General features: G+C 73.4%; 46 protein-coding genes and 1 tRNA gene. 21 read left to right on the top strand and 26 right to left on the bottom strand.

The genetic code is table 11. The annotated features are described in order from the left end of the window. The first annotated feature begins 195 nt into the window (after positions 1-195). Positions 196-1,770: a TIGR03086 family metal-binding protein gene (locus tag ACFRQN_RS12285; RefSeq protein ID WP_380740113.1), complete on the top strand. Its 1,575-nt coding sequence runs from the start codon at positions 196-198 to the stop codon at positions 1,768-1,770. 125 nt (positions 1,771-1,895) lie between these two features. On the opposite strand, the gene ACFRQN_RS12280 is transcribed toward ACFRQN_RS12285, so the two are convergent. From ACFRQN_RS12280 to ACFRQN_RS12270, 3 genes are all read right to left on the bottom strand, one after another. Continuing rightward, positions 1,896-2,846 (bottom strand): phosphotransferase, encoded by a 951-nt coding sequence (locus ACFRQN_RS12280; protein WP_380740111.1) that lies wholly within the window; start codon positions 2,844-2,846, stop codon positions 1,896-1,898. Between the two features lie 67 nt (positions 2,847-2,913). Next, positions 2,914-3,141 carry a DUF397 domain-containing protein gene (locus tag ACFRQN_RS12275; protein WP_380740109.1) on the bottom strand — a complete coding sequence of 76 codons (228 nt, stop codon included), beginning with the start codon at positions 3,139-3,141 and terminating at the stop codon, positions 2,914-2,916. Continuing rightward, entirely contained in the window at positions 3,125-4,012 is an 888-nt protein-coding gene (locus ACFRQN_RS12270) for a helix-turn-helix domain-containing protein (RefSeq protein WP_380740107.1), read from the bottom strand. The genes ACFRQN_RS12275 and ACFRQN_RS12270 overlap by 17 nt, the downstream gene beginning before the upstream one ends. Before the next feature lie 182 nt (positions 4,013-4,194). On the opposite strand from ACFRQN_RS12270, the gene ACFRQN_RS12265 reads away from it, so the two are divergent. From ACFRQN_RS12265 to ACFRQN_RS12245, 5 genes are all read left to right on the top strand, one after another. Beyond that, entirely contained in the window at positions 4,195-4,560 is a 366-nt protein-coding gene (locus tag ACFRQN_RS12265) for an ATP-binding protein (RefSeq protein ID WP_380740105.1), read from the top strand. After that, positions 4,557-4,811: a hypothetical protein gene (locus ACFRQN_RS12260; protein ID WP_049653135.1), complete on the top strand. Its 255-nt coding sequence runs from the start codon at positions 4,557-4,559 to the stop codon at positions 4,809-4,811. Before ACFRQN_RS12265 ends, ACFRQN_RS12260 begins: the two co-directional genes overlap by 4 nt. A 105-nt stretch (positions 4,812-4,916) precedes the next feature. Continuing rightward, positions 4,917-5,246: a hypothetical protein gene (locus ACFRQN_RS12255; protein WP_380740103.1), complete on the top strand. Its 330-nt coding sequence runs from the start codon at positions 4,917-4,919 to the stop codon at positions 5,244-5,246. Positions 5,247-5,281: 35 nt separating this feature from the next. Next, entirely contained in the window at positions 5,282-6,232 is a 951-nt protein-coding gene (locus ACFRQN_RS12250) for a GNAT family N-acetyltransferase (RefSeq protein WP_380740101.1), read from the top strand. A 91-nt stretch (positions 6,233-6,323) separates the two neighbouring features. Next, on the top strand, positions 6,324-6,596 hold the full coding sequence (locus tag ACFRQN_RS12245) for a hypothetical protein (RefSeq protein ID WP_380740099.1): 273 nt from the start codon (positions 6,324-6,326) through the stop codon (positions 6,594-6,596). A gap of 36 nt (positions 6,597-6,632) precedes the next feature. On the opposite strand, the gene ACFRQN_RS12240 is transcribed toward ACFRQN_RS12245, so the two are convergent. Then, on the bottom strand, positions 6,633-8,636 hold the full coding sequence (locus tag ACFRQN_RS12240; RefSeq protein ID WP_380740097.1) for a serine/threonine protein kinase: 2,004 nt from the start codon (positions 8,634-8,636) through the stop codon (positions 6,633-6,635). A 268-nt stretch (positions 8,637-8,904) separates the two neighbouring features. On the opposite strand from ACFRQN_RS12240, the gene ACFRQN_RS12235 reads away from it, so the two are divergent. Beyond that, entirely contained in the window at positions 8,905-9,582 is a 678-nt protein-coding gene (locus tag ACFRQN_RS12235; RefSeq protein WP_380740095.1) for a hypothetical protein, read from the top strand. 40 nt (positions 9,583-9,622) lie between these two features. Here the strand turns inward: ACFRQN_RS12235 and ACFRQN_RS12230 are convergent, their stop codons facing one another. Both ACFRQN_RS12230 and ACFRQN_RS12225 read right to left on the bottom strand, forming a co-directional pair. Next, positions 9,623-10,294 carry a DsbA family oxidoreductase gene (locus ACFRQN_RS12230; RefSeq protein WP_380740093.1) on the bottom strand — a complete coding sequence of 224 codons (672 nt, stop codon included), beginning with the start codon at positions 10,292-10,294 and terminating at the stop codon, positions 9,623-9,625. Positions 10,295-10,416: 122 nt separating this feature from the next. Beyond that, positions 10,417-11,763 carry a hypothetical protein gene (locus ACFRQN_RS12225; protein ID WP_380740091.1) on the bottom strand — a complete coding sequence of 449 codons (1,347 nt, stop codon included), beginning with the start codon at positions 11,761-11,763 and terminating at the stop codon, positions 10,417-10,419. 50 nt (positions 11,764-11,813) lie between these two features. Here ACFRQN_RS12225 and ACFRQN_RS12220 point away from each other — a divergent pair, with 50 nt between their 5' ends. Further along, a complete protein-coding gene (locus ACFRQN_RS12220; RefSeq protein ID WP_380740089.1) occupies positions 11,814-12,680 on the top strand; it encodes a hypothetical protein in 867 nt (288 codons plus the stop codon). A gap of 23 nt (positions 12,681-12,703) precedes the next feature. Here ACFRQN_RS12220 and ACFRQN_RS12215 read toward each other — a convergent pair whose 3' ends face one another. Next, complete coding sequence (locus ACFRQN_RS12215; RefSeq protein WP_380740087.1) at positions 12,704-13,456, bottom strand: DUF6215 domain-containing protein; 753 nt, start codon at positions 13,454-13,456, stop codon at positions 12,704-12,706. 92 nt (positions 13,457-13,548) lie between these two features. Continuing rightward, the gene (locus tag ACFRQN_RS12210; protein WP_380740085.1) at positions 13,549-13,965 is read right to left on the bottom strand and encodes a MerR family transcriptional regulator; all 417 of its coding nucleotides are present in this window, start codon (positions 13,963-13,965) and stop codon (positions 13,549-13,551) included. A 73-nt stretch (positions 13,966-14,038) separates the two neighbouring features. On the opposite strand from ACFRQN_RS12210, the gene ACFRQN_RS12205 reads away from it, so the two are divergent. Next, positions 14,039-15,025 carry an oxidoreductase gene (locus ACFRQN_RS12205; RefSeq protein ID WP_380740083.1) on the top strand — a complete coding sequence of 329 codons (987 nt, stop codon included), beginning with the start codon at positions 14,039-14,041 and terminating at the stop codon, positions 15,023-15,025. 64 nt (positions 15,026-15,089) lie between these two features. On the opposite strand, the gene ACFRQN_RS12200 is transcribed toward ACFRQN_RS12205, so the two are convergent. After that, positions 15,090-15,491 carry a hypothetical protein gene (locus tag ACFRQN_RS12200; protein WP_049658920.1) on the bottom strand — a complete coding sequence of 134 codons (402 nt, stop codon included), beginning with the start codon at positions 15,489-15,491 and terminating at the stop codon, positions 15,090-15,092. A 152-nt stretch (positions 15,492-15,643) separates the two neighbouring features. Further along, complete coding sequence (locus ACFRQN_RS12195; protein ID WP_074001248.1) at positions 15,644-16,360, bottom strand: chitinase; 717 nt, start codon at positions 16,358-16,360, stop codon at positions 15,644-15,646. A 348-nt stretch (positions 16,361-16,708) separates the two neighbouring features. Here ACFRQN_RS12195 and ACFRQN_RS12190 point away from each other — a divergent pair, with 348 nt between their 5' ends. Then, positions 16,709-18,631 (top strand): hypothetical protein, encoded by a 1,923-nt coding sequence (locus tag ACFRQN_RS12190; protein ID WP_380740081.1) that lies wholly within the window; start codon positions 16,709-16,711, stop codon positions 18,629-18,631. Between the two features lie 26 nt (positions 18,632-18,657). Here ACFRQN_RS12190 and ACFRQN_RS12185 read toward each other — a convergent pair whose 3' ends face one another. Further along, on the bottom strand, positions 18,658-18,897 hold the full coding sequence (locus ACFRQN_RS12185; protein WP_049659733.1) for a DUF6011 domain-containing protein: 240 nt from the start codon (positions 18,895-18,897) through the stop codon (positions 18,658-18,660). A 61-nt stretch (positions 18,898-18,958) separates the two neighbouring features. Between ACFRQN_RS12185 and ACFRQN_RS12180 the strand changes: the two genes are divergently transcribed. Continuing rightward, the gene (locus ACFRQN_RS12180) at positions 18,959-19,726 is read left to right on the top strand and encodes a TetR/AcrR family transcriptional regulator (protein ID WP_380740078.1); all 768 of its coding nucleotides are present in this window, start codon (positions 18,959-18,961) and stop codon (positions 19,724-19,726) included. Between the two features lie 41 nt (positions 19,727-19,767). Here the strand turns inward: ACFRQN_RS12180 and ACFRQN_RS12175 are convergent, their stop codons facing one another. Continuing rightward, on the bottom strand, positions 19,768-20,169 hold the full coding sequence (locus tag ACFRQN_RS12175) for a helix-turn-helix domain-containing protein (protein WP_074001251.1): 402 nt from the start codon (positions 20,167-20,169) through the stop codon (positions 19,768-19,770). 103 nt (positions 20,170-20,272) lie between these two features. Between ACFRQN_RS12175 and ACFRQN_RS12170 the strand changes: the two genes are divergently transcribed. Further along, on the top strand, positions 20,273-21,121 hold the full coding sequence (locus tag ACFRQN_RS12170; protein ID WP_380740076.1) for an SDR family oxidoreductase: 849 nt from the start codon (positions 20,273-20,275) through the stop codon (positions 21,119-21,121). Between the two features lie 166 nt (positions 21,122-21,287). Next, positions 21,288-22,283: an EamA family transporter RarD gene (gene rarD, locus ACFRQN_RS12165; RefSeq protein WP_380740074.1), complete on the top strand. Its 996-nt coding sequence runs from the start codon at positions 21,288-21,290 to the stop codon at positions 22,281-22,283. Here rarD and ACFRQN_RS12160 read toward each other — a convergent pair. From ACFRQN_RS12160 to ACFRQN_RS12150, 3 genes are read right to left on the bottom strand one after another with little or no spacing between them, the layout of a single operon-like run. After that, positions 22,273-23,166, bottom strand: a complete 894-nt coding sequence (locus ACFRQN_RS12160; protein WP_380740072.1) for an ABC transporter permease — start codon at positions 23,164-23,166, stop codon at positions 22,273-22,275. The genes rarD and ACFRQN_RS12160 overlap by 11 nt on opposite strands. Then, complete coding sequence (locus ACFRQN_RS12155; protein WP_380740070.1) at positions 23,153-24,235, bottom strand: ABC transporter ATP-binding protein; 1,083 nt, start codon at positions 24,233-24,235, stop codon at positions 23,153-23,155. Before ACFRQN_RS12155 ends, ACFRQN_RS12160 begins: the two co-directional genes overlap by 14 nt. A gap of 3 nt (positions 24,236-24,238) precedes the next feature. After that, a complete protein-coding gene (locus ACFRQN_RS12150) occupies positions 24,239-25,498 on the bottom strand; it encodes an outer membrane lipoprotein carrier protein LolA (protein WP_380740068.1) in 1,260 nt (419 codons plus the stop codon). 182 nt (positions 25,499-25,680) lie between these two features. Here ACFRQN_RS12150 and ACFRQN_RS12145 point away from each other — a divergent pair, with 182 nt between their 5' ends. Beyond that, on the top strand, positions 25,681-28,269 hold the full coding sequence (locus tag ACFRQN_RS12145) for a bifunctional FO biosynthesis protein CofGH (protein WP_380740066.1): 2,589 nt from the start codon (positions 25,681-25,683) through the stop codon (positions 28,267-28,269). A gap of 212 nt (positions 28,270-28,481) precedes the next feature. After that, the gene (locus ACFRQN_RS12140) at positions 28,482-29,597 is read left to right on the top strand and encodes an ADP-ribosylglycohydrolase family protein (RefSeq protein ID WP_049656224.1); all 1,116 of its coding nucleotides are present in this window, start codon (positions 28,482-28,484) and stop codon (positions 29,595-29,597) included. Between the two features lie 189 nt (positions 29,598-29,786). Here the strand turns inward: ACFRQN_RS12140 and ACFRQN_RS12135 are convergent, their stop codons facing one another. The 3 genes from ACFRQN_RS12135 to ACFRQN_RS12125 all read right to left on the bottom strand — a co-directional run bounded on the left by ACFRQN_RS12135 (position 29,787) and on the right by ACFRQN_RS12125 (position 32,237). Next, positions 29,787-30,002, bottom strand: a complete 216-nt coding sequence (locus ACFRQN_RS12135) for a DUF397 domain-containing protein (RefSeq protein WP_049656225.1) — start codon at positions 30,000-30,002, stop codon at positions 29,787-29,789. Then, positions 29,999-30,862 carry a helix-turn-helix transcriptional regulator gene (locus ACFRQN_RS12130; RefSeq protein ID WP_049656226.1) on the bottom strand — a complete coding sequence of 288 codons (864 nt, stop codon included), beginning with the start codon at positions 30,860-30,862 and terminating at the stop codon, positions 29,999-30,001. The genes ACFRQN_RS12135 and ACFRQN_RS12130 overlap by 4 nt, the downstream gene beginning before the upstream one ends. Positions 30,863-31,496: 634 nt before the next feature. After that, positions 31,497-32,237: a GPP34 family phosphoprotein gene (locus ACFRQN_RS12125; protein WP_380740064.1), complete on the bottom strand. Its 741-nt coding sequence runs from the start codon at positions 32,235-32,237 to the stop codon at positions 31,497-31,499. 298 nt (positions 32,238-32,535) lie between these two features. Here ACFRQN_RS12125 and ACFRQN_RS12120 point away from each other — a divergent pair, with 298 nt between their 5' ends. Beyond that, complete coding sequence (locus tag ACFRQN_RS12120; RefSeq protein ID WP_380740062.1) at positions 32,536-35,007, top strand: hypothetical protein; 2,472 nt, start codon at positions 32,536-32,538, stop codon at positions 35,005-35,007. Between the two features lie 81 nt (positions 35,008-35,088). Here the strand turns inward: ACFRQN_RS12120 and ACFRQN_RS12115 are convergent, their stop codons facing one another. After that, positions 35,089-36,627 (bottom strand): glycosyltransferase family 39 protein, encoded by a 1,539-nt coding sequence (locus ACFRQN_RS12115; RefSeq protein WP_380740060.1) that lies wholly within the window; start codon positions 36,625-36,627, stop codon positions 35,089-35,091. A gap of 240 nt (positions 36,628-36,867) precedes the next feature. Between ACFRQN_RS12115 and ACFRQN_RS12110 the strand changes: the two genes are divergently transcribed. Then, positions 36,868-36,940, top strand: a tRNA-Arg gene (locus ACFRQN_RS12110). A gap of 280 nt (positions 36,941-37,220) precedes the next feature. Beyond that, positions 37,221-39,689, top strand: a complete 2,469-nt coding sequence (locus ACFRQN_RS12105; protein WP_380740058.1) for an FtsX-like permease family protein — start codon at positions 37,221-37,223, stop codon at positions 39,687-39,689. Between the two features lie 66 nt (positions 39,690-39,755). Here the strand turns inward: ACFRQN_RS12105 and ACFRQN_RS12100 are convergent, their stop codons facing one another. Together ACFRQN_RS12100 and ACFRQN_RS12095 are read right to left on the bottom strand one after the other, a co-directional pair. Next, positions 39,756-40,655 carry a carbon-nitrogen hydrolase family protein gene (locus ACFRQN_RS12100; RefSeq protein ID WP_380740056.1) on the bottom strand — a complete coding sequence of 300 codons (900 nt, stop codon included), beginning with the start codon at positions 40,653-40,655 and terminating at the stop codon, positions 39,756-39,758. Positions 40,656-40,736: 81 nt separating this feature from the next. Further along, positions 40,737-41,603, bottom strand: a complete 867-nt coding sequence (locus tag ACFRQN_RS12095; RefSeq protein WP_380740054.1) for a phosphatase PAP2 family protein — start codon at positions 41,601-41,603, stop codon at positions 40,737-40,739. A gap of 425 nt (positions 41,604-42,028) precedes the next feature. On the opposite strand from ACFRQN_RS12095, the gene ACFRQN_RS12090 reads away from it, so the two are divergent. Beyond that, positions 42,029-43,000 carry a sigma-70 family RNA polymerase sigma factor gene (locus ACFRQN_RS12090; RefSeq protein ID WP_049654530.1) on the top strand — a complete coding sequence of 324 codons (972 nt, stop codon included), beginning with the start codon at positions 42,029-42,031 and terminating at the stop codon, positions 42,998-43,000. A 179-nt stretch (positions 43,001-43,179) separates the two neighbouring features. Then, entirely contained in the window at positions 43,180-43,407 is a 228-nt protein-coding gene (locus ACFRQN_RS12085) for a hypothetical protein (protein WP_380740052.1), read from the top strand. 34 nt (positions 43,408-43,441) lie between these two features. On the opposite strand, the gene mscL is transcribed toward ACFRQN_RS12085, so the two are convergent. The 5 genes from mscL to ACFRQN_RS12060 form a co-directional block, all read right to left on the bottom strand. Then, a complete protein-coding gene (gene mscL / locus ACFRQN_RS12080; protein WP_049654529.1) occupies positions 43,442-43,861 on the bottom strand; it encodes a large conductance mechanosensitive channel protein MscL in 420 nt (139 codons plus the stop codon). Between the two features lie 30 nt (positions 43,862-43,891). Then, positions 43,892-44,176, bottom strand: coding sequence for a hypothetical protein (locus ACFRQN_RS12075; RefSeq protein WP_147409151.1), 285 nt, complete (start codon positions 44,174-44,176; stop codon positions 43,892-43,894). A gap of 282 nt (positions 44,177-44,458) precedes the next feature. Then, positions 44,459-44,770 (bottom strand): FmdB family zinc ribbon protein, encoded by a 312-nt coding sequence (locus ACFRQN_RS12070; RefSeq protein WP_049654525.1) that lies wholly within the window; start codon positions 44,768-44,770, stop codon positions 44,459-44,461. Positions 44,771-44,984: 214 nt separating this feature from the next. Beyond that, positions 44,985-46,331, bottom strand: coding sequence for an MFS transporter (locus ACFRQN_RS12065; protein WP_380718803.1), 1,347 nt, complete (start codon positions 46,329-46,331; stop codon positions 44,985-44,987). Between the two features lie 321 nt (positions 46,332-46,652). Beyond that, positions 46,653-48,137: a potassium/proton antiporter gene (locus tag ACFRQN_RS12060; protein ID WP_049654523.1), complete on the bottom strand. Its 1,485-nt coding sequence runs from the start codon at positions 48,135-48,137 to the stop codon at positions 46,653-46,655. A 239-nt stretch (positions 48,138-48,376) separates the two neighbouring features. Between ACFRQN_RS12060 and ACFRQN_RS12055 the strand changes: the two genes are divergently transcribed. After that, entirely contained in the window at positions 48,377-51,097 is a 2,721-nt protein-coding gene (locus ACFRQN_RS12055; RefSeq protein WP_380740049.1) for a penicillin acylase family protein, read from the top strand. Positions 51,098-51,147: the final 50 nt, after the last annotated feature.

Below are 51,147 nucleotides of genomic sequence, written 5' to 3'. Positions count from 1 at the left end.
TACTGCAGGGGGGACCCTGTGGGAGAGTAGGACGCCGCCGAACAATTCTTCAGAAGAACCCCCATCCGGGTCCCGGATGGGGGTTCTTCGCGTTTCCGGGCCGGCTGCGGGGCGGAGCGACGGTCAACGCGCGCGGTAGGCCAGAGCTCCCGGCTGGTTGACTCTCCCATCGTGGGAGAGCCGAGAGTGGGGCACATGCACGTCGACGACAGGGTGCTGTGGAGCATCGGAGAGGTCGCGGGGAAGACCGGGCTGTCGGTGAAGCTCATCCGGCACTGGTCCGATCTCGGCCTCGTGCCACCGGCCCGACGCACGGCCGCCGGGTACCGGGTCTACGACGCGGAGTCCGTGGCCCGCCTGGAGCTGGCACGGACGCTGCGGGACCTCGGGCTCGGCCTGCCGGCTATCCGCGAAGTCCTCGACCGGGAGCACACCTTGGCGGAGGTGGCCGCGGTCCACGTCGACGTGCTGGAGACGAGGATCCGCCTGCTGCGCGCGCAACAGGCGGTCCTGCGCTCCGCCGCCCGTCGCGAAACCACTGCCGAAGGACTCGCCTTCATGAACCGCACCGCCCGACTGTCCGCTGCCGAACGCCGGAAGACCATCCACGAGTTCGTGACCGGGACGCTCGCCGGCCTGGACGTACCGACCTACCGCAGCGGCCTGCTGGCCGCCACCCCGGAGCTGCCCGACGACCCCACGGACGCGCAGGTCGACGCCTGGATCGAACTGGGCGAGCTGGTGGCCGATCCCGAACTGCGGGCCGCGATGCGGCGCATGGCGCAGTACGCGGCCGAACACGCCCCCGGCGAGCACGATGACGCCACACTCCAGGAGGCACGGCGGGTCACCGACTACTGGACTGGGCGGGTGGACGAGGCCGTCCGGGACGGGATCGCGCCGGACTCGCCCGCGGCGGAACCCGTTGTCGCGGCCGTCGTCGAGAAGTGGCTCCCCACCCAGGCGCGGACCGTCGACGGGGTCCGCACCGACGGCGCGCCGGCCCGGAGCCTGCTGCTCGAACAACTCGGCATCGTCTCCGTCCCGTGCGTCGAGCGGTACTGGCAGCTGCTCTGCCTCATCAACGGCCAACCGGCGCGGCCGAGTCTGGAGACGGCGGGCAACTGGCTGAAGACCGCCCTGCGTGCCAACCCCGAACCTGGACGCCGCGCCGCCGATCTCGACGCGCTGTACGACTCCGGAGCCGAGGCCTGGGAGCCGGTGGGTCTGATCGCCGCCTGCGAGCGAGTCCTCCAGGCCGTGGGTGACCTCGTCAGCGCCGTCGACCCGAGCCGCCTCGACGGGCCGACACCGTGCGCCGACTGGGACGTCCGCGCCTTGCTGGACCACCTGGTCTGGGAGAACCTGATGTGGGCCGGCCTGGCGGACGGGAGGCCCCGGTCCGATGCCGCCGCGGATCACCTGGGCGGTGATCATGTCGCGGCGTTCCGGACCGCCGCCCAGCGGACGCTCACGGCCTTTCGCCGGCCCGGCATGCTCGACCGGCGGTACGGGCCGGCGCCGGGCCGACGTCTCGTCGAGCAGTTGGTCATCGAAATGCTGGTCCACGGTTGGGACTTGGCCGAAGCCATCGGACACCCGCGCGACCTGGTCCCGGACATTGCGACGGTGGCCATGCCCGTGGTGCGGGAGATCTACGCGGGCCTGCCGCGGACGGAAGGCGGCTCCTTCGCCCCGCCCCGGCCCGCGCCCCACGACGCGACCGCCCTCGACCGCCTGGCCGCCCACCTCGGTCGCGCCGTCGCCTGAGCAACGGCGGTAGCGGACACGGCCCCGCCCGCTCGTCGGGGGCCAACGAGCGGGCGGGGATCAGCGGCAGGGCTCGTGCTCGCTGGTGGGCTCCGCGAACAGCGCTGCGGGTGCTGCGAGTTCGGTCAGTGCCAGCCGGTCCGGTGCGCGATCCACGTCCGGCCGATGGCGGCCATGGAGGCCTGGTAGCCGCGCAGGTACGGCACTCCCGGCGGGGCCGGGAGCCTGGAGTTCAGCTCCCAGTAGCCGGCCTGGGCCACCGCGAAGGAGGTGATCGCGTCCGGCGGGGCGGCAGCCCACGAGGCCACGGGTGCGAGCAGGGCTTCGGCCTGGGCCGGGGTATGGCCCGCGCGGATCAGCTGGGTGACGAGGAAGGCCGGGTCGATCCAGGCGGCGCCCTGGTGGAGGTAGGCCCAGTCGATGGCGAGGGCGTCGTCACCGCGCATGAGCATGTTGTCGGCGCGCAGGTCCGCGTGGAGGAGGCAGACCCCGGCGGATGCGGCGTGCCAGTCGCACTCGACGGCCGCGAGCTGCCCGATGTGCCGGGTGGACCACGGGTCGAGCTCGGCCTGCTGGTCGGCGAGAGCCCGCCAGCTGCGGGAGCCGCCCCCGAGGACGGAGACGATGGACGGGGCGTCGGGGATCGGCGACGGGCTGACCGCCCTGGGGAGTTGGTCGAGCAGCCGGACGACGGCGGGGAGGTCGGCCGACCCGGGGCCGAGGTCGGGGTGGCCGCCGCCGACGTCCTCGAAGGCCATCAGCAGCCATCCGCCGGCCTCCCAGGAGACGAGCATCCTCGGCACGGGGACCTGCCGGGTCAGGCTTCGGTTGATGGCTGCCTCGGCGGCGTACCTCCCGTGGACGGGGTGGTCGGTGGCGGTTCCCTTGAGGAAGACGGCCCGGCCGTCGGCGAGGGTGGCGCGGACCGCCAGGCCGGGGCTGAACCCGCCGGCCTGGGATTGGGCGTTGATGACCGGTGCGCCGAGGTGGGTCTCGACGGACTCCTGTGCCGGGAGGGGGAGTTCATCCCAGGACGGCCTCACGGAGGTCGGGGAGCAGGGATCGTTCGGGGTCACGGTGACTTCCTGCGGCAGAGACAGAGGGCGGGATGGCGGTATCGCCGTCCCGCTCCCGTCGCGTGGTTCAGATGAGGTGGTCGAACTCGCCGGCCTTGGCGCCGAGGAGGAAGGCGCGGAGCTTCGTGGTTGTGGTGGTGACGATGACGGAAGGGTCGTCCGACTCACGGAGGAAGCGGACGTCGTTTCCTTCGGCGGCCAGCTCAACGCACGTGCTGCCGCCATCGGCGTTGCTGAAGGATGACTTCTGCCAGGCCAGGTGGGACATCGGGTGCCTTTCAGTGCTGGAGTTCATAGAGAATGTGTTGAAGGAGCCCCCAGGAGTCGCGAGAGCTGTCACGCCTGGGCTTGCTGGCATCAACAGCAGGTAGTGCGAGATCCCGGGCCTCTTGGAACTTTTGGTGGTACGCCGCCACGTCATCGGGATCGCCAAGGTGGACCGCCCGCTTCGGTCCATCCAGGATGATGGTTGAGAGGTCCGTGCACCCGGGGTCGCAGATCAGGAACGCGCCAGCGTATGGCGCCCTCCCGGGGGCATCGAACGGCAAGATCTCGATCGTGACATTGGGGAGTTCTGCCATGTCTACGAGATGGTGGATCTGGTCGCGCATCACGAGCCTGCCAGCGAATTGCATCCGGAGTGCTGCCTCATGGATGACGTACCGAAACTGTCGCTGCTTGCTGTCGGTCATGATGCGTTGACGTTGTAGGCGGAACTCAACGGCCGTGGCAACGTCCCAACGGCCATCCTTGTAAGCGCCCTTGTAGATGGCCTCGACGTAGCCTGGAACCTGGAGCGTTCCCGGAATGTACAGGGAGTCGAAGACAGCGAAGGATTCTGCTCGGTCTTCGGCCTCTGCCAGGTCCAGGGCGAGAGCCGGAACCCGCCCCTTGAATGCGCTCCACCAGCCCTTCCCGTCACTCGCTCCGAGAGCGTGCAGCAGCGCGATGTAGGTCTCATCCGTGCACCCGTAGCCTTCGAGCAAGACCGAGAGTCGCTCCGGGTCGAGCGCCGTTCGAGCTGCCTCGATGTGGCTCAGCTGCGGGCCCGCGATGCCGATGAGGGCGCCGGCGTCCTTGACCGCCAGGCCTGCGGCCTCGCGCAACCTTCTCAGCTCAGCGCCGAACCGCCGCTGTCGCTCGCTGATTTGGGTCCTGAGTGCCAAGGGGGGTTCCTTCCGTGTCGGGCCAGTCTCCACCCACACGAGTGAGCTTAGCCAAGTTGGGGGAGATATCTCGGCGATCAGGTTGCACGCGTGTGACCGACGGTCCTACTCTCAGTGTTGCACCGATCACATGACGGAGTGTCTGCTTCGTCGATTCCCCTCTTCCTCCCTTGGGGTCTCTCATGCGTGCCTGCAACCTTCCGGACTGGTCCACCGCTCGTTCCGAGCTCTCCGACCTCCTCGTCTCGGCCGGGTGGCGACCGTCCGTCATCTCCGACGCCGAACTCGCCCTCCACGAAGTCTTCGTCAACGCCTGGCGGCACGGGGGCACCCTTGCCCCCATGGTCGTGCTGGCCCTCACCGGCCACCGTCTGCGGGTCTCGGTCGCGGACAACAACCCGATCTTCCCCACCGTCCACCTCCCCACGGACCCGCTCGCCTCCTCCGGCCGGGGCCTCTTCCTCGTCCGTGCCCTCACCCACCGCCTCGGCGCCGAGCCCCGCAAGACGGGCAAGGTCGTCTGGTTCGAACTGGAGGCCTCCGCGTGAACCGTCGCCGCTTCCCCATGCAGCCCACCGACCCCCGCATCCGGGGCTACACCGAGGACCAGGTCCGCATCCTCCTCGCCGAACTCCAGGAGCGCGGCCGCGCGTTCGGCCTGATCTTCCCCTCCGCCACCACGGACACGACCATGGACGGCCGCGTCCTGGTCGCCTTCAACACGGCTCCCGCCTCGACGCTGATGAACCTCCTGACCCTCCTCTTCGACGCCGACCGTGAGCGCTCGTGCGGTTCCTGATCGCCGCCGCCTTCCTCTCCCTCCTCGCCCTGGCGTTCGCCACCGTCGCCCTGGGCGTCGTCACCACGCTCAAGCTTGCAAGGCCCGACCAAGAGGAGACCTGACGTGCCCGACCCCGTCCTCGACCCGGCCGCCGACCCCGACGTCCTCAACGCCCTCGCCGCCACCCACTACGCCGTCGCCGCGGCCTTCAACGCGCTGTTCGGCGTCGCCGTCGCCCCGCCCGTCCCCGACGACTTCGACTGGCCCAAGCTCGAGACCTTCGTCCACGACCTCGGCTTCGCCGCCGACGACTCCGACACCGCCCTCAACCTCTACCGGCTGCTCTTCGCCGTCCAGCGCGTCGCCTACCGCGAGGCCGCCGGCCGTAACTCGCCCTGGCAGGCGACCCGGCTGCACCCCCGGGTCGTTTACGGAGGACCGGGGCCGCAGTAGAGGTTCGTACCGGAGCCACCTGGCAGCATGTCCCCATGGACACAGTGGACTTCGGCGACTTCGGCGACTTCGTCGTTCGGCGCGGCACCGACGCGGACGCGGACGGGCTGACCGGTATCGACTCGGTCGCCCTCGAAGGCGACGAGGAGCGGGCGGCGAGCATCCGGCGATGGTGCCGGCAGGCCCCGGGCCCGGTGCTCGTGGCCGAAGACGCGTCCGGGCTCCTCGGCTACTGCGTCGCCGAGTACACGTTCTTCGAGCAGGGCTTCGTCACGATGCTGATGGTCTCGCCCGCCGCGCGCGGCAGGGGCGTCGGCCGCCGGCTGCTGGACGCCGCGGCGGCCTCCTGCGAGACCCCGAAGCTGTTCACCTCGACCAACGTCTCCAACCAGCCGATGCGACGGCTCCTGCACCGGGCCGGGTGGCAGCCGGTCGGCCTCGTCCAGGGCCTCGACGAGGGTGATCCGGAACTGTTCCACCTGTACCGGCCGCAGGCGTCCCGGCTGGGTCCTCCCTCGCGGACAGCGGCCGAGTCCGAGGCAGCGGCCCGCCTCGACAGCGCCTGGGAGTGGTGGAGCGCCGCCATCGAGGACGCCCAGGAGGGCCACTGGATCCGCACCCCCGTCGAGCGCCGGGTGATGGACGACCTCGCCACCGCGACCGTCGGACTCGGGTACCTGGACCCGTCCGTCGAACTCCCCCTGCGCAAACGCCTCTGCCGCATCGCCACCTGGGCGGGCGCGGTGCGGCTCGCCGCCCGGGCCGGTGGGTGGGAGCTCGCCCCCGTCGCCGGAGCGACCCCGCCCCGCCCGGCGGGGATGGCCGAACTGCTCTCCGCCGTCCACGCGGTGGGGGAGCAGGGCGCGGCCTGGCTGCGGCGGCTCCCCGCCGACGGGCCGCCACCGCCCCGGGCGCTCGCCGGGTGCGAGACCTTCCTGTTCGGCCCGGGCTCGGCGGAGGACCTCCGCCAGTTCTTCTACGACTGAGCGCCCGGAGCACCCCGGAGCCACCCGGCACGGCCGCACCCGTGCACCGGAGCAGTGGACCCGGGTCCGGCTCCTGGACCGCTGGGACATCATGGGCCGAGGCACGGCATCGGCGTTCCTCGGCGTGCGCTCGGGCCACCCGGGCTTCGGCATGATGGCCCTGGACGGCAGCGTGTACGTCGGCGCCTCGACGGGCGAGACCGGCATCGACGTGCTCGCGGTGCGCGACCCGGACCGCTCGGAGAACGTCCTGCGACACCTGGAGTGGATCGCGCGTCACGACGGTCGTTTCTCCAACCGCGAGGAACGACAGCGTGCCGCCGCCTGGCTCGCCGCCCGTTCGCGAGGCCTTCCGGTCCGCTGACTGCGAGGCCGTGCGGGCGCGTGGACACCCCTGTGGTCATTGGAACTTCCACAGCTGGCTCGCGAGGTCGTCGGTGCAGGTGGTCATGGTGATGGGCTTGCCCCGCGCGCCGGCGGTCATGCAGTTGGTGCCGTCGCCCAGGGTGTACCCGCCCGAGGCGGCGGGCTGTACGGTCCACCGGTACGCGAAGTCGAGGCCGTTGCCGAGGGTCACCGCGTTGTTGAAGGGGGCGCCCCTGATCAGGCGGTAGCCTGCGGAGTTGCAGGCGTGGTACTCGTTCCAGTTGTCGTAGCTGACGACCCAGCCGTACTGCGTGGCGCCGCCCAGGACGACCGGGTTGCTCGCGTTCAGGTTGTCGTTGGCCAGCCCGATCGGCAGGCCGGACTGGACACTGATGATGCGCGTCCAGTTGGTTCCGCCGCACTCCGCCGGGCGAGCCGGGGACTCCGGTGGCGGGGTGCTGCCGCCGCCGGGCTGTGCGGTGGTCCCGCCGGGGGAGTTCTGCGGCGGAGGCTGCGGGGCGGGGTTGTTGGTCACCGGGGGTTGCGGGGCGGGGGTGTTGGCCGGTGACTGGCGGGGCTGGGTGCCTCCGTTCTGTCCGGCGGTCGTGCCGCCGCTGTTCGCGCCTCCGCCGTTGCCCGCGTTCGTACCCCCGTTGCCGCCGTTGCCCCCGTTGCCGCCGGAGGAGGCCGGCGGCACGGGCCGTTGCTGCTGCGGCGTCTGCTGGTCGGGGGTGGTCCCCGGCAGCTGGTCGCCCGCCGGGGTGGCGGCCGGGGTCTCGACGGGGGCAGCGGTGTCCGGGACACCGGTGCCCCCGGGCGGCGGGGCGGTCACGGCGGTGGTCGACCGGCTTCCGGGCGCGGCGTCGGCGCTGAACGGGTTGCGGTCGACCAGCAGGGCGCCCGCCGTGCCCAACGAGACGATGACCGGGATGATCACCGGTACCAGCAGGCGGCGCCGCGAGCGGCGGCGGCCGCTCTGCTCGGCCGCCTGCTGAGCGTCCGCCTGGACGACCGGGGACACCTTCACGACCAGTTCGGCCGTGGGGACCGGCTCGCTCCGCGGAGCGGGGCCCGCACCGCCCGTCCTCGGGGCGCTCTTCCACAGCCTGACCGGCCGCTGTGCGGCCTCACCGACCGGCAGTCCGACCGCCGCTCGTGCCGCCGCCGCCATCTCGGCGGCGCTCTCGTACCGGTCCTCCGGCGCCTTCGACAGGGCCTTGGCGACCAGCGCCCGGACGGCCGGCGGGAAGGTGTCCGGCAGCTCCGGCGCCGGCTCGTTGACGTGCTTGTACGCGACCTGCATGGCGCGTCCGCCCTCGAACGGAAGCTTCCCGACCAGCAGTTCGTAACAGACGACCCCCATCGAGTAGAGGTCGGCGGCGGGTGTGACGGGGTTGTCGGGAGAAGGGTCGACCTGTTCGGGGGAGGCGTAGGAGGCGGTGCCGATGAATCCGTTCGACGTGGTGAGTTTGGAGTCGGCGATCGCCAGGGCGAGGCCGAAGTCGGCGACGAGCACGGTGCCGTCCTCGCGCACCAGCAGGTTGGACGGTTTGACGTCGCGGTGGACGATGGCGGACTGGTGGACGGCCTGGAGGGCGTCCAGTGCGGTGGCCACCATGGCCAGGGCCCGCTCGGGCGGCATCGGCCCTTCGTCCTTCTGCACCGCGCTGAGCGGCCGGCCCTCGACCAGGTCCATCACGATGTAGGCGTAGCGCGGGCCGGTGCCGGTGCCCTTCGGGCCGTCGGCGCCGTCCGTACTGTCGGTGCTCTCCGTGCCGTCGGTGCCCTCCGCACCGCTCTCCCCGTAGTCGTGGACGCCCACGACGCCCGGGTGGCCGATTCCGGTGACGGCCTTCGCCTCCCGGCGGAAACGCTCGGTGGCGGTCGGATCCTCCAGCAGGCCCGGGTTGAGCACCTTGACGGCGATGTCCTGTTCCGTGACGGCGTCCCGGGCGCGCCAGACCGTCCCCATCCCGCCACGGCCGAGCTGCTCCAGCAGCCGGTACCGGTGGTTGAGGACGGTGTCCTTGTCGATCATGCCCCTACCCCCTGGTGTGTCATGACCCCGCCCCCGGAAGGGCGTCGGTGCACAGTGTGTGCCAGACGGCGAGGCAGCCTCAATGGTCTTTTTACACACGGGGGTTGAATGTTTCGGAACTGTCGCGCGGGGCGGCTCCGGCCGGGCAGGGGGCCGGATCCCTCAAGGACACCCCGGGGTGCCTGGCTCGTGGCGGAGCAGCGCCGCGCGGCTCCGGCCGGAGGAAAACCGAAGGACAGCCCGGGCCGGTCTCCGGTACGAAGACCTGGTGAGACTGCGAACGAAGATCCACCGGGTGCGGCTCGGCCGGGACGAGTACCGGGTGATCACCCCGGCGCGGCAGACCGCCGGGGCCCTCCTGTACGCCGGCCCGGGCAGCACGTACATGCACCTGCACCTCGACCGGCAGGGCGCCGAGGACCTGGCCACCGCCTGGGCCCTGGCGGCCCGCTCCCGGCACTCCCTGGTGCACCTGCCGCTGCGGGCCAACGCCGGTCCGGCCGGGCTGGGCGACGTCCCGTCCGAGGACCGGCTGGACCTGCTGCTCGTCCACCACAGCCTGGGCTTCCCCGCGTCACGCTGGAAGGAGGTCCGGGCGCGGCTCGGCGCCGGGACGCCGCATACCGTCGACCTGCCGGTGACGGACTTCCCGTCCGACGAGGAGATCGATTACGAACGCCACCACTTCGCCGGTTGGCGGGACCGGCTCCGCTTCTCCGGGGCCGCCCACACGCTGGTGGTCACCGGCAGCCCCACGGCCTTCCGCTGGTCGGGCTCCCAGCTCCACGAGTTCACCCGCGAGGCCCCCGGGTGGCGCTTCGGGTGGCGCCCCGACGAGCACTACTGCATCGAGCTCGACCACGAGGGCTGGGGCTCCGGGCGGGCGGCCAAGGGCGTTCCGGCGAGCCTGCACATCGTCTACGCCCACCGCTGGCAAGCCGGGTGAGCAGGAAGTCGGCCCGGCCGACTTCCTGCTCCGCCCCGCCTCACTCCTTGGGTGCGAGCGGGGTCAGCGGCAGGGCGACCCGGCTCTCCCAGGCCTGCTCCAGTGCGCGGGTGAACGTTTCCGCGGGCTGGGCGCCCGAGACGCCGAGGCGCCGGTCCAGGACGAAGAACGGCACGCCCGTCGCCCCCATGGCGCTCGCCGTGGTCTCGTCCTCGCGCACCGCTTCCGCGTAGGCCTCCGGGTCGGCCAGGACGACCGCGGCCGCCTCGCCGTCCAGCCCGGCCTCGACCGCCAGCTCGACCAGCCGGCCCTCCTCGAAGGCCGACCGCTCCTCGGCGAAGTTCGCCCGGTACAGCGCGTCCAGCAGCTGCCCCTGCCGGCCGTGCTCCTCGGCGAAGTGCAGCAGCCGGTGCATGTCGAAGGAGTTCGCCGCGTCGCGCCCCTCGCGCAGGTACGGCAGGCCCTCGGCGTGCGCGTTCTCGGCGATCCGGGCCTCCGCCGCCTCGGCCTGCTCCAGGCTCATCCCGTACTTGGCGGCGAGCAGCGGTACGACCGGACGGGCCTCGTGCGGCGCCCGCGGGTCCAGCTCGAAGGAGCGGTGGACGACCTCCACCTCCTCGCGGTGCGGGAACGCCGCCAGTGCCTGCTCGAACCGGGCCTTGCCGATGTAGCACCAGGGGCAGTTGATGTCGGTCCAGATCTCCACGCGCACGGCGCCGCACTCCTTCCAGCCTCGCGCGGACCTCCCGCGCCTGCTCCTGCCGGAACGCCTCCGTCCACCTGAATATTTCTCTCACTGAACTATTCGGGCCGGCCGGTCGGCGGCCTCCTGTCTCAGTCCCGGCCCCAGGCCTCGCGCTGGGCGGACACCGTGGGGACGGCGGCGACGGCCTCGGCGTAGCGGCCGCGCCTGTTCAGGATCTCGGCAACCGCCAGGTGGGCCCAGCGCTGGGTGGACGACCGGAGCAGGTCGAGGGCCTCGTCCGTCCGGCCGTCCAGATCCAGCAGCCAGGCCAGCGTGGTGTCCCACTGGCCGGGCTCCCGCTTGTTCAGGGCCCGCGCCTCCGCGATGCCCTCGGCGTAGCGCCCGGCCTTCGCGAGCAGGCGCAGCCGGGTGTGGCCCAGGACGTCGGCATGCGCCTCGACGTACGCGGCGCCGAGGCTGTCCACGAGCTCCAGCCCCGGCTCCGGGCGGCCCGCCCTGATCAGCAGGTCGATCGCCTCGTGGAGGAGGTTCCCTTCGGTGTGCTCGTACGTGGGCCGTCCGACGTCGACGACCTCGTCGAGGCGTCCCTGGCGGGCGAGGAAGGCCATGAGGCGTCGGCGACTGTGCTTGCCGTCCGCGGCAAGGGCCTCGTGGAGGACGGCTTCGGCCTCCCGGACCCGCCCCTGCTCCTCCAGCGCGTCCGCGTACCGGTTCAGGGCGAGCTCCGTGTGCTCGCCGGTGGCCAGCTCGCGCAGCTGCTCGAACCGGCCCTGATCGGCGAGGAGGTCGGCGTACCGCCAGGCGATGCGCGGGACGACCGGCAGGACCGTGCCCAGCAGCCGGATCGCCTCGTCCGCCCGGCCCATGCGCTCCAGGACCCGGCTGTACTTCACCAGCACCTCCGACGGCTGGTGCCGGCACTCGCGCCGACCCCCGGCCGCGGAGCACCGGCAGTCCGCCGCGCCGCCCAGGGCCCGTTCGGCGCACGGGGCGAGCAGCTCCAGGACGCGGGCGTCACGGTTCTCCCCCCTGGTCAGATCGACCAGGGACTCCAGGATCCAGGGCTCCCCGAGGTGGGGCGTGAGCACCTCGATGGCCTCGTCCACCCGCCCGGCCTCCACCAGCGCCCCGGCGAACCAGCGGCAGTCGAACGCCGACTCCAGGCCGGCCGCGTCCGGACGCACCAGCGCCAGCCCCTCCTCGATCCGGCCCTGCCGGACCAGGATCGAGGCGGACTCCCGTACGGCGAACGGCCAGCCGACCGCGACGAACGGCTCCAGCACCGTCAGGGCCCGTTCGAACTCCCCCGCCTCGCACAGCTCACCGACCGCCACCTCGGCGCAGAACCACTCACCGCGGTCCCGTGCGGTCTCGATCAGCAACTCCAACTGCCCCTGTCGGGCCAGGTATTCCGCCATGGCGGGCTCTATCCCGCCGTCGAACTGCCGCTGCCAGGCGAGATCGTCAAGATTCACCGGGCCAGGCTAGGCGACGGGGCGACGTCCTGCCCGGAGATAATCGACGGATGCCCGAAACCTTCGTTGACCTGGGATTCGTCACCGCGCCCTCCGGGGTGGTGGTGCTCGGCATGGCCACCTGGATCGACTACTGGCGGGAGCTGGGGGATCCGTTGCCGGTGCGGGCCGCGGCGGCGGCGAAGACGGGAGGCGGTCACCTGCGGGACGAGGAGTGCGAGGCGGTCGCCGTCCCGGCCGCCGCCGACCGGCCGCTGGCGGTGCGGGCCACCACCGAGCCCTCGGCCTTCGACGAGGAGCCGACGATCGCGACGCTGGAGATCGCCCTCGGCCTGCCCTGGCCGGAGGGTGCGGAGGGCCCGGTACTGCTCGGGGACCTGCCGGTCGACCGGAGCGGCATGGTGGTCGGCGACGCCGTCGGGCTGGACGCGTGGACGAGCCTGGACGACGAACCGGCCGACGGGCTCGCCGACCTCTCCTACTGGGGCCGGTACGAGCAGGAGGCGCACGAGCGGTTCGGCGGCGAGCGGATGCCCTCGTACGAGGGTGACGGGGGCCCGTACGGGTGGCTCGACCTCCCGGTGGCGGAGGCGGTCGCGCTGGAGGCCGAGATCGGCGCCTGGCGGGGCGGCCTGCCCGGCAGGGGAGTGGCCACCTCGGTGGAGAAGCACGTCGACTACTTCACCTTCCGGCGGGCCGGCCTGCACCACCCGCTGCGCGTGGGCGCGATCGAGGTCGGCGGCTGCCAGGTGCTCGGGATCGACTGGTGCCAGGGCGACCACGCGGTCCGGCACCACGGCGGGCGGGACTGGGGCCAGGCCTTCCCGGTCACCCTCGAAGCCGACGGGGCGGGCGGGACGGTCCTGCGCTGGACCATCCCGCCCTACGGCGAGGACGAGGACGAGGGAGACGCCTGAGGGAGGAGGCCCGCCGTGTCCGGCTACGGGGCCGGGACCCAGCCCGGGACGGTGGGCAGCACCGTCTCGGCGAGCCGGGTCAGGGTCGCCTCGTCGGGTGTCAGGCCGTCGTCGCGGAAGACGACGACCTCGAAGGCCCGTCCGCCGGGTGCCGCCGGGTCCTGGGCGACGACGATGTTCCGCGTGGCGGGGCCGAGCTTCCCGCCGGGGATGACCGATGTCGCGTTGGACCAGTAGGTCGCGGCGGGGTGGCCGAGGACGGTGGCCGGCCAGGTGTAGACCCGCCGCATGTCGCGCGTGTCCTCGAGCGAGGTGCTGCTGTCCAGCAGGCTCACGACGGTGTGGGTGAGCCGCACCTCCGCCATGACGTCCGTGCCGAAGGTGATCGGCGCCGGCTGCGCGACGGTGACGCGGTCCTCGGGCGTGCCCAGCAGGGCCGGGAGGTCGGGGCGGTTGAGCGCCGCGCAGAGCGCCGGGTAGCCCGGCTTGTCGGTGGGGCGGGGCGCGGCGCACTCGGCCGGCTTTCCGGGGCCGCCCGGCTCGTGCCCCGGCTTCGGGAGGTGGAGGAACCCCAGCCCCCACAGGCCGCCCAGGAGGGCGACGGCCAGGGCCGCCGCGGCCGCCGTCCGGAGGCCCGGTCGGCCGCCGCGCTTCCGGGCGCCGGTGCCGGTGCCGTCGGCGGTGCCGGTCGTCGCGTCGCCGTCGGTCGTTCCGGCGATGTCGGCGATGTCGGCTGTGTTTGCGGCGTCGGTGGTGTCGGCCGCGTCGGACGCCATTCCTGGATCCCCCCGTTCGAGTGGCCCGCCCCGGGCACCCGAGGGCCCCATGAGCCGGGCCGATGGTAGCGCCGGCCGTGGTGTCGGGCGGATCAGGCCCGGGCCGACCGGTTCTCCGCCGTCGGGTCCCAGAGCCCGGCGGCCTCGCCGCGCTCCAGGTGGTCGGCGTAGACGGCGGTCTTCCAGGCGATCAGTGAGCGGCACTCCTCCAGCTCCCGGATCCGCTCGTCGACCCGTTGCCGGTGGGTGTCGAGCAGCCGCAGCCGTTCGGCCTCGTTGCCCGGGCCCTGCCGGACCAGTTCGGCGAAGCGGCGCAGGTCGGCGAGCGGCATGCCGGACTCGCGGAGCCTGACGCAGATCTCCAGCCACTGCACGTCCAGCACGGCGTACCGCCGCCGCCCGCCCGCCGTGCGCCGCACCGGGCCGACCAGCAGCCCCTCGCGCTCGTAGAAGCGCAGGGCGTGCACGCTGAGCCCGGTGCCCACCTCACCGATGCTGAGTTCCGTCATGGCGTCAGAGCATAGGAAGAACGCGGGAGCCGGACTTGATCTAGACCGCGCTCCACTTCCTACGGTCATCGCCATGACCACCACTCAGCTCCAGCACCAGCACCAGCAGCCGATCGGTTCGCCCTTCTCCGCCGCCACCACCGCCGAGGAGGTCCTGGCGGGCCTCGACCTCTCCGGCCGCACCGCCGTCGTCACCGGCGGCTACTCCGGCCTCGGCCTGGAGACCACCCGGGCGCTGGCCGCCGCCGGGGCCGAGGTGATCGTCCCGGCCCGCCGCCCGGACACCGCCCGCGCCGCGCTCGCCGGAACCGGGAGCCGGATCGTCCCGATGGACCTCGCCGACCCGGCGAGCGTCCGCGCCGCCGCCGGGCTGGTCCGCGAGGCCACGGACCGCCTCGACCTGCTGTTCGCCGTGGCCGGGGTCATGGCCACCCCCGAGCGGCGCGTCGGGCCGGGCTGGGAGGGGCAGTTCGCCGCCAACCACCTCGGGCACTTCCTGCTCGCCTGCGAGCTGTACCCGCTGCTGGCCGCCGCCCCGGACGGCGCCCGCGTCGTCGTCAACAGCTCGGCCGGGCACTTCCTGACGGACATCCGGCGGCACGACCCGCACTTCCGCACCGGCTACGACAAGTGGCTGGCGTACGGCCAGTCCAAGACCGCCAACGCCCTGTTCGCCGTGCACCTCGACGCGCTCGGACGGGCGGACGGCGTCCGGGCGTTCGCGCTCCACCCCGGGAAGATCATCACCGGGCTCCAGCGGGAGATGACCCGGCAGGAGCAGGTCGAGCGCGGCTGGGTGGACGAGCGGGGCACCGTGATCGGCGCGGACTTCAAGTCCCCTTCCCAGGGCGCCGCCACCGGCCTGTGGGCGGCCACCTCGCCGCTGCTCGACGGCCTGGGCGGGCTCTACCTGGAGGACTGCGAGGTCGCGTGCCCCGCCGGTCCGGGCACCCCGATGGACGACGGCGGCGTCCGCCCGTACGCCGTCGACCCGGACGGGGCGGCCCGCCTCTGGGAGCTCTCGCTGGCCGCGACCGGCGCCACCCCGGTGCCCCGCTGAGCCGCCGAACACGGAGCGGGAAGTCGGCCCGGCCGACGTCCCGCTCCACGACGGCCCGGAGGCGTCAGGCGGTCAGCTCGGGGCTCCACGTGACGCCCACGTTCCCGGCGCCCCAGTTGACGATGAGCTGGGTCTGGTAGACGTGGCCCGGGGTGGGGTTGGGGACCTGCGTGCCGACGTAGTGGGACCAGCCGAGCCCGCAGCCCGCCATCGTGTCCCACCGGTAGCCGGTGCTCCGGTCGTACAGGACCAGGTCGACCGTGCAGTTGGAGTTCGCGAAGTTGGTGTACGCGTCGGCGACCAGGGTGCTCCCGTTGACGCTGACGCACGCCTGCTGGGTGCTGCCGTTGCAGCCGCCGCCCGACGCCGCGAACGCGTTGCCCGCGCCGCCGACGGTGAACGTGCCGGCCAGTGCGGCGGTTGCCAGGGCCAGTGTCGACGCCCGTGCGATCCGCTTCGTGATCATTTTCAGCTCCTCGGAGGGGGCCGGCCCCGGTGGCCGGCAGGTGATCACGGTCGGGGTGGGGCGTGGACAAGCGGTCGACGGGCGGTCGACGTTCGATGAACGGGCTGATCGGCCGCACCGGGACCCCGGGCACCGGGCGGCCGAGGCGCCCGTCAGCAGGAGAGGTTGCCGCCGCCCACGTCGGTGCCCAGGACGCCGACGAACTGCTTGAAGAGGTTGATCCGGCTGTTGCGCTGGTCCGGGTTCTTGCCGTCGCACTCCAGCGCGCCGTTGATGGTGCGGATGGTCTCGCCGAAGCCCTTGTTGTTGACGATGGCGTCGTGCGCCGTCATCCGTCCGGCGCCGTTCTGGGTGTTCCAGAACCAGAGCGCGGTCTTCCAGGACGTCGCCGGGTTCTTCTCGACCTGGTACGGGTCGTGCAGCAGGTCGATGCCCAGGGCGTCGCCGGCCGCCTTGTAGTTGAAGTTCCAGCTCAGCTGGAGCGGCCCGCGCCCGTAGTACGCGGACTGCCCGGCCGGACAGCCGTACGGCTGCGAAGTGTCGCAGTAGTGCGGGTAGTTGGCGGTGTTCTGCTCGACGATGTACTTCAGCCCGCCGGTCTCGTGGCTGACGTTGGCCAGGATGGCGGCCGCCTCGCGCTTGCGGGTCGCGGTGTCGCCGGTGGTGGTGAACTTCGGGTAGGCGCCCAGGGCGTCGGTCAGGCCCTTGTACGTGTAGAAGGCGTTCCGGTTCGGGAACATCTTGTTGAACTGGGCCTCGCTCACCACGAAGGAGCCGGCGGCGGAGGCCGGGGCGGTCTGGCCGGCGACGGCGAGGGTGCTGAGCACGGCGGCGGAGGCCGCCAGCGACAGGGTGCGGGAAAGCTTCATCGGTTTCCTCGTTCCTCGGGTTTCCTTGGCGGGGGCGGCACTTCGCTCGCGAGGGCTCGCGACGGCTCGGGACGGTTCGCGGGGACGCGCAGATTCGCGCAAAAGGTCGCAAAGATCCGCGAAGAGTCGCGAAGGGTCTCGACAGCTCGCGAAGGTTCGCGAAGGGCCTCCGCCATCCTGGCGGGCGGAAAGCGTCAAATATGTCCAACGGAGGTCTAAACCACTCGTACGGGTCGTATCCGATCCGGTCGTTGGACGCCGGCCGCCCTCGGGGTGATCGCCGGGCTGTCGGTCGTACCGGATAGCCTCCTTCCGAGTGGGACGGCACAACCGGGGGAGCAGGGGCGCATGAGCGGTCACACCGACGACGAGGGCGCCGAGCGCCTGGCCGCCGAGGGGGAGGTCGCGGTCGCCCGGCTGGCGATCGACTCCGGGGACCTGACGCACGCCGCCGAGCACCTCGGCGACGCGATCCTCGCCGCCCCCCAGCTGCCCGAACTGCACGAGGCGCTGGCCGAGTTGTGCGCCGCGGCGGGCGGCCCGGCGGCGGCCCGCGAGCTGTTCCCGCTGGACGGCCGGGTGTACCTCGGCACGGCGGTCTGCCGGGCCCACGTGGAGGCCGCGGCGGGGGACTGGAACGCCGCCGTCGGACTGCTCGCCTCCGCCATCCAGGCCGAGCCGGCCCGCCCCTGGGCGCACGCCGCCTGGCTCGCCCGCGAGGACCTGCCCGGCCTGGTCGACCCGGACGCCGTCGCCCAGGCGGTGGCCCGCGCGACCGGCGCGCTGCCCGACCCGCTCCCGGCCGAACCGGCCGAAGCCGTACGGCCGTTCCACGACTTCGTGCAGGCCGTGCTGGACCGCCACGGCGACCACGTCCTGCTGCTGGCGATGGCCTCCGGCCTGACCCGCCGGCTCGGCGACACCGCCCGCGCCGTCGAACTCGCCGACCGGGCGCACCGGTCGGCCCCCGGCTACCTGCCCGCCGTGATGCTCGGCAACGCCCTGCGCTCGGCCGGCCGCCCGGAGCAGGCGCTCGCCGTCTGGGAGGCCGAACTGGAGCGGGTCGCCCCGGACCTCGACGACTCCAACAGCTACCTCGCCGTCGACGTCGCCGAGTTGTACGGCGCGCTCGGCCGCCCCGCCGAGGGCCTGCCCTGGCTGGAGCGGGTGCTCGCCGCCGTGCCCGACCACCCCAAGGCCGGCCCGGCCCGGTACGGGCTGCGCCACGCGCTCGACGGCGACCCGGCGCACCTGCTCGCCCTGGCCGACCACCACCGCGCCCACCCCGAACACGGGTACGCCCAGGAGCTGTTGGAGCGGCTGAGCCACCGGGAGCCCTGGCTCGGCTTGGTCTCCGGCGCCACCGAGGCCACCGTCAACGTGCTGCACCAGGTGCTCGCCGCCGCCGACACCAGCCGCGACACCGAGATCGAGTGCACGGCCTCCACCGTGGAGCCGCCCAGCTCGGTGCTGGCCGTCCGGCTCGCGCTGCCGCGCTCCACCGTCCGCTACCAGGCCGTCGGCGAGCCCGACCCCCGGCTGCCGCTGACCGAGCCCACCACCCGGATCTGGGCCTGGGACGGCACCGACCCGCGCCCGGCCGTCGACCCGCCCGCGCCGCAGAGCGCCGAACTCGTCCGGGCCACCGCCGAGATCTTCTGGCCGACCGTCCCCGCCGCCTACGACCACGCCGTCCGGCTGGCCGGACTGCCGCTGGACGACCTGCTCGGCGTCCTGGTCCACCCGCCGGTGCCGCGCGAGGACGAACTCGGCCGCGCCCTGCTCGCCCACCAGCCCGAACTCTGGGTGCGGGCCGTCCAGGTCTTCGCCTGCCTCGGCATCGCCCACCACCGGGCCGACCAGCCCTGGGAGGGCTCCGAGCGCCGCCGGGTGCTGCGCGACCTGCTGCTCGGGCCGGAGGACTGGGTGGTCGAGGCGGCCGGCTTCGCGCTGGTCGCGATCGGCTGGACGCAGCCGCGGACCAGGGCCGACATCGCCGAGCTGCTCCGGCAGCGGCTGCACCACGGCGCCCGGGCCCGCCGCACCCGGGCGGTGACGATCCTGCGCTCGCTGTCCGCGCTGGTGCTCGCCGCGCCCTGGACGTCCGCCGAGGACCGCGCGCTCGCCCGCCACCTGACGGCCCGGGAGGACGCCGCCGATGCGGGGGCGGAGCCGGAGCCACAGGTCGCGGAGCCGCAGGCCCCGGCAGCGGCGGCCGCGGAGGAGGAGCCCCGGCGCGGCCGGCTGCGCCGCCTCTTCGGCCGGGGCTGATCGGCCGGGGCTGAGGCTCAGAGGGCCTAACCCACCCCGGGCAGCGGCTCCTGGTCGACGTCGTACCGGGCGACCCGCTCCGCCGGGTCCCGGCACTCCGGGCCCAGCCGCAGCATCCGCGACTCCGGGTCGTGCAGCGGCCGGTGGCAGCGGCGGCAGGTCACCCGCGGGCGGAGGGTCTGCGCGGTGTCCGTCCCGGGGAGCGTCTCGGGCTCGGCCGGTCCGGAAGGGCCGGGACGGCCGGGAGGGGTGGTCGGGCTGGTCATGGTGAGACGGTAGCCGTCCGCGCCGCCAGGGCCCCCGGCCGGTGCGTGAAACGATGGCCCCATGGCCACCGACCGCAGCAGCGCAGGAGACCCGGCCCGCACCCTGGCCCTGCTCTGGGGGCTCACCGCCGAGGAGAAGCCCGGCCGGCGCGGGCCCCGGCAGGCGCGCTCGACCGGCGAGATCGCCGCCGTCGCGATCGCCCTCGCCGACGCCGAGGGCGTGGACGCCGTCACCATGCGCCGGGTCGCGCAGGAGCTGGGCCTCTCCCCGATGGCGCTCTACACCTACGTGCCGGGCAAGGCCGAGCTGCTCGACCTGATGCTGGACACCGTCTACGCCACGATGCCCCGCAGCACCCCGGCCGGGGAGGGCTGGCGCGCCCGGGTCACCGCCGTCGCGGACGACAACCGGGAGCTGCACCGCGCCCACCCGTGGGTCGCCGCCATCTCCACCAGCCGTCCGCCGCTCGGGCCCGGCCTGATGGCCAAGTACGAGTACGAGCTGCGCGCCTTCGAGGGCACCGGGCTGCCCGACGTCGACCTGGACGCCGCGCTGACCCACCTGCTCGGCTTCGTCCAGACCTGCGCCCGGATGGCCGCCGACGAGCGCGCCGCCCGGCAGGACAGCGCGATGACCGACGAGCAGTGGTGGGCCGCCAACGCCGACCTGCTCGCCCGGGTCTTCGACGCCGAGCGCTACCCGGTCGCCGCCCGGGTCGGGGCCGCGGCCGGCGAGGCGCACGGCGGTGCGTACAGCCCGGACCACGCCTACGCGTTCGGCCTGGCCCGGGTCCTGGACGGGCTCGCCGTCCTCGTCGCGGAGCGGTAGCCGAGGCCGGCAGCCCGCCCGATCGCCGCGGGGAGGCGGCCTCACCGCAGGGCGGCGGCCCGTCCGTCGTACCCCTGGCGCGCCGCCTCGACCTCCGGCACCCGCCGCTCCGACCAGTGCGCCAGTGCCGCGACCAGCTCCGCCGCCTCGCGCCCCAGCGGGGTGAGGCTGTAGTCGACCCGCGGCGGGATCACCGGGTGCGCCTCGCGCAGCACGAAGCCGTCCCGCTCCAGCGTCTGGAGGGTCTGGGCGAGCATCTTCTCGCTGACCCCGGTGACCTTGCGGCGCAGCTCGCTGAACCGGTAGCCGCGCTCGTTCAGCGCGCCCAGGACCAGCACGCCCCAGCGGCTGGTGACGTGCTCCAGCACGCCCCGGGACGGACACATCCGGTCGAAGACGTCGGCGGGTGGCAGCCCGCCGGCCTTCATCTCGCTTACCTTCATGTCAGTACCCTACTTTGAAGTGCGTACTTTCGAAAGGTTAGTGCCACCCCTAGGGTGAGTTCCGAGGCCAGAACCGCAAAACGTAACCCCGAGGAGCTTCACCATGTACGTCGTCACCGGTGCCACCGGCCAGCTCGGCCGTCTCGTCGTCGAGGGCCTGCTGGCCCAGGTCCCCGCGAGCGAGGTGGCCGTCGCCGTCCGCTCCGCCGAGAAGGCCGCCGACCTGGCCGAGCGCGGCGTCGCCGTCCGCGTGGTCGACTACGACAAGCCGGAGACCCTGGCCGGCGCCTTCGCCGAGGGCGACCGGGTGCTGCTGATCTCGGGCAGCGAGGTCGGCCGCCGGATCCCGCAGCACCGGGCCGTCGTGGAGGCCGCCAAGGCCGCCGGGGTCGCGCTGCTCGCCTACACCAGCATCCCCGGCGCGGCCACCTTCCGGCTGGCCGACGAGCACAAGGCGACCGAGGAGCTGATCCTCGCCTCCGGGCTGCCGCACGCGTTCCTGCGCAACGGCTGGTACACCGAGAACTACCTGGGCGACGCGGCCGGCACGGTGGCGCGCGGCGTGGTGCTCGGCAGCGCCGGGGACGGGCGGGTCGCCACCGCCCCGCGCCGGGACTACGCGGACGCGGCGGTCGCCGTCCTGGTCGGCGAGGGCCACGAGGGCCGGGTGTACGAGCTGAGCGGCGACGCCGCGTGGAGCCTGCCCGAGCTGGCCGCCGAGCTGGCGAAGGCCTCCGGCGAGCCGGTCGAGCACCGGGACGTCACCCCGGCCGAGCACCTGGACGCGCTGGTCGGCGCGGGCCTGCCGCAGGGCTTCGCCGAGGCCCTGGTGGACGTGGACGCGGGCATCGCGCGCGGCGAGCTGGCCGGCACCCCGGGCGACCTGGCCCGGCTGATCGGCCGCCCGACCGTCCCGCTGGCCGAGTCCGTCCGTACGGCCCTCGACGCCTGAGGCGACGGCTCCCGGCCCCCGGGGCACCCGCCCTGAGCTCCCGGAACTCCGGACGGGTCCAGCATGCAGGCAATGTCATGACCAAAATCCGGAAACGGAGATGACAGTCGCCCCTCCCGCCCGCTACCGTCGCCATCGACACACGCGCGCGGGAGGGCACTCGGCCATGGCGGGAACAGACCAGCAGGACAACGGCCGGGGCCTCTGGTACGGCGTCGCCGCGTACGGCATCTGGGGCCTCTTCCCCCTGTTCTGGCCGCTGCTGGAGCCGGGAGCCGCGGACGACATCCTGGCCAACCGGATGGTCTGGTCCCTGGTCGCGGTCGTCCTGCTGCTGGTCGCCCAGCGGCACTGGGGCTGGATACGCCCGCTGCTGCGCCAGCCCCGCCGGCTCGCCATGCTGGCCGGCGCGGCCACCGTGATCTCGGTCAACTGGGGCGTCTACATCTGGGCCGTCAACGCCGGCCACGTGGTCGAGACCAGCCTCGGCTACTTCATCAACCCCCTGGTCACCATCGGCTTCGGCGTCCTGGTGCTCAAGGAGCGGCTGCGCGGCGCCCAGTGGACGGCGGTGGGCATCGGCGCCGCCGCCGTCGCGGTGCTGTCCGTCGCGTACGGGCAGCTGCCCTGGATCGCGCTCACCCTGGCGCTCTCCTTCGCCACCTACGGCCTGCTGAAGAAGCAGGTCGGGCTGAGCGGCCTGGAGAGCCTGGCGGCCGAGAGCGCCTTCATGTTCCCGTTCGCCCTCGGCTACCTGGTCTACCTGGAGGTCAGCGGGCGCGGCACCTTCGGGCACACGGTGGCCGGCTCGTACGGCTGGGGGCACTCCGGGCTGCTGATGCTGAGCGGGGTGATCACCGCGATCCCGCTGCTGTTCTTCGGCGCGGCCGCCGTCCGGGTGCCGCTGACGGTGCTCGGCCTGCTGCAGTACCTGGCGCCGGTGTTCCAGTTCCTGATCGGCGTCGCGGTGTTCCACGAGTCCATGCCGCCCGCCCGCTGGGCCGGCTTCGGCCTGGTCTGGGTCGCGCTCGCGCTGCTCACCTGGGACGCGCTGCGCCAGGTGCGGGCCGACCGCGCGGTGCGGGCCGCCGCGGCGGTGCCGCAGCCCGCCCCCGTGGCGGCGGCCACCCCCGCGGCCGCCCCGGAGGCCGTCACGCGCTGATGTCCCGGCTGGTGAAGCGGGACCAGGCCGCCGAGCCGAACACGGCGACGTAGGCGGCTTGGAGGCCGAGGTCCTTCAGCACCCCGTCCCAGTACATCGGCGCCCGCAGCAGGTCAGCGAAGCTCAGCCAGTAGTGGGAGAACAGGAACGGGCTGACGGCGTGCAGCTGCGGGAAGACGTCCAGGATCTGGACGGTGACCACCAGCCCGACGGTCGCGGCCATCGCCGCGATGCCGCTGCCGGTGAGCGTGGAGACGAACAGCCCGATCGCCACCAGCCCGGCCAGTGAGGCCGCGACCACCAGCGCCACCAGCAGCGCGCGCAGCAGCGCGTCGCCGAGGCCGATGGTGTCCCCGGAGATCAGCGTGACCCGGCCGAGCGGGAAGAGCAGGGCACCCGCGGCCAGCGCCGTCACCGCGACCGCCGCCGTGGCCGCCAGGCAGAACACCAGCCCGGCGGTGAACTTGGCGGCCAGCAGCCTGGTCCGCCCGGCCGGGGCGACCAGCAGGTAGCGCAGCGTCCCGGCGGCCGACTCGCCCGCCACCGAGTCCCCGGCGACCACGCCGACCGTCATCGGCAGGAAGACCGGCAGCGCGACCGCGAGCGCCGTGAAGACCAGGAACAGCCCGTTCTGCGTGGTCTGCGCGATGAAGCTCGGACCGCCGCCGCCCTGGTGCGGGCTGTCCGTGTTGAGCTTGACCACCACCCCGATCAGGATCGGCAGCGCCGCCAGGATGCCCAGCAGCACCTTGGTGCGCATCCGGCGGAAGGTCAGGTGCAGCTCGCTGCGGAACAGCGCCAGGAACCCGGACGCCGTCTGCGGCCGCCGGCCGGTCGTCAACGGCAGCGTCCCGCCCTCGGCCGGTGCCTCAGCCCGCGACATCGAAGCCCTCCCCGGTCAGCGCCACGAAGGCGTCCTCCAACGTGCCCCGCTCCAGCCCGAAGCCGTGCACCCGCACCCCGGCCCCGACCAGCGCCGCGCACAGCCTGGGCAGCGCCTCCTCGTCCAGGACGCCCGGCTCGCCGTCCACCCGGTCCTCGCCGGGCACCAGGGCGGTGACCCGGTGGGCCGCCAGCACCTCCGCGGCCCGCGCCACGTCCGGGGTGCGGACCACCAGCCGGCCCTGCGCCCGGGCGGCCAGCTCGGCGACGGTGCCCTGCACCACCAGCCGGCCCCGGGACATCACCGCGGCATGGGTGCAGACCTGCTCGATCTCGTCCAGCAGGTGCGAGGAGAGGAACACCGTGGTGCCCTCCGCCGCGACCTCCCGGACCAGCGTCCGGATCTCCCGCATGCCCTGCGGGTCCAGCCCGTTGGTCGGCTCGTCCAGCACCAGCAGCTCGCGCGGCTGGAGCAGCGCGGAGGCCAGGCCCAGGCGCTGCTTCATGCCCAGCGAGTACGCGCGGGCCTTCTTGCCCGCCGCGGCGCTCAGACCGACCCGGTCCAGGGCCGTGTCGACGCGCCGGCGGCGGGTGCGCGGGTCGGCGGTCGGGTCGGCGGCGTCGAAGCGCACCAGGTTGTCCCGTCCGGTGAGGAAGCCGTACAGGGCCGGGCCCTCGATCAGCGCGCCCACCCGGGGCAGCACGGTGGCGACGGACTGCGGCATCGACTCGCCGAGGACGGTGGCCGCGCCCGAGGTGGGGGCGATCAGGCCCATCAGCATCCGGATGGTGGTGGTCTTGCCGGAGCCGTTGGGGCCCAGGAAGCCGAAGACGGAGCCGCGCGGCACGGAGAGGTCCAGGCCGTCCACGGCGAGCTGGCCGCCGCGGAAGCGCTTGGTCAGGCCGCGGGTCCGGATGACGTCGTCGGAAGCCGAAGGAGTGGGAGTCGAAAGAGCGGTAGGAGCGGTAGGAGCGGTAGGAGCGGGCACGGGCGCGGGGGCCGGGCGCGACGCGGCGCCCGGACCCCCGGCCGGCTCCGTAACGTCCCCCGTTACGGGAGCCTGGGTCATCCGTCAGTTCACCCCGGCGGCGTGCTGGAGGACCGGCAGGGTCACCGCGCCGGCCAGGACCCGGCCGTCGTCGGTGAGCAGGACGTTGAGCACCTTGGTGCTCACCAGGGTGCCGCCGGCGACCGGCTTGCCGAGCGACTTCACCATCGACTGCGGGTTCAGCGACTGACCGGCCCCCGCCCCGTGGCCGCCGTGCTTGCCGCCCTTGGCGTCGCCCTTCGGCGCGCCGTCCGCGGCCCCGTCCACCGCGGCGGGCAGCCGGGTGGCGAGGACCGTCGTCCAGCCCTCGCCGATCACGTCGAGGCCCTCGGGCGCCCCGGTGCCCACGTGCTCCCGGGCGTCGCCCGGCGCGCCCTTGGCCGCGTCCTGCGCCTTCTGCTCCGTCACCTTGGCGCCCTTGGGGGCGGTGAAGTCGAAGGTCTTGGCGTCCGGCCGGGCGAAGGACACCTGGGTGAAGCGGACGTTCAGCACGGTGCTGCCGTCGATGGACTTCACCGCCACCGACAGCGGCACCCCGTTGTCGGCGGCCACCGCGATCCGCACCTCGGCGAGGGTCGAACCGGACTGGGTGGGCTTCACGCTCAGCTGGTAGGCGTTCTGCCCGGCCACCTTGGCCGTCCCGGCGACGGTCACCGAGGTGGTGCCGGCGCTCGCGGCCAGGAACTGCTTGGCGGCCTCCTGCGGGGTGGTCGGCAGCTCGGACAGCGGCGTCTTGGCGTGCTCCTGGCCGGCGGCCCGACCGGTCATGTGCACCGCGGAGTTGGACGAGCTGTCCCAGGCCCAGGCCTGGTCGCCGTTGCGGACCATGGAGTAGCCGGCCATCTTCTCCAGCACGTCCACCCGCTGGCGGTCCGGGCCGTCCACCGCGATCCGCAGCGTCTGGTCCCCGCCGAGCAGGCCGAGCAGCTTGGACTGCGGGTCCGCGGTGGAGCCCCCGCCGTCACCGCCGTGCCCGCCGACCGCCCCGCCGAGGCCGGCGGCGCCGCTCAGCAGCTGGCCGGGCACGCCGAGGTCGGTCGAGATGGCGACCGACCCGGACAGCGCCTGGGTCTCGGAGCCGAGCACCTTCGCGACCAGCTGCTCCGCGCTCACCGCCGGCAGGTCGGGCGCGCTGTCGGCGGCCAGTGCCGGGACCAGTCCCACCCCCGCGGCGATCGCGGCGACCACCGCCACCGGCACCCCGGCGCGCATCAGTACGCGCCGTCGGGAGCGGTACGGCGTACCGGCGTCCAGATCGTCCCCCGCCGCCTTCTCATTGGTCATGGCGTCCTCAACTCCTCCGCGAACACGTGTGGTTGGCCTTGCCCTTCCATTAGAGGCCGCCGCGCCGCCGCCGTCATCGCCCTGTGGGGCCAGATCGGGTTGACCTTCGTGGGTACGCCGACCCTGATGCCGCCTCAGGGTTGTCTCCACCCGCGGTACCACCCCTGGCGTAGGGTCGCGCCATGGACGGAACCGCCACGGACTCCAGCACCCCGCCGACCGCGAACGCGATGCGCCGCGCCCTGCGCCGCGCCCGGGACGGCGTCGCCCTCGACGTGACCGAGGCCGCCGTGCTGTTGCAGGCCAGAGGCGAGGACCTGCTGGACCTCTGCGCGAGCGCCGCGAGGGTCCGCGACGCCGGACTCGAAGCGGCCGGCCGCCCCGGCGTCATCACCTACTCCAAGAGCGTCTTCATCCCGCTCACCCGGCTCTGCCGCGACAAGTGCCACTACTGCACCTTCGCCACCGTCCCCGGGAAGCTGCGCCGGGACGGGCACGGGATGTTCATGTCCCCGGACGAGGTGCTGGAGGTGGCCCGCCGCGGCGCCGAACTCGGCTGCAAGGAAGCCCTGATCACGCTCGGCGACAAGCCCGAGGACCGCTGGCCCGAGGCCCGCGAGTGGCTGGACGCGCACGGCTACGACGACACCGTCGCCTACGTGCGCGCCATGTCGATCCGCATCCTGGAGGGGACCGGCCTGCTGCCGCACCTCAACCCCGGGGTGCTGGGCTGGACGGACTTCCAGCGGCTCAAGCCGGTCTCCGCCTCGATGGGCATGATGCTGGAGACCACCGCCACCCGGCTGTGGAGCGAGCCCGGCGGCCCGCACTTCGGCTCCCCGGACAAGGAACCGGCCGTCCGGCTGCGGGTGCTGGAGGATGCCGGGCGCAGCTCCGTCCCGTTCACCAGCGGCCTGCTGATCGGCATCGGCGAGACGCACCAGGAGCGCGCCGAGTCGCTGTTCGCGCTGCGCAGGGTCTCCCGCGCCTACCACGGCGTCCAGGAGCTGATCCTGCAGAACTTCCGGGCCAAGCCGGACACCGCGATGCGCGGCATGCCGGACGCCGAACTGGACGAGCTGGTGGCCACGGTGGCCGTCGCCCGGCACCTGATGGGCCCGGCCGCCTGCCTCCAGGCCCCGCCGAACCTGGTGGACGGCGAGTACGAGCGGCTGATCGCGGCCGGCGTCGACGACTGGGGCGGGGTCTCCCCGCTCACCCCCGACCACGTCAACCCCGAGCGCCCCTGGCCGCAGATCGAGCGCCTCGCCGAGCGCTCGGCGGCGGCCGGCTTCGAGCTGCGCGAGCGCCTCGCCGTCTACCCCGAGTACGTGCTGCGCGGCGAGCCCTGGCTGGACCCGCGGGTGCTGCCGCACGTGCGCGCCCTGGCCGACCCGGCCACCGGCCTGGCGAACCCGGACGCCGTCGTCCGCGGCCTGCCCTGGCAGGAGCCCGAGGACCTGCCGGAGTCGTACGGGCGCACCGACCTGCACACCGCCGTCGACACCGAGGGCCGCACCGGCGACCGCCGGGCCGACTTCGAGGACGTGTACGGCGACTGGGAGGTGCTGCGCGAGCAGGTGCTCGCCAAGGGCGCGCCCGAGCGCCTCGCCGGGGACCTCCGGGAGGCCCTGGCGGTGGCCGCGGCCGACCCGGCGCGGCTGACCGACGACCAGGCGCTGGCCCTGTTCCACGCGGACGGCCCGGCCCTGGACGCGCTCTGCCGGATCGCCGACGACGTCCGCCGGGACGCCGTCGGGGACGACGTCACCTACTGCGTCACCAGGAACATCAACTTCACCAACGTCTGCTACACCGGCTGCCGCTTCTGCGCCTTCGCCCAGCGGCGCACCGACGCGGACGCCTACACCCTCTCCCTGGAGCAGGTCGCCGACCGGGCCGCGCAGGCCTGGGAGGTGGGCGCCACCGAGGTCTGCATGCAGGGCGGCATCCACCCGGACCTGCCCGGCACCGCCTACTTCGACATCGCCCGCGCGGTGAAGGAGCGGGTGCCCGGCATCCACGTGCACGCCTTCTCGCCGATGGAGGTGGTCAACGGCGCGACCCGCACCGGGCTGTCGATCCGGGACTGGCTGCAGCGCGCCAAGGAGTCGGGCCTGGACACCATCCCGGGCACCGCCGCCGAGATCCTCGACGACGAGGTCCGCTGGGTGCTCACCAAGGGCAAGCTGCCGGCCGCCACCTGGGTCGAGGTGGTCACCACCGCGCACGAGCTGGGCATCCGCTCCTCGTCCACGATGATGTACGGGCACGTGGACACCCCGGAGCACTGGCTCGGCCACCTGCGGCTGCTCGCCGGGATCCAGCAACGGACGGGCGGCTTCACCGAGTTCGTGACCCTGCCGTTCATCCACACCAACGCCCCGGTCTACCTGGCCGGCATCGCCCGGCCCGGCCCGAGCGCCCGGGACAACCGCGCGGTGGTCGCGATGGCCCGGCTGCTGCTGCACCCGCACATCCCCAACATCCAGACCAGCTGGGTCAAGCTGGGCGCCGAGGGCGCGGCCGAGATGCTCCGCTCGGGCGCCAACGACCTCGGCGGCACGCTGATGGAGGAGACCATCTCGCGGATGGCCGGCTCGGCGTACGGGAGCTACAAGTCGGTGCGCGACCTCCAGGCGATCGCCGAGGCGGCGGGCCGCCCGCACCGCCAGCGCACCACCACCTACGGCGAGGTGCCGGCCGAACGGCGGGCCGCGGCGCTGGCCTCGGACGGGCACCTGCCGGAGCTGCTGCCGGTGCTGGACTGAGGCCCGCGACGGTCCCGGCGCCCGTACGGGCTGTCGTCCCGGCCGCCGTACGGGCGGCGGCCGGGACGGGGCGGTGAACTCCCGGGGACGGGTGCGCCGAAGTCCGGGGGACGGGGCCGGTCCGACCGGCTCGTCGAATACAGTGCGAGGGCGCGCGCCCGGCCGAGCGTCGCGCGGACCCCCACACGCCCGAGGAAAGGCGCCCCGTCGTGATGCCACTGTGGTCACGCGCCCAGCAGCAGGACTACCGCAGCCGGGTGCGGGGCTGTCTGCTCGGCGGTGCCATCGGCGACGCGCTCGGAGCCGGCGTCGAGTTCGAGTCGCTGGAGAAGATCCGGGCCCAGCACGGCCCGCAGGGCGTCACCGGCTACGTCCCCGCGTACGGGCGCACCGGCGCCGTCACCGACGACACCCAGCTCAGCCTCTTCACCGTCGACGGACTGATACGCGCCCACATCCGACGGGACACCGGCAGCTGGCACCCGCCCACCGACCTGCACCTGGCCTACCTGCGCTGGGCCGCCACCCAGCGCGACTGGGGCCCGGACGAGCGCCGCCCCGACCTCGGCTGGCTCGGCCGCGAGGAGTGGCTGTACGCCCAGCGCGCCCCCGGCCAGGGCTGCCTGTCCGGTCTCAGCGGGGCCCACGCCGAGCGGCTCGGCACCCTGGAGGCCCCCAAGAACCCGCACTCCAAGGGCTGCGGCACGGTGGTGCGGGCGGCGCCCTTCGGACTGCTCACCACCTGGGAGCCGGGCCTGGTGTTCCAGCTCGCGGTGGAGTGCTCGGTGCTCACCCACGGCCACCCCACCGGCTACCTCGCGGCGGGCGCGCTCGCGGTGATCGTCCAGTCCGTCGCCCGCGGCGGCACCCTGGAGGAGGGCGTCCACCTCGCGCTCGCCCTGCTCTCCGAGCGGTCGGCGCACGAGGAGACCACCGCGGCGCTGCGGGCCGCCCTGGACGCGGTGCGGGCCGGCGAGCCGTCCGCCGAGCGGGTCGAGGCGCTGGGGGAGGGCTGGGTCGCCGAGGAGGCGCTGGCGATCGGGGTCTACTGCGCCCTCGTCGCGCACGACGTCCGCTCGGGCCTGCTGCTCGCCGTCAACCACTCCGGGGACAGCGACTCCACCGGCGCGATCTGCGGCAACCTGCTCGGGGCGCTGCACGGGGACACCGCGCTGCCGCCGGGCCTGCTGGCCGGGCTCGAAGGGCGCGGGGCGATCCTCGAACTCGCCGACGACTTCGTGATGGAGCTGGTGCACGGCACCGAACTGCACGACCGGCGGACCCCGGAGGGCGCCAACTGGACCACCCGCTACCCGGTGGCGGGCTGAACCGGGGCCTTGTGAGCCGGAGTTGCACCGGGACCGGCTCTCAGGACCGGCCCTCGGGACCGGCCCTCGGGACCGGAGCCGGGCCGGGCCGGGGCGGCCCCCGGAACGGGAGTTGCCCGTAGCGCCGGCCGCCGACGGGCGACGGACACCGCTACGGGCAACTGGTCCGAGTGCGGAACCGGAGGGGGGTCAGCCCGGGAGCTCGCCGAAGGCGCCGCCCGCCGCCGCCGAGGCGAAGGTGTTCCACGCCTCGGTCGAGAAGCGCAGTTGGGGGCCCCGGGGGTCCTTGGAGTCCCGGACGGCCACCTCCCCCGCGCCGGGGACGGCGATCTCCACACAGGCGCCTTGGCCCCCGCTGTGACTGCTCTTGTGCCAAGGGGTTCCGTACTCGGACGGGGTGATCATTCGTGGAATTCCTTCTCGATGTCGGCTATCAGCGACCGGCTCTCCGAGACACCGAGTGCGGCCGCTCTCAGGTAGTCGTACAGACCGGTATAGCGGCGCACGTCCGCCTCCTTCTCCAGGTAGAGATCGCTCGTCACACCTTCGAAGTAGACAACTGTGGAATCGGCTGACTCGGGGAACTCCAGCAGCGAGAATGTCCCGGTCATTCCGGGATGGGCGCCGTGCGAGAACGGGATCACCTGGATGGTGATGTTCGGGCGCTGGCTGAGTTCCAGCATCTGCCGCAGCTGCTGGGCCATCACCGCCTTGCTGCCGACCTCGCGGCGCAGCACCGCCTCGTCTATGACGGTCCACAGGCTGCCCAGCTGGTTCTCGCCGTGGACGCGCTCCTGGCGCTTCATCCGGACCTGCACCCGGCGCTGCACGGCGACCGCGTCGGTGTCCGGCTGGGTGCCCTCGACCACGGCCTGGGCGTAGTGCTCGGTCTGCAGCAGGCCGGGGACGAAGGAGGACTCGTACGCGCGGATCGAGGAGGCCTCGGCCTCCAGCCCGATGTAGACGCTGTACGGGGTCGGCATGTCGTTGAAGTCGTGCCACCAGCCGCGCTGGCGGGACTCCTTGGCCATCTCCATCAGGCTGGCGCGCAACTGGTCGTCGGGCACCTTGTAGACGTCGCAGAGGTCGCGCACGTCGCGCTGGCTGATGCTGCGCCGGCCGTTCTCCAGCCGGCTGATCTTCGACTGGGAGACCATCAGCCGGCCGGCGACCTCCTCCGCCGTCATGCCGAGGCCCTCACGGAGTTTGCGCAGCTCCGAACCGAGGCGCCGACGGCGCACGGTGGGATTGACGTTGGCGGACACTTCGACCTCCGGCCGGACCTCTGGTGCTCGTTGGAACGGCAGTCCTCGGAACACTTCGGACATTGGGACCAACCCCCCTGACTTGGAGCAGCATGTCACCTTGGGCCAGGTCGGCGCCGGGGAATCACAGCAGCGCGGTAGAACAGATCATCGGAAAAGCACTTCCGCGAGACAGCGAAAGCCCCCAGGTGGTAATGCGGCTCGGACGACTCGGACAGGTACTGCGGAGGCCGTCCCCGGACCGGCCCGCACCTGCCCCGGCGCGTGCGGGGGCGGGCGGTTGCCGGGCGTCCGGGGACGGCGAAGGGGCGGTCGCCGGGCGACTCGCGTCGCGGGGCGACCGCCCCTCGGTGCTGGTGGTGCCGGTGGTGCGTCCGGTGCGGCCGGTGCGCGTCGTGCTCCTGGCGCCGGTGGTACCGGTCGTGCGTCGGGTCGCTCGGCGCCCTCGGGCGGTGCGAGCGGGGCGGCGTGCGCCGCCGGGTGCGCGGCCGTTGGCGTCGGACGCGCGACCGGTGCCGGCGGGCGTGCGGCGGGCGTGCGGCCGGTGGTGTCGGGCGCCGTGATGGCTGCCCGCCGGGCCGCGCGGACCGCCGCGGTCAGTGCGCTCCGCCGAGATCAGTGCACGCCGCTGTGATCAGCGCACGCCGACCCGGGAGGCGGGGACCCGCCCGCCCGAACCCCGGCCCGCCGTACGGGCGCCAGGACGGCCGGAAGCGGCCCCGGAACCCTGGGAAGAACGGTTCTGCTGAGCCGGTAGGCCGTTCTGCACGTCCATCACGGCGTGCGCGACCATCCCGCCCAGCGGGTCGTACCGGATCAGGTCGCGCAGCCGCGACCGCGAGGACCGGCCCTCGTTGCCCGGGTACAGGTGCTTGCCCAGGCCGACCGAGTGGGCCAGCGCCGCGAGCGCCGCCGTCCGCGGATCCGGCGGGACGCCGGTGCGGATCGCGCTGTCCAGCCGCTGCTTGATCGCGGCGTTGGTGCAGTCGTCGGACGCCTGGTACCGGGTCGTCGGCAGCACGCCGCACACCTGGCCCGGTACGGCCGTGACCATGCCGCAGCGCTCCAGGTGCGCCAGATACGTCTGCCGCAGCCCCAGCCGGGGCCCGCCGATCCAGTGCGCCGCGCGGACCGGACTGCCGCGTCGGCGCAGCAGTTCCAGTGCATGGTCGAGGGTCGGGTCGCCGGTCGGCCGTGCGAGCACGACGGCGATCCGGTCTCCCTCCGGTACGATCCGTCCGGCCAGGGACAGCTCGACGAGCTGGGCCCCGGCAAGTCCGAGGTCGAGGGTCTGCGGCTGCGCTGTGGTACCCGTGGTCGGGTCCAAAGCGAGCAGCAAGAGTTCCTCGGGAACAGTTCTGCGGCTCTTGCCCATCCAAGCCTCCCCGCGTGGATGAGAGACAGGGTGACGCCTCTCACACGGGCTTGTCGAGTACGCCTCCGAATCGTGACCTTGCGGTGAAGGCGCGGAACCGGCGGCGGCGGGCCCTGCGTCTGAGCGGTGAACAGACCGCGGCGCGGCCGGGCGACGACAATAAGCGCCGGTCGGGCGGGGTGTGCGCGGCCGGAACGGCCGCCGGTGGCGGAGACTGTACAGGTACACGGGGCGGGGCGTCGGCTTCCCGAAATCGGGTTCGCCGGTGCCCCGCCGGGCGTTGAGGAGGCTGGGATACGTGGGCGAGTCCCCCGACAGGGTGCTGAGGGACGGCGACGAGCGGCAGCGGGACCGCGAACCCGAACGGACCGGTGCGGCGGCCGACGCCGCCGGGCCGGCCGGGGGCGGCTCCGGTGCGGCGGCCGACCGGGCGTCAGCCGCGGCTGAGACCGGGGCGACCGCGGAGACCTCCTCCGACGCCGCCTCCTCGGCCGCCGACTCCGGCACCGCCTCGGACAGCCCCGCGGAGACCTCCGCCGAGGCCGCCCCGGAGGCGTCCGACGACGCCCCGGCGACGGCGCCCAAGGGCGGCTCGACCGTGCAGCTCCGCGTCCGGGATGTGGACAGCCGGACGACGATGCTGCGACTGCCGGTGGACAACCGGACCACCGCGCTGCGGCTGCCCGAGGAGCTGGTGAAGGCTGCCGGCAAGGGGAGTTCCGAAGGTGGGGGCGAGGAGAAGGAGTCCTCGTCGGACACCGCGGAGGTGACGGAGTCCGCCGGGCGTCCGGTCGCCGCCGACCCGCGTCTCGCCATGCGGACAGGTGCCGCGGTGGCGGGGAAGGCCGGGGAGAAGACGGCCGAGCCGTCGGGGGAGACCGGCTCCGAGGGCGGCTCCGAGCCTGCCGCCGCACCGGTGGAGAAGGCGGCGGAGAAGCTCGACGAGCCGGCCGACGAAGCGGCCGACAAGACCGACGAAGCCGCCACGGCGGAGCCGGTCGAGAAGGCCGAGAAGGCCGAGAAGAGCGAGAAGACCGAGAAGAGCGAGAAGGCAGGGAAGGCCGAGGAGACCCCGGAGGAGACCGGCGACACCGGCGACGACGACGGCGCTCCCGCCATCGGCTCCGTGACCCTCGCGCTGACCAAGCCCGCTCAGCCCGCTCAGCCCGGCCAGTCGGGTCAGTCGGGTCAGCGGCCGGGTCAGGCCGAGAAGTTGGAGAAGCCCGCGCCGCTGCGCGCCTCCGCGGCCGCCGCCGTCCCCGGGACCGGCACCGTGCCCGAGCCGAAGCCCGAGCCCAAGCCCGAGCCCAAGCCGCTTCCCGAGCCCGAGCCGACCCCCGGTCCGGCGCCGCTGCCGAAGCCGACCCCCGAGCCCGCCCCCGTACCGGCGCCGAAGCCGCTGCCGGAGCCCGACCCGCGGCCGGTGCCGCCGGTCCCGCCGCTGCCCAAGCCCGAGCCGCTGCCCGCCCCGGAGCCGCTGCCGTCGCCGGAGAACACCGCCGAGGCGATGGAGGTCCTGGCCTCCCTCAACGCCCGCCCGGTCTCGCCGCTGCGGCGTGCCCTCAAGCGGGTGACCATCTGGACGGTCTTCCTCGCCGTGGTGCTCGGCGCGCTCGCGGTGGCCCAGCTGCTGCGTCCGCTGCCGGACCCCAAGCTGAAGATGACCGCCGCGGGCAGCTACAGCTTCTCCGGCGACGTGCTCGACCTCGCCTGGCCGGCCAAGGGCCAGTCCGCCGCCGAGGTGGTCGGCGTCGGCAGCCTCGGCAGCTCGGGCCAGGAGACGCCGTCCTCGATCGCCAGCGTCACCAAGGTGATGAACGCCTACCTGATCCTCCAGAAGTTCCCCCTGAAGAAGGGGGAGAGCGGTCCGAAGATCACCGTCGACAAGCAGGCCGCGCAGGAGTCCGGCAACGTCGACGAGTCCCGGGTGACCCTCACCGAGGGCCAGGTCATCACCGAGTACCAGGCGCTGGAACTGCTGATGCTGCCCTCGGCCAACAACGTGGCCCGGCTGCTCGCCCGCTTCCACTCCGGCTCCGAGGACGCGTTCGTCAAGCTGATGAACGACACCGCGACCAAGTTCGGCATGACCAACACCATCTACGCCGACCCGGCGGGTTTCAGCGCGGACACCAAGTCCACCGCCAAGGACCAGCTGAAGCTGGCCGAGCAGGTCATGCAGGACGAGATCTTCCGGCAGATCGTCTCCACCCCGGAGACCAACTTCAACAACGTGAAGATCTCCAACACCAACAACCTGATCAACCCGAAGACCGGCGTCATCGGCGTCAAGACCGGTTCCAGCACCCCGGCCGGCGGCTGCCTGATGTGGGCCGCCTACAAGGAGATCGGCGGCGTGCAGCGGCTGATCCTCGGCGTCACGCTGGGCCAGCAGGCCACCTCGCCCAACCCGGGCGACGGCATCCTGCCGACCGTGCTGAAGGTCAGCGGCAAGCAGATCCAGGCCGCGCAGAACGGCGTGACCGGCCAGACCGTGGTGAAGAAGGGCGACGTCGTCGGCTCGGTGGACGACGGGATCGGCGGCAAGGTCGCGGTCGTCGCGACCAAGGACCTGGTGGTGGCGGGCTTCCCCGGCATCTCCGGCACGGTCACCCTGGACACCTCGAAGATCGGCCACCGCGCGCTGGCCGGCACGGAGGTCGGCACGCTGCGGGTGGGCGCGGGCGAGGACAAGGCGGAGGTCCCGGTGGCCCTCCAGTCCGACCTGAACCCGCCGTCCATCCAGTCCCGGTTGCTGCGCACGCTGTGAGGCGCTGAGGCGCCGAACGGGGAAAGGGAGAAGGGGAGCCGGTCCGCACCGGCTCCCCTTCTCCCTTCTCTTCTTCGCCCCCTACGCGTCCCGGTCGAGCAGCGCGAGCGTGAGGCCGCCGAGCGGCGTCACCCGGTCCGGGTCGCCGTACTGGGTGCGGAGCACCTGCGCCTGGTCGGTCGGCATCGCGCCCAGCGGGTCCTCGGTGTCGCCGAGGACCAGCAGCCATATCCGGGACACCCCGCCCAGGCAGTCCGCCGGCTGCGGGCAGGGCGTCGGGGAGAGGTCCTCGGCGTCGTCGGCGCTCTGCGCGACGAAGACCGGGAAGGGGACGACGTCCCGGGGCAGGTAGTAGCTGACGCCCGGCCAGGCCATCGCCCAGGCCTGGTCGCCCAGCGGGGCCGCCATCCCGTCCCCGGTGCGGTAGCCGGCCGCTATCTCCCGGGCCGCCGCCTTGAACGGCTCCTCCGAGCCGTTGTGCGAGTCCGCGTACCGGATCTCGGGCTGCTTCGGCAGCGCGACCACGGCCGGCGCCGCGAGCAGCCCGACCGTCAGCAGCCCGGCCACCGCGACGGCCCCCCGGGGCGCCCGGCCGCGCCGTCGGGCCAGGGCCGCCACCGCGCCGTACACCGCCCCGGCGCCGCCGCCGGCCAGCACCGCCCAGGCGGGCACCGTGAACAGCAGGTACCGCCCGAGGAAGTACGAGGTGTCGGTCAGCCGGGACACCAGCCAGACGCCCACCACCGGCAGCTCCGCGAGCAGGAGCGCCTGCCAGGCCTGGATCCGCCGGCCGGGCAGTGCCAGTGCCAGCAGCGCCAGCGGGACGAAGGCGTAGAAGACGAGGTCCGAGCCGAAGAGGCGCTCGCCGAAGTAGGCGAGGCCGCGCAGGGAGGGGGTCGGTATCCAGCCCAGCTGCCGGTCCGACTGCCGGCTGCCCAGGAGCACCACCGGCAGCACCGGCAGCGCTGCCACGGCGACCGCCAGCGGGTACTGCCACAGCAGCCGCCGGTCCGCCGCCGGACGGGTGCGCCACAGGTGCAGCGCCAGGAGCCCCAGCTGCCCGGCGACGGTGCTGAAGGAGACGAGGTGCCCGGCGCCGGCCAGCGCCATGGCCACGCAGTACGGCGCCCAGCGCCGCCAGGTCGGCCGCTCCAGGGCCCGCAGCAGGAAGTACGAGGCCGCCGCGATCGCGCAGGTCACCAGCGCGTAGGAGCGCGCCTCCTGGGCGTACCGGGAGATCTCCGGGGGCACCGCGAGCAGCAGCCCGGCGCCGACCGCCGCCACCTTGCTGCCGAACAGCCGTCGGGCGGTGAGCGCCACCAGCGCCGCCGCCCCGGCCATCGCCAGCACGGAGGGTATTCGCAGGGAGAGCGTCGAGTCGCCGAACACCGCCGTCCAGCCGTGCATCAGCAGGTAGTACGCGCCGTTGCTGGCGTCCACGTGCTGGAGCAGTCGCAGCAGGTCGCCCAGCGAGCGGGTGGAGACCGTCCAGGTCGCCATCTCGTCCCGCCACAGGTCCGGCGTTCCCAGCCGGTACCCGCCCACCGCCAGCATGACCAGCGCGGGCCACACCCACACCTGCCCCAACAGCCGGCCCACCGGGCGCACAGCAGGTCTCATCGAGTCCTTCGTCTCCTTCACGCGACGCGCCGGGGCGGATCCCGCCCTGCCCGGCAGGCTACTTGACCCGCCCTGACGCGCCGTCGGCCACCCGCACCCCCTCCGCCGCCGTGCGGCGCCTCCCGCGGATCCCGCCCGGTCCGCGCCGCCGCGGCCCGATCCGACAAGATCCACAGGACGCACCCCGAGCCCCAGCCCCGATCCGGTACGCTGTGAACGGCCCGGCAGCACGCGGGCCCCGCCTCAGTAGCTCAGGGGATAGAGCACGGCTCTCCTAAAGCCGGTGTCGCAGGTTCGAATCCTGCCTGGGGCACAACGAACACGCAGGTCACAGGCCCTCCGCCCATGTCGGGCGGGGGGCCTGTGCCGCTTTCCGGCGGTGCCCGACCGGTCCGGGGCCCTCGGCGTTCCCGGGGCTGACGGTGTCAGGGGCGGCGTACCTCTCCGGGAGGAGGAGGGGGCGGGAGGCCGTCCGCCCACGGATTGATCATGAAGCAGACCTCGTGCCGATGGCCCGCGGCCGCTCCACTCCTAGGCTCGTCGAGACCCCTGCCGGAGCACCGTACCGGCCAGGGTGGACGAGCCGGGGAACCATGACGACGTACCGATACACCGTGGCCGAACTGCGCGGCCAACTGCGCCAACTGCTCCTGAGCGGCGCCGCGATCGCGCTCGGGGTGGCCTTCCTGATCGCCTCCGTCAGCGGCAGCGGGGCACTGGTGGACTCCTTCAGCCAGACCGCGGCCGCCGAGGTCGGGCCCGGAGACATCCAAGTGACCGGGAAGACCGCGGCCGGCGGTCTGGACGCGGCGGCGACGGAGCGGGTGCGGCAGACCGCCGGGGTGGCCGCGGTGGCGCCGCGGCTGACCGGCAAGGGCGGCGTGCTGGCCGCCGACGGGCGGCCGCTCGACCGCACCGCCGCGGTCAGCGCCGTCGCCGAGGACCCGGCGCTGCGCTGGCAGCTGCTCAAGGACGGCCGCTGGCCCGCCGGACCCGGCGAGGTGCTGCTCGACACCGGAACCGCGCACCGGCTGGACGCCGCCGTGGGCGCCGAGGTGCACCTGGCCCGGGCCGACGGCACCACCGCCACCGCCCGGCTGGTGGGCACCCTGGACGAGCGGGGCGCCCCGAGCCTCGCCGGGGTCCCGATCATCGGCGTCCCGGCGGACGCGGTCGCCGGCTACGCGGCCGGCGCCGTCACCGACCGGCTCGACGTCAGGGTCGCCCCCGGCGCCTCCCGGGCAGGGACCGTCGAAGCCCTGCGCGCCGCCCTCGGTGCCGACGTCCAGGTGCATACCCACGAGGCCTCGGTCAACGAGGCGACCCGGCAGAGCAGCACCCTGTACGGCATGGTGCTGATCGCCTCGCTCTCCTTCGTCCTGATCGCCCTCGCGGTGGCGCGGATGGTGGTCGGCAACACCTTCACCGTGGTGCTCGCCCAGCGGACCCGCCAGCTCGCCCTGCTGCGCTGCGTGGGCGCCGACCGGCAGCAGCTGCGCCGGCTGATCCGCCGCCAGGGGCTGCTGCTCGGGGTGGGCGCCTCGGCGACGGGCGTGCTGCTGGGCGTCGCCCTCGGCGCGGCCGGCACCGCCGTGGTCGGCGGGCTCGACCTCGGCCCGGTGCACCTGTCACTGCTGCCCTCCCCGCCGATCTGCCTGCTGGCCGGGCTGTTCGGCGTGCTGCTGACCCTGCTGGCCGTCCGCGGCCCGGCGAAGGCCGCCGCGGCCGTGCCGCCGATCGCCGCGCTCGGCGGCACCCCCGCGCCGGCCGACGGGGCCGCCCGGGTGCGGGCCGCGGTGTGGACCACCGGACTGCTGGTCGCGGGCACCGCGCTGCTGGTGGCCGGGGCGGTGGCCCCGCCGCCGCTGTCGCTGCTCGCCGTCACCGTCGGCGCCATCGCCAACTTCTTCGGGGTGCTGCGGCTCTCCCACCGGGTGCTGCCCGCCGTCGTCGCCGTGCTCGGCCGGCCCGCCCGGAAGCTCGGCGGTACGGCCGGGCGGCTCGCCACCCAGCAGCTGCGGCTCAACCCGGGCCGCACCGGGGCCACCGGCTCGGCGCTGCTGCTCGGCGTCACCGTGATGGTCGGCGCGGTCACCGCGCTGGACATCACCTCCCAGTCGCTGGTGCCCGTGGTGTCCGCGCGCCAGCCGGGGGTCTTCTCGGCGGCCGCCACCGGCGGCGGCGCCCTGCCCGCCGGGGCGCTCGGCGCGCTCGGCGCCGAGCACGGACTGACCGTGACCCCGGTCCGGTCCGCCACCGTCGACCTCGACGGCCGGCCCACCGTGGTCGCCGCCGTCGACGCCACCCGGCTCAACTCCTCGACGGACGACGTGGACCGGGCCCGCGCGCTCACCGAGGGCGGCGTGCTGAGCGGGCTCGGCGACACCGGGGTGCGCCGGGTCGGCGGCGTCGAGCTGCGGCTCCAACCCGGCCGCAGCAGCCTGCCGTTCACCCTGCAGAGCGGCGCCACCCTGCTGGTGGCGCCCACGACCCTGGACCGCCTCGCCCCCGGCGCGCCCGTCACCACGGCCTGGATCAGCCCGGCCGCCGGCGAGGACCGGCCGACCGCCCGCCGCGCCCTGGACCACGCCCTCGCCGACCACCCGCAGGTGACCGTCGCCGACACGGCCGCCCAGGCGGACACCCTGCGCTCCCTGCTGGACCGGCTGAAGACCATCAGCATGGCCCTGCTGTCCTTCTCCGTCGCCATCGCCGGCCTCGGCGTCGCCGCCACCCTGATGCTCAGCATCAGCGAACGCTCCCGCGAGATCGGCATGCTGCGCGCGATCGGGATGTCCCGCGAACAGCTCCGCCGGATGCTCACCCTGGAGGCGCTGCTGCTCTCCCTGGCCGGCGCCCTGGTCGGGACGGGCCTGGGGGCCGCCTACGGCTGGGCGGCCGCCCGTTCGATCACCTCGACGGTGGGGACGGTCGGCACCCCGCCGGTCCTGCCGGTGCTGGCCGCCCTGGGCCTGACCGTCCTGGTCGGCCTGGCCGCCGCGGTGCTCCCGGCCCGCCGGGTCGGGCGGATGAGCGCGGTGGCGGCGATGCGGGCCTCCTGACCGGGCCGGCAGCCGGGTGCCCGGCAACCGGCTCCCGGCTCTCGGGTGGCCGGCCCGGCGGGGTGCTCAGGCCAGGGTGAAGCGGGTCCGGGGCGCGGGCGGCCGGTCGGCGGCGAGGGCGAGGTCGGCGAGGAGGGTCTCGGTCTCGCGGGTGGTGCGCAGGACGTCCGGGTCGAGGTCGACGACGACGAGTTCGCGCCGGTCCTCGCCCGCCTCGGCGATCAGCCGGCCGTCCGGGCCCCAGACCGCGCTGCCGCCGCAGGTGTGCCACTCGCCGGTGCGGCCGATGTGGTTGGCGAGCACCGTGTAGAGGGTGTTGTCGAGCGCGCGGGCCGGGAACCAGGTGCGGGACTCGTGGTGGCCGTGGCCCATGCTGAACAGCGCGCCGACCAGGTAGGCGTGGCAGCCGTCGAGCGCTGCGGCGCGGGCGTGCTCGGGGAAGCCGGAGTCGTAGCAGACGCCGAGGCCGAGCCGCCAGCCGTCCAGTTCCACGGTGCAGCCGGCCGTTCCGGGGCGGAAGTGCTCGCGTTCGCTCTTGAACAGGTGCTGCTTGTCGTAGCGGGTGACGAAGCCGCCGTCCGGCCCGAGGACGAGGGCGGAGATGCGCAGGTCGTCGCCGTCCCGTACGGCGGCGCCGACGATCGCGGCGGTGCCGGTCTCGCGGCAGGCCTCGGCGATCGGCGCGAGCCGCGGATCGCCGGGCTGGACCGCGTACCTGACGGGGTCGGCGCTGATCAGCTCGGGCTCGTAGCCGGAGAGGAACTTCTCCGCGAACAGCACCAGCCGGGCGCCGGCCCGGGCGGCCTCGCGGATCAGTCCGGCGGCCTGGGCGGCGTTGGCCGGTATGTCACCGGCCACGGCCTGGGCCTGGACGGTGGCGATCCGCAGCGGGCGCCCGGGGTAACCGTCCGGTGCGGTGGGGGCGTTGGGAGCCGTGGGAGCGGTGGGGGCAGGGGTGTCGGACATGGCCGCCAACCTAGCGCGACGGCTCTCGGCCGGCGTCGGAGTAACGGGGCGGCGGGGGCGGGGCAGCGGGGTGACGGCGCCTCAGCGCACGGCCTCGTCCGGCCGGTCGACGGGGTCGGACGGGTCCACCGGTTCGCCCGGGGCGCCGTCCCGCGCGCCGTGCGGTCCGTCCTCGTCCAGCGGGGCGGCGGTGCCCGAGGGGTGCCCGGCCGACACGAGGACCCGCTGCACCCGGGGCCTGGTACGCCAGTTGACCCGCCGTACGTCCTGGGCCAGCGCGCCGGGGCGCCACACCTGGATCACGGCGGTCACGGTGCCCAGCACGATCCCGGCGGCCAGCCAGCCGGCCAGCACGTCGCTGGGCCAGTGCACGCCGAGCGCGACCCGGGTCCAGCCGATGGTCAGCACCGTCGCCGCGGCCACCAGGCAGGCGGCGGTCCGGCCGCGCCGGCGGACCCGGTACCAGAGCAGGCCGACCAGGACGGCGCAGGTGATCGCCGAGGCCATGGCGTGCCCGGAGGGGAAGGACGGCCCGCCGGCGTGCGAGACCGGATCGGTGAAGGAGGGGCGGGCGCGGTCGAAGGACAGCTTCAGCGCCCACAGGACGCCCCAGCCGACGAGGGCCTGGGCGGCCACCCAGCCGGCCAGCACCCGGGCGCCGATCAACCAGAGCCACCCGGCGGCGATTCCGAGAAGCGTACGCATCGTGACGGTGCCGCCGATGTCGGAGAGCGTCTGCACCGAGGCGGTCCAGATCCGGTGCTCCCGGGCGTAGGTGTGCAGTTCGCCGATCCACTCCTGGTCGAAGCGGGCGAGCGGGCGCCATTGGCCGGTGACCAGGGCCGCCAGCAGGCCGAACAGCGCGGCACAGCCCAGCGCGAGCGCGGCGTCCCGAAGGAGACTGCGATTACGCGCAGTGAGGATGGTCGTGCTGTTGGTCAGGTGCATGGCTGACACCTTCCCAGTGTCCCGTGCCGAGCAAGGGCCGGAGTGATAGCGATTCGGCATCGTTTGTGCGGAGGACCTGCGTGCGCCGGGGTGTGGGCCGGGACGGACGGCGGGGTGCGCGGGGAACGTCGGCGGCCGTTCGCGGGTTCAAGGGGTGGGCGGTGGTCGCGTGAGGGTCGAGTGAAGAAAACACTCCCGGAGCGGTCACCCGATGACACGGGAAGTGCCCGACCGGTCACCCAGTGTCCAGAAGCGGGGTGAAAACCGGCAGGATACTGCATCGCCGGGAAGAATCTGAGTGACTTGGGAATGTTGTCCGGAATCTGTTCGTTGGATCGTTACGTGTGAGGCCCCGAGGGGCCCGCATTTCTTGCCCTCACGAGGCAGGCAGGCAGACCTCGGCAACACCAGCAAAGGGAGCAAGCATGGCCACCCGTGCCGTCGTTCGCGACAGGGCCGACCGGAGTCGCGCGGCCCGCCCGACCAACCTCGAGGCCGACCGCGACCTGGTCGGCATGTACCTCGACGAGATCGCCAGGACACCCCTGCTCGATGCCGCCGAGGAGGTCGAGCTCTCGCTGCGGATCGAGGCCGGCGTGTACGCCCAGCACATGCTGGACGAGGGCGAACTCCCCGACGGCGTCACGCGCGAGGAGCTGGAGGCGATAGCCGCCGACGCCGAGCGCGCCAAGGACGTCTTCATCCGCTCCAACCTCCGGCTCGTGGTCGCCGTCGCCCGTCGCTACCCGCGCAGCGGCCTGCCGCTGCTGGACCTCATCCAGGAGGGCAACGCGGGCCTGGTGCGCGCCGTCGAGAAGTTCGACTACGCCAAGGGCTTCAAGTTCTCCACGTACGCGACGTGGTGGATCCGGCAGGCGATCACCCGGTCCATCGCCGACCAGTCCCGCACCATCCGGCTGCCCGTGCACCTGGTGGAGGAGCTCGGGCGGATCCGACGGGTGCAGCGGGAGAAGTCCAAGGAGCTGGGCCGCGAGGCGGAGCCGGCCGAGATCGCGGCCGAGCTGGACACCACCGAGGCCCGGATCAAGGACGTGCTGGACTGGGCGCGCGATCCGGTCAGCCTCAACATGTCGGTCGACGACGAGGGCGAGACCCAGTTCGGCGACCTCGTCGAGGACACCGGGGCCACGTCCCCCGAGGACGCCGTGATGGTCATGCTCCGCAGGGAGGAACTGGACGGCCTGATCGGGCGGTTGGACGACCGCACCGCTTCGATCATCCGCTCCCGCTACGGGATGGAGGACGGCCGCGAGCGCACCCTCACCGAGGTGGGCAAGCAGCACGGCCTCACCCGCGAGCGGATCCGCCAGATCGAGAAGCACGCGCTGGCCGAGCTGAAGAAGATCGCGGACCACGCGGGCTTCGAAGCCGCCTGAGAGGCCGCCGGGAAAGCCGCCTGAGGAAGCCGCCTGAGAGGCCGCCGGGGAAGCCTCCCGGCAGGCTGCCTGGACCCGCCCTCATCGGGCCCTGGTGCGGAGCGCCCCGCACCGGGGCCCGAGGCGTGCCACGGGGCTCTTAGGCTGGAGGAAAGGGACGAGCGGACGGAGTGGACGGCGTGAGCGAGCAGGGGCAGGAAAAGGACCGGGAGCAGGGCGGGGAGCAGGACCAGGAGCTCCGGAAGGCCGCGGCCGTGAAGGCCCGGCTGGTCTTCCGGGACCCGTTGGACCAGCAGTCCGGGGACGACACCGACGCAGGCTGGGGCGGCCGCCCCGGGGCGGGGGAGAGCGGTGGACGGGGGCTGGACTGGTACCTGAGCCAGCGCCCGCCGCACCACGGGGACTGAGGAACGGGGACCGGGGCCGAACGGCGCCCGCCGGTCAGCGCAGCGGTGCGACCAGCGCGTCGCGGATCTCGGTCAGCAGTTGGACCTCCTTGGCCTCGGCCTCCGCCGCCTCCTCGGCGAGGCTCTTGCGGTGGGCCGCCAACCTGTTCATGGGCACGATCAGGGCGAAGTAGACGACCGCCGCGGTGATCAGGAACTGGAGCACGGCGCTGAGCACCGATCCCCACAGGATGAGGATCCCGGACGTGACCTCACCGGTCGGGCTCACCTCGCAGGGCCCCTTGAGGCAGGAACTGTAGGACGCGAGGTCCTTGGTCCCGAAGACGCCGACGATCGGATTGATCACGCCTTTGACGAAGGCGTTGACGATGTTGGTGAAAGCCGCGCCGATGACCACGGCGACGGCGAGTTCGACGACATTTCCACGCAGCAGGAATTCCTTGAAGCCTTTCATGCCGCCTCGAACGACGAAGTCGCCTCCCGGTTACGGGTGATCTTCCGCAGCCCCGGACTGACAACCCGTCCGGCCCAGTGCGCCTCCCTGGGGCGGTGGCAGCCCGGCCCGCGCGGGCCCCAGTGCCAGCGCCGACGCCACCGCGAGCAGCACCAGGACGGGCACGGCGGCCCGCCGCCGCACCGCGCTGCGCCAGCGGTGCCACCCGCCGCACCCGCGCCGGATCGGCGGGAAGCTCGGCAGCTCCTGCCGGGGCGGCACGGCGGGCGCGGGCAGTGGCAGCGGCAGGGGGAGGGAGAAGCTCGCGGTCGTCATCGACGCACCTCCGGGGTGTCGGCGGGCCGGCCCCTCGCGGACCGACCGGATGCCCACACGATGGGCGTTTCCGGCGAACTCGGAAAGCCCTTTCCCCAGGCCTGTGGACAACTCGCCCCTGTGGACAACTTCGTTCACTCGCCGGAGTGAGGTCGACCCCTCCGGGGTGACAGGGCGCCCGGGCGGGCATGCGAAAAGGCCCGCCGCCCCGCGTGGAAGCGGGGTCGACGGGCCTTTCCCTGGTCTACGGGCCGTCCGGGCCGATGGTGCCCGGCGCCGGGATCAGCTCGCGGCCGGAGCCGGGCTGGACGAGGTCGAGGAGCCGGAGCCCGACGACGTCGACGAGGAGGACGTGGACGCGGTGGACGACGTCGAGGGGGTCGACGACGACCCGGCGCCCACCGAGCTGCTGGAGGACGAACGGCTGTCGGTCCGGTAGAAGCCGGAGCCCTTGAACACGACGCCCACGGCCGAGAAGACCTTGCGGAGCCGTCCCTGGCAGTCGGGGCACGTGGTCAGCGCCTCGTCGGTGAACTTCTGCACCGCCTCCAGGCCGTTGCCGCACTCGGTGCACTGGTACTGGTACGTGGGCACTTGTCTTCCTCCTGGCACTCTCGCCTGATGAGTGCTAACGATGGTCAATGATGCGGCATTCCGCGGGATCAGTCCAGCGACCCCGGTGTGAGATCGGCCCCGGAGCACCCGTCGGCCGCCGTCGGCCCGGTTCCCGGACAGCACCCGCGCAGCCTCTGGCCGCCGTCGGCTCAGCACCGGCGGCCGGAGGCCCGGCCCCCGGCCGCCGCCCCGCTCAGCCCTCGGCGACACCCGCCAGCTGCATCGGACGCCCGCCCTCCGCGGTCCCCGCAGCGGCGGTCTCCTCGCCCCGCGGCGCCACCAGCAGGTGCCGCAGCGAGGCCAGCACGACCAGTCCGAGCCCGGCCCCGACCACCGGCACCAGGAACCCGGTGGAGGGCCCGTGCCCGTCGATCAGCCGGCCGGCCGCCATCGAGCCGACCGCCAGTCCCAGCCCGATGGCGCCGGTCAGCCAGGTGAAGGCCTCGGTCTTGGCCCCGTCCGCGACCAGCGTCTCGACCAGGGTGTAGCCGCTGATCAGGGTCGGCGCGATGGCCAGTCCGCAGACCAGCCCGGCGACGGTCAGCGCGACCAGGTTGGGCATCGCCCACAGCACCGAGCAGCCCAGCACCAGCAGCGCGTAGCTGAACAGCATCCGCTGCTGCACCGGCCGCCGCCAGGCGATCACGCCGTACAGCACGCCGGCCAGCATGGAGCCGCCGGCGAAGATCCCGTACACGGTGCCGCCGGCGTCGTGCTGCCCGACCGAGTCGGCGAAGGCGTTCACCGAGACCTGCATGCCGCCGAACACCGCGCCGACCCCGAGGAAGGTCCCGGCCAGCAGCCGGACGCCGGGGGAGGCGAGCGCCGAGGCGCGCCTGGTGCCGGGCTGCGGCACGATCCGGGCCGGGGCGGTGCCCCGCTGGGCGGCGAAGGCCAGGCCGCCGACGAGGGTCAGCGCGGCCTCGGCGACCAGGGCGGTGGCCGGGTTGGCGAGGGCGGCGATGCCGGAGGCCAGGATCGGGCCGATCACGAAGGTGAACTCGTCCGTCACGGACTCGAAGGCGAAGGCGGTGCTCACCCGGGCCGCGGAGGCGTCGGAGGCGCCGTCGGCGGTGAACCTGGCGACCCAGCGGGCCCGGACCATCGCGCCGACCTGCGGCACGCTCGCACCGGCCGGCACGGCGGCCAGGAACAGGCTCCAGGCGGGCGCGTGGCCGAGCGCGAGGGCGATCAGCACGCCGACCGAGACGGCGTGCACCAGCACGGTCGGGACGAGCACCGAGGCCTGGCCGTAGCGGTCGGCGAGCCGCCCGGTCTGCGGCCCGATCAGGGCCTGGGCGACCGCGGCGACCGCGGTGACCGTACCGGCGGTGCCGTACGAGCCGTGGGTCTGCGTGACGAGCAGCAGGATGCCCATGCTGAGCATCGCGTACGGCAGTCGCGCGACGAGGGCGGGGGACAGGAACGTCCAGGCCCCGGGCGTGCGCAGCAGCTCGCCGTACCCGACGCGGGCGGGGGCGGGAGCTGCGGGGGTGGCCGCGGGGTGCGCGGCGGTGTCGACCGTTCGGCGCGCCGTCACGGTCGGTCCTTCCTGCTGCCTGGTAGCGCGGCAGGGCATGGTGTGGCCCCGACGGCGCCGAGAGTCGTCCTCTCGCGCGTCGACCGGGGTAGATACCGGGTCGGTCCGGCGTGGTGGCCGGGGGCCGGACCGCGGCCGCCGAGCGGTCGCGCCAACTCTGCGTCAGGCAGATGCTGGGGTGGTCTAGCGGTGGTTATACGGCGTGGTCGAACCAGCATACAGTTACGCGCGTAGACACCGCCAGCCCACCCCGGCCCGCAGGCCCGTCCGGGCCCCCGGACCAAGGCGGACCGAGGAGAGCCGGGGCGGGCCCGGCGCCCCTCACCGCCCGTTCAGCCACCCCGCGAGCTTGCCGCCCTTGTCCACGGCCCGCAGCCGCCGCTCGGCGGCCTCGCCGACCTCGTCCGTGGTGACCACCAGCAGTTCGTCGCCGGCCCGCAGCACCGTCGCCTTGTCCGGCACGAAGGAGTTCCCCTCGCGCACGACCAGGGTGACCGCGGCCCCCTTGGGCAGCCGCAGTTCGCTGATCTCCACGCCGGACATCTTCGAGGTGGGGGAGAGCGCGACCGACAGCAGGTGCCCGTGCAGCTTCTCCAGCGGGGCGGACTCGATGCCCAGGTCCTGGCCCATGTCGCCCTCGTCGATCCGCAGCCGCTTGGCCACCCAGGGCAGGGTCGGCCCCTGGAGCAGGGTGAAGACGACGACCAGGATGAAGACGATGTTGAAGACGTCCTCGGCCCGGTGTGCGCCGGACACCACCGGGATGGTGGCCAGGACGATGGGCACCGCCCCGCGCAGCCCGGCCCAGCTCAGCAGCGCCTGCTCGCGGGCCGGCACCTTGAAGGGGGTCAGCGAGACCATCACCGACAGCGGCCGGGCCAGGAACACCAGCACCCCGCCGATCACCAGCGCGGGCACCACCGCGTCGCCCATGGTCTCGGGCGTGACGAGCAGCCCGAGCAGCACGAACATGCCGATCTGCCCGATCCACGCGAGCCCGTCGGCGAAGCCGCGGACGGCCGGGCCGTGCGGCAGCTTGGAGTTCCCGAGGATCACCGCGCTGATGTAGACGGCGAGGAAGCCGGAGCCGTGCAGCAGCGCGCCGCCGGCGTACGCGAGCACGGTGAGCGCCATCACGGCGATCGGGTAGAGGCCCGAGGAGGGCAGGGCGACGTGCTTGAGCCCGTAGGCCCCTATCTTTCCGACGGCCAGGCCTATGACGGCGCCGATGGCCAGCTCGGCGACGATCGTGCCGATCAGGACGTACCAGGAGTCCAGTTCCCCGGTGGTGGCGAAGGCGACGACCAGGATGACCACGGGCGCGTCGTTGAAGCCGGACTCGGCCTCCAGCAGGCCGGTGAGCCGGTGCGGCAGCGGGACCATCCGCAGCACGGAGAAGACGGCGGCCGCGTCGGTCGAGGAGACGATGGCGCCCAGCAGCAGCGAGGTGCGCCAGTCCAGGCCGACCAGCCAGTGGGCGCCGGCCGCGGTGGCGAACACGCTGACGCCGACGCCGAGGGTGGCGAGCACGGTCGCGGCGGGCATCACGGGCTTGATCTCGCGCCAGCTGGTCTTGAGGCCGCCCTCGGCCAGGATCACCACGAGCGCCGCGTAGCCGAGCACCTGGGTGAGCTCCGCGTTGTTGAACGTGACACCGATCCCGTTCTGGCCCAGCGCCACGCCGATCCCCAGATAGATCAGCAGGCTGGGCAGCCCTGATCGGGTGGAGAGGCGTACGGCGCCCACCGCGAACAGCAGGATCACGGAGGACTCGAGCAGGAGCTGGTTCAGATGGGAGATGTTCACGCAGGGGCACCTCGGGCAGGCAGGGGCGGACGGGGTGTCTGGTGGTGCTGTGGGGTGACCCGTTAAGAAGTCGTCAATGCTCCCCTTGCGGATCGTTACGCAGTCTAACATTTTGCCATATCTTTAGCTTGGTCCCCCGTTCACGGTGCCCGGCCGACTCGGCCTAATGTGGTGCCCTGTCACGGCCGCAGGCCCTGGACACGCCCGCCCGCCCCGAAGTCAGGACCGCAAGGACCCAGATGCCCCGCTCGAAGAAGTTCCGGCGCGCCCGTCTGATCGTGATCGTGCTGGTCGTGCTGTTGGTGGCCGGTGCCGGCTACGGCGGCTACCGCGGGGTCTCCGCGGTCCGCGCCTCCTTCCCGGAGGTCGACGGCAGCGTGAAGGTCGCGGGCCTGAGCGCGCCCGTCGACGTCAAGCGGGACGCGAACGGCATCCCGCAGCTGTACGCCGACACCGACGAGGACCTGTTCCGCGCCCAGGGCTACGTCCAGGCGCAGGACCGCTTCTGGGAGATGGACGTCCGCCGGCACATCACCGCCGGCCGGCTCTCTGAGATGTTCGGCGACAGCCAGGTCGACACCGACACCTTCATCCGCACCATGGGCTGGCGGCAGGTGGCGCAGAAGGAGTTCGACACCAAGCTCTCGCCGGAGACCAAGAAGTACCTCCAGGCCTACTCGGACGGTGTGAACGCCTGGCTCTCCGAGCACCCCGGCGGCGCGAAGGCCTCGCTGGAGTACGGCCTGCTCGGCGTCGTCAACGGCGGCTACCGGCCCGAGCAGTGGTCCCCGGTCGACTCGGTGGCCTGGCTCAAGGCGATGGCCTGGAACCTCTCCGGGAACCTCCAGGAGGAGATCGACCGCTCGCTGCTGGCCCAGGACTTCGGCCCGGACAAGATCGCCGAGCTGTACCCGGACTACCCGTACGCCCGCAACGGCACCATCGTGAAGACCGGCGCGGTGACCGGCGACAACTACCGCCCCGCGGACGGCTCCCCGCAGTCCGGCACGCCCGCCGGAACGGCCGCCACCGCCCAGGGCGCGGCCACCACCAAGGCGATGCTGCAGAGCCTGACGGACCAGGTCGACGCGATGCCGCAGCTGCTCGGCCGCCCCGGCCAGGGCATCGGTTCCAACTCCTGGGTGGTCGCGGGCTCGCACACCACCACCGGCAAGCCGCTGCTGGCCAACGACCCGCACCTGGGCCCCGGCCTGCCCTCGGTCTGGTACCAGATGGGCCTGCACTGCCGGACCAGCTCCCCGGCCTGCCAGTTCGACGTCTCCGGCTTCACCTTCGCGGGCATGCCCGGCGTGGTCATCGGCCACAACAAGGACATCGCCTGGGGCTTCACCAACCTCGGCGCCGACGTCACCGACCTCTTCCTGGAGAAGGTCACCGGCCCGGAGACCTACCAGGTGGACGGCAAGGACGTGAAGTTCGACCTCCGCAAGGAGACCATCAAGGTCGCCGGCGGGGAGGACCGCACCATCACCGTCCGCACCACCCAGACCGGCGCCCCGCTCATCTCCGACCAGAGCACCGAGCAGCAGAACGTCGGCAAGTACGCCCCCAACGGCCCCTCCGCCCCGGACCGCGGCACCAGCGGCTACGGCGTCGCCCTGCAGTGGACGGCGCTCAGCCCCGGCAAGACCATGGACGCCGTCTTCGAGCTGGACAAGGCGAAGAACTGGGACGAGTTCCGCGCCGCCGCCAAGGACTTCACCGTCCCCGCGCAGAACCTGATCTACGCCGACGCCAAGAACATCGGCTACCAGGCCCCGGGCACCATCCCGGTCCGCGGCAAGGGCGACGGCACCCTCCCGGCGCTGGGCTGGGACTCCGCGTACCAGTGGAAGGACCCGATCCCCTTCAACGCGCTGCCGTGGAGCCTCAACCCCTCGGCGGGCTACATCGTCACCGCCAACCAGGCCGTGGTGGACCCGAGCTACAAGTACAACCTCACCAAGGACTGGGAGTACGGCACCCGCGCCAAGGAGATCACCGACCAGATCGAGGGCCTGCTCAAGAACAACGGCAAGATCTCGCCGGACGACATGCAGACCCTCCAGCTGGACAACACCAGCGTGATGGCCAAGACGCTGGTCCCGCTGTTGCTCAAGCAGCCGGTCAGCGACCCGTACGTGCGCGAGGCCCAGGACCTGCTGAAGGACTGGAACTTCCACCAGGACGCCGACTCGGCCGCCGCCGCCTACTACAACGGCGTCTGGCGCCAGCTGCTGATCCTCGCCTTCGGCCAGAAGTTCCCGGCCGACCTGCGGGCCAAGGACAACTGCCTGCTGGTCCGCCAGCAGGACGACCCCACCAAGCCGGACAGCGCCACCAAGATCGTCACCGAGTGCGGTACCCGGGAACCGGGCAAGGCCCAGCCGGACGGCGGCGACCGCTGGACCGAGGTCGTGCGCCAGCAGCTGGAGAAGCCCGACAGCTCGTGGTGGACGTACATCGACGACCAGCACAAGGAGCAGAAGGGCCTGGACAACCTGCTCCAGGAGGCGATGAAGAACGCCCGCCAGGAGCTGACCTCGCTGCTCAGCAAGGACGTCTCCACCTGGAGCTGGGGCCGCCTGCACAAGCTGGAGCTGCGCGAGCAGACCCTCGGCACCGACGACTCCTCGATCGCCTCCGGCGCGGTGCACAAGCTGCTCAACCGCGGCCCGTACCGGCTCTCCGGCGGCTCGGCGGCGGTCGACGCGGCCGGCTGGAACGCGGCGGCCGGCTACCAGGTGGACTGGATCCCGTCGATGCGCATGGTGGTCGACCTGAACGACCTCGACTCCTCGCGCTGGGTCAACGTCGGCGGCGCCTCCGGCCACGCCTTCCACGACAACTACAACGACCAGACCGACCTCTGGCTCAAGGGCAAGCTGCTGACCTGGGCCTACACGCCGGACGCGGTCGAGAAGGCCACCAAGCACAAGCTGGTGCTCACCACCGGCTGACGCCCGTACGGCCCGGACACCGGCGGCCCCGCTCCCCCGAGGGAGCGGGG

Source organism: Kitasatospora sp. NPDC056800 (assembly GCF_042789775.1).
GTDB lineage: Bacteria > Actinomycetota > Actinomycetes > Streptomycetales > Streptomycetaceae > Kitasatospora.
This window is presented reverse-complemented; position numbering and strand designations above follow the sequence as displayed.

What these genes read in the sequence shown, in the direction of transcription:
- ACFRQN_RS12285 (WP_380740113.1), top strand. Translation starts at nt 196, where the DNA reads ATGCACGTCGACGACAGGGTGCTGTGGAGCATCGGAGAGGTCGCGGGG.
- ACFRQN_RS12275 (WP_380740109.1), bottom strand. Translation starts at nt 3,141, where the DNA reads ATGAACTCCAGCACTGAAAGGCACCCGATGTCCCACCTGGCCTGGCAG.
- ACFRQN_RS12265 (WP_380740105.1), top strand. Translation starts at nt 4,195, where the DNA reads ATGCGTGCCTGCAACCTTCCGGACTGGTCCACCGCTCGTTCCGAGCTC.
- ACFRQN_RS12250 (WP_380740101.1), top strand. Translation starts at nt 5,282, where the DNA reads ATGGACACAGTGGACTTCGGCGACTTCGGCGACTTCGTCGTTCGGCGC.
- ACFRQN_RS12245 (WP_380740099.1), top strand. Translation starts at nt 6,324, where the DNA reads ATGGGCCGAGGCACGGCATCGGCGTTCCTCGGCGTGCGCTCGGGCCAC.
- ACFRQN_RS12240 (WP_380740097.1), bottom strand. Translation starts at nt 8,636, where the DNA reads ATGATCGACAAGGACACCGTCCTCAACCACCGGTACCGGCTGCTGGAG.
- ACFRQN_RS12220 (WP_380740089.1), top strand. Translation starts at nt 11,814, where the DNA reads ATGCCCGAAACCTTCGTTGACCTGGGATTCGTCACCGCGCCCTCCGGG.
- ACFRQN_RS12215 (WP_380740087.1), bottom strand. Translation starts at nt 13,456, where the DNA reads ATGGCGTCCGACGCGGCCGACACCACCGACGCCGCAAACACAGCCGAC.
- ACFRQN_RS12210 (WP_380740085.1), bottom strand. Translation starts at nt 13,965, where the DNA reads ATGACGGAACTCAGCATCGGTGAGGTGGGCACCGGGCTCAGCGTGCAC.
- ACFRQN_RS12205 (WP_380740083.1), top strand. Translation starts at nt 14,039, where the DNA reads ATGACCACCACTCAGCTCCAGCACCAGCACCAGCAGCCGATCGGTTCG.
- ACFRQN_RS12200 (WP_049658920.1), bottom strand. Translation starts at nt 15,491, where the DNA reads ATGATCACGAAGCGGATCGCACGGGCGTCGACACTGGCCCTGGCAACC.
- ACFRQN_RS12195 (WP_074001248.1), bottom strand. Translation starts at nt 16,360, where the DNA reads ATGAAGCTTTCCCGCACCCTGTCGCTGGCGGCCTCCGCCGCCGTGCTC.
- ACFRQN_RS12190 (WP_380740081.1), top strand. Translation starts at nt 16,709, where the DNA reads ATGAGCGGTCACACCGACGACGAGGGCGCCGAGCGCCTGGCCGCCGAG.
- ACFRQN_RS12185 (WP_049659733.1), bottom strand. Translation starts at nt 18,897, where the DNA reads ATGACCAGCCCGACCACCCCTCCCGGCCGTCCCGGCCCTTCCGGACCG.
- ACFRQN_RS12180 (WP_380740078.1), top strand. Translation starts at nt 18,959, where the DNA reads ATGGCCACCGACCGCAGCAGCGCAGGAGACCCGGCCCGCACCCTGGCC.
- ACFRQN_RS12175 (WP_074001251.1), bottom strand. Translation starts at nt 20,169, where the DNA reads ATGAAGGTAAGCGAGATGAAGGCCGGCGGGCTGCCACCCGCCGACGTC.
- ACFRQN_RS12170 (WP_380740076.1), top strand. Translation starts at nt 20,273, where the DNA reads ATGTACGTCGTCACCGGTGCCACCGGCCAGCTCGGCCGTCTCGTCGTC.
- rarD (WP_380740074.1), top strand. Translation starts at nt 21,288, where the DNA reads ATGGCGGGAACAGACCAGCAGGACAACGGCCGGGGCCTCTGGTACGGC.
- ACFRQN_RS12160 (WP_380740072.1), bottom strand. Translation starts at nt 23,166, where the DNA reads ATGTCGCGGGCTGAGGCACCGGCCGAGGGCGGGACGCTGCCGTTGACG.
- ACFRQN_RS12155 (WP_380740070.1), bottom strand. Translation starts at nt 24,235, where the DNA reads ATGACCCAGGCTCCCGTAACGGGGGACGTTACGGAGCCGGCCGGGGGT.
- ACFRQN_RS12150 (WP_380740068.1), bottom strand. Translation starts at nt 25,498, where the DNA reads ATGACCAATGAGAAGGCGGCGGGGGACGATCTGGACGCCGGTACGCCG.
- ACFRQN_RS12145 (WP_380740066.1), top strand. Translation starts at nt 25,681, where the DNA reads ATGGACGGAACCGCCACGGACTCCAGCACCCCGCCGACCGCGAACGCG.
- ACFRQN_RS12140 (WP_049656224.1), top strand. Translation starts at nt 28,482, where the DNA reads ATGCCACTGTGGTCACGCGCCCAGCAGCAGGACTACCGCAGCCGGGTG.
- ACFRQN_RS12135 (WP_049656225.1), bottom strand. Translation starts at nt 30,002, where the DNA reads ATGATCACCCCGTCCGAGTACGGAACCCCTTGGCACAAGAGCAGTCAC.
- ACFRQN_RS12125 (WP_380740064.1), bottom strand. Translation starts at nt 32,237, where the DNA reads ATGGGCAAGAGCCGCAGAACTGTTCCCGAGGAACTCTTGCTGCTCGCT.
- ACFRQN_RS12115 (WP_380740060.1), bottom strand. Translation starts at nt 36,627, where the DNA reads ATGAGACCTGCTGTGCGCCCGGTGGGCCGGCTGTTGGGGCAGGTGTGG.
- ACFRQN_RS12105 (WP_380740058.1), top strand. Translation starts at nt 37,221, where the DNA reads ATGACGACGTACCGATACACCGTGGCCGAACTGCGCGGCCAACTGCGC.
- ACFRQN_RS12100 (WP_380740056.1), bottom strand. Translation starts at nt 40,655, where the DNA reads ATGTCCGACACCCCTGCCCCCACCGCTCCCACGGCTCCCAACGCCCCC.
- ACFRQN_RS12095 (WP_380740054.1), bottom strand. Translation starts at nt 41,603, where the DNA reads ATGCACCTGACCAACAGCACGACCATCCTCACTGCGCGTAATCGCAGT.
- ACFRQN_RS12090 (WP_049654530.1), top strand. Translation starts at nt 42,029, where the DNA reads ATGGCCACCCGTGCCGTCGTTCGCGACAGGGCCGACCGGAGTCGCGCG.
- mscL (WP_049654529.1), bottom strand. Translation starts at nt 43,861, where the DNA reads ATGAAAGGCTTCAAGGAATTCCTGCTGCGTGGAAATGTCGTCGAACTC.
- ACFRQN_RS12075 (WP_147409151.1), bottom strand. Translation starts at nt 44,176, where the DNA reads ATGACGACCGCGAGCTTCTCCCTCCCCCTGCCGCTGCCACTGCCCGCG.
- ACFRQN_RS12055 (WP_380740049.1), top strand. Translation starts at nt 48,377, where the DNA reads ATGCCCCGCTCGAAGAAGTTCCGGCGCGCCCGTCTGATCGTGATCGTG.